This is a genomic window from Pseudomonas sp. GM30 (genome assembly GCF_000282275.2).
In the GTDB taxonomy this organism is placed as follows: Bacteria; Pseudomonadota; Gammaproteobacteria; order Pseudomonadales; family Pseudomonadaceae; genus Aquipseudomonas.
In genome coordinates this window covers 1-55,727 of the sequence record NZ_AKJP02000006.1, presented here as the reverse complement: position 1 = coordinate 55,727, position 55,727 = coordinate 1, and the positions used below count along the sequence as shown (strand labels likewise).

The following is a 55,727-nucleotide window of genomic DNA, read 5'->3' as shown; positions in this document are numbered from 1 at the left end:
CCCGCGAAGTGTTCTGCTATTTCGACAACGACATCAAAGTCCGCGCGCCCTACGACGCGCGCAGCTTGCTCCACCGATTCGAGCTGGATAAAACGCTCGCCACCACCCCCGGCGAACCGGCTGCCGAAGGGGTGCTGGCATGAGTATTCCAGAGCCGGTCGGGTTCACCGACGAGCAGACCAGCATCGAAGTGTCTGTGCGCCGTTTCACCGTGCTGACGGTCAACACCCACAAAGGCTTCACCGCACTCAATCGCCGTTTCATCCTTCCGGAGTTGCGCGAAGCGGTGCGCAGCGTGGCCGCCGACGTGGTGTTTCTGCAGGAAGTCCATGGCACCCACGAGCATCATCCCAAGCGCTACAGCAACTGGCCGACGATGCCGCAATACGAGTTCCTCGCCGACAGCCTGTGGCCGCAGTTCGCCTATGGGCGCAACGCGGTGTACCCGGAGGGCGATCACGGCAATGCGCTGCTGTCGAAATTCCAGATCATCCGCCACGACAACCTCGACGTCTCGATCAGCGGTCACGAAAACCGTGGTTTGCTGCATTGCGTGCTGCGCCTGCCCGGTGATGGCGTCGAGGTGCATGCCATCTGCGTGCATCTGGGCCTGCGCGAAAGCCATCGCAATGCGCAATTGAAGCTGCTCGGCGAGCGTCTGGCGCAACTGCCGGAAGATGCTCCAGTGATTGTCGCCGGTGACTTCAACGACTGGCGCCAGCGCGCCGATGCGCTGCTCAAGCCCTGCGGCCTGCGCGAGGTGTTCGCCGAACATCTCGGCAAACCGGCGCGCAGTTTTCCGGCGCGTTTGCCGACCTTGCGGCTCGATCGAATTTACGTACGCAACCTCAAGGCCAGCCAGCCAAAGGTTCTGGCGAACCGGCCTTGGTCACACCTTTCCGACCACGCCCCGTTATCGGTGGAGATCGAACTATGAGCAGCGCACCGCTGGAGAAATCCGCCGTGGAACCGATCAGCATCAACCCGCCGGTGCGCGAGCCCGGGCACGTCGATGTCGAGTACGGCTGGCAGGGTAATAACCGCGTCGAGTTGCTGGAAAACGGCGAGGAGTATTTCCCCCGGGTGTTCGACGCCATGCGTGCGGCAAAAAGTGAAATCCTGCTGGAGACCTTCATCGTTTTCGAAGACAAGGTCGGCGCTGAGTTGCAGCAGATCCTGATCGACGCGGCGCAACGTGGCGTGCGCACCACCGTCAGCCTCGACGGTTTTGGTTGTGGCGAATTGACCACCGGGTATCTCGCGGCATTGAGCGATGCCGGCGTGCACTTGCAGATGTTCGACCCGGCGCCCAAACATCTGGGCTTTCGCACCAACTGGTTCCGCCGCCTGCACCGCAAGATCGTGGTGGTCGACGGACTGATCGCGTTCATTGGCGGGATCAACTTCTCCGGCGATCACCTGGCCGATTTCGGCCCCGAGGCGAAACAGGATTATGCGGTGCAGATTCAGGGGCCAGCGGTCGCTGACATCCATCATTTCGCCCTGCTGCAAAGTGGTCGTCCGGGACGCGCACGGTTCTGGTGGCAGCGCCGGCGTCAGCGCCGGGCGGACATGGCTTTCAACGATCACGACGGTCAGGTACGTCTGGTGTTTCGCGACAACGATCAGCATCACACCGACATCGAAGATGTGTACTTGCAGGCACTGCGCCGAGCCAAACGCCGGGTGGTGATCGCCAACGCCTACTTCTTCCCCGGCTACCGCCTGCTGCGCGAGATCCGCAATGCGGCGCGCCGTGGCGTCGAGGTGCGGCTGATCCTGCAAGGTCAACCGGACATGCTGGTGGCGAAACTGGCCGCGCGCATGACCTACGACTACCTGCTCAAGGCCGGCGTGCAGATCCACGAATATTGCCAGCGCCCGCTGCACGGCAAAGTCGCGTTGGTTGATGAGGAATGGAGCACCGTCGGCTCGAGCAATCTCGACCCGTTGAGCCTGTCACTGAACCTCGAAGCCAACGTGTTGATCCGCGATCGTGCGTTCAATCAGCATTTGTTTCAGCGCCTCGAAGACCTGAGCCAGAACCACTGCAAGGCGATGGACGCCAGCATGTCCCCGCGAGGACGGATCTGGCACATGACCGTAGGGTTTCTGGTGTTTCACTTCCTGCGGCATTTCCCGTCGATGGCCGGTTGGTTGCCGGCGCACAAACCGCGGCTCAAGCCGTTTCGGGGGCGTACCTCATGAGCCATTCCCACGCACAGTCTGCTCCCGCTACTCACTCTCGATGGAGTCGCTGGAAACGCCCACTGACGTTGCTGTTCTTCCTCGCGCTGATCGTGTTGCTGACGATGTTCGCCACCCGTATCGAATGGGCGGAAGTTCTGCAAACCCTGGCTGACTTCAAGGTGCGCACGCTGATCATCGCCGCCAGCCTGACCCTGCTGAGCTTTCTCACCTACGCCAGTTTCGACCTGATCGGCCGCACCTACATTCGCCAGGACCTGACCTGGAAGCAGATCCTCCCGGTGGGGATCATCAGCTATGCGTTCAACCTCAATCTCAGTGCCTGGGTCGGCGGGATTGCCATGCGCTATCGGCTGTATTCGCGCCTGGGGGTGAGCAAAAGCAACATCGCCAAGATCCTCGGTCTGAGCCTGGCGACCAACTGGTTCGGCTACATGACGATTGCCGGCGTGGTGTTCAGCAGTGGTCTGGTGAGCATGCCGCCCGGCTGGAAAATCAGCAGCGCCGCGTTGCAGGGCATTGGCGTGCTGTTGCTGCTGTTGAGTGCCGGTTACCTCGCCGCGTGCCAGTTCTCGAAGCGCCGCGAGTGGTCGATTCGCGGGGTGGAAATCAACCTGCCATCCCTGCGCATGGCCGTCCTGCAACTGCTGCTCGGTGCGCTGAACTGGTCGCTGATGGCAGCGGTGATTTTCACGTTGCTGCCGGGCAAACTGGATTACCCGCTGGTGCTCGGCGTGCTGTTGATCAGTGCGATTGCCGGGGTCATCACGCATATCCCGGCGGGACTCGGCGTGCTGGAAGCGGTGTTTGTCGCGCTGCTGCAACACGAAGCTTCACGCGGGAGTCTGGTGGCCGGGTTGCTGGCGTATCGGGCGATTTATTTTCTGCTGCCGTTGTTGATCACGCTGGTGATGTATCTGCTGGTGGAGGCCAAGGCGAAGGCGTTGCGGATCGAGAAGAAACCCGGGTGATTCCGTTTGTGTGGCGAGGGAGCTTGCTCCCGCTCGGCTGCGCAGCAGTCGCCATACCGCTAATCTCCTTCTGCTTCAGTATCGAAGGTGACAAGAATCATGGCCGCTTCGCAGCCCAACGGGAGCAAGCTCCCTCACCACAGGGGCATATGTTCAAGTGGACTGGATGATGCTCAACCGCTCCCCGACCACCATCTCGGTAATCCAGTCCACCAGAATCGAGGTGTAGGCCTGCTGCGAAACCGGTTCGCTCAAGGCATGGTCGGCGCCGTCGATAATCCGGTGGGTCAGCGAATGCGTCTGCTGACACGCTGCGCGGTAGCTCATGATTGTCGCGTGGGGCACGTAGTCGTCGGTTTCCGATTCCACCAGCAACACATCCCCGGTGAATTGCGAACAGGCGTGCAGCGCACGATTGTTGTCGGCCCGGACTAACGTCGCTCGATAGTCGCGCAGGTCAGCCTTGTCCAGATCACGCTTGGGTGTGTGCCATTGCTCGTCGCGATACAGCGCCGGCACCCGCAACGCCAGCCAGCGCACCGGACGCAACGAGGTGAGAATCGAAGCCAGGTAACCGCCATAACTGGTGCCGACCACCGCAATCGCCGAGGTATCGAGCGCCGGATGCGCCAGCAGGCGATCGTAGGCGGCGAGCAAGTCGCGCAGGTTGTCCTCGCGCGTGACCCGGGTCAGCGGAATGCCGGTACCACCAGTGTGGCCGCGCAAGTCGAAGGTCAGGCAGACACAACCCAGACCGGCGATGCCCTTGGCACGCTCGAGGTCGCGCTCCTGGCTGCCACCCCAACCATGCACAAACAATACGCCCGGGACTTTCGATTTGGGACTGAGAAACGTCCCGCTCATCTGTTCATCATCAATGTCGATCTGAATGCTTTCGCTTCTAGCCGTCATAGGATTTGACCGTTACGTATTTGAGAAGGAATTCGCTGTTCTCCGCCGGCCCGCGATAGATTTCGATGGCGTCGGCCGGCAGGGTTTGATCGTTGTAGGTTTCCACCGTCGACACGCGGATCGCGGGCATCTGCGGATCATTGACGAAGCTTTGCAGCGCGGCCAGTTCAGCGCTGCTGGCACCGCCCATGCGCCAGGATTGTTCGAGCACCCCGCTACGGGGCTTGCCATTGCTGTCCAGGCCTTGGGCAATGTCGTAGTTGCGCCGCGAGGCGTAGAAATCTGGATAAGCCTCATCCGCCGCCCGGTCGAAAATCTGCGCCTGCTTGATGGCCAGTCGCACGTCGTCCGGCAAGTCCAGCGCCAGCAGATCTTCGTAGCCGCCCTGCACGACCAACAGATTCGAACCACCATAGACGTCTTCGCCATGGGCATCTCTGGTCAAGTATTGATCACCGCAGTAGCTCAGCACTTTGTCGCCGATGAATGACTGGCCAACGCTGTGGGTGAAGACCTTGCTCAAGTCCTGTTCGAGCACCACGCCATCGCGAAACAACGTTTTCGCGTCTGCACGGGCCAGTACTTCATCGAACGTGTCGAGGCTGTTGATAACTTCCTGGCCACGACCAGCGCAAGCGTGAATCGGCTTCAGGCGGATCGGCCCGCTGTACAGCAAATGCTCGGCGGCGGGCCGCGCATCTTCCAAGGCAAACACCGTCAAGCCATCAAGCACCACATCGCGCACGCGCTCGGAGAACAGCGGCGCCCAGCCTTGTGGCGCGTGAGCCAGATGACTGCGCAAGCCGTGGCTGATGGCTTTGGTGCAAATGAAATCGTGTTCGACGTACCCGCCCCATAAATCGCCCGGGCCTTTGATCCCCAGATTGCGCGCGCTGGCCTGGCCAACAATGGTCTGGGTCGGCAGCCAATACAAATCACGACCACGATGCTTCTGCGGGTCAAAACTTCCGCCGAAGTTGAGTCCCAGAATCTGCGCCAGCCAGCGGGCAAGTGCTTTGTTGGTCTGCACTTCATGTTGCGGCGCCTCGGCCCGAACCGAATGGGCGACGACCACTTTCCTGCTCGACGTCGGGGTCATGCGTCCCCCTTCAAGCCAATTGATGAATGTAATGAGAGAAGTGCAGAGATCAGGCCAATCGCTTGGCAACGGGAATGTCCAATGAATCAATCGCTTGGAACAAGCATAGTGGCATCAGGCCTGTTTCAATCTGCACGACTTCCAGCGAATCCGCGGCAATTTGCACGAAACGGGACGCCGGCTACTGCTGACTGATTTCCTTCCAGATAGCATCGAACATGACACAACGTTTGAGGATAGCCTGACGTCCGATTTGAATCGCAAGCCGCTTTGCTTCAGGAGTCTGATGAGTCAGTCGTTGCAGAATTCCCAGCATGGTAATCGCGTGATCTTCATCCTCTTCGATATGCAAGCGAAAGAACTCCAGGCCTTCCTCACTGACATTCAGTCCCTCCAGTGCCAGCAGAATCGGTTTGTAAATCAGTGGCACAATGGCTTCGGCTCCCAGGCAGAGCGCTGCGAGGCCCTCGACAGGATTTTCACTGCGGCAAAGCTGCAGGATGCATCGGGTAAAATCCACGGTCTGAGGTAAAGGCGATTCAGCCAACGGATAGGTGCCCAGGATCCGCAACGACCTTTGAAACAGCTCGGCATGCGTGAGCTTGTTATCACCATCTATGCCCATTTCCTCTTGCATGTTTTCCAACAGCAATTTGATGTCGCCAAGGGACTCGAGGCGATTGAGGATTGCGCACAGAAAACGGGTAAAGTTTCGCGAGTAGTAATGATGCTGAATCAGAAAGTACTGCATCCCCCTCAGGCAAACATGGCCGTTTTGCATTGCTCGCAACAGCTCATGATTAACCAATCCTTCTAACGCATCAGCGTCCAGCCATTCGTCCCACAATGTGCCTCCGGCCCTGAATTCAATAACCTTTGCCACATTGCCGTCATTCAACTCTTTGTCTTGTTCCAACTTTAAATTCCTTTAACTATTATCAGCCATCCAGCCGATCGCAACTTTCCAGTTATTCCGAAAACCCTGGCAAACCTACAAGAGCCGTATTCATCGTGAGTCGCTGCAAATGACGCGGGGCTCAGACCTGGCCAGAAAATAAGCGCATAGAGAGGCGAAAATGATGCAGAGACCGCCTGACGCAAGAAGCAGAGCGCTGCTTGAGAAATGCAGTAACAGCCATCCACTCAGCAGGCTCGCCGGCGGAATCGCGAGGTAGGCAATGAGCCGTGTAACTCCGACCGTTCGCCCAAGAATGATTTGCGGAACCACCTGCTGGCGATAGGTGAAAAAAGCGATGACCACCACGGATTGGCAAGCGGTAGAAAGCGCCCACAGTGCCGAAAGTGACCATGGATCGGCGGCCATCGCCCCCATCAGGGTGAACACCCCAGCCAGCAAGCAGCTTCGACGGATGAGAATGCCGGCCGGGTATCTCTTCACCAGAAACGCCCCCACAGCTGATCCGGCGACGGCACCTGCACCAATGAGCCCGTAGTAATAGCCGACATCACTCAATGGCACGGCCAGTAACGTGGTGTAGACATAGACAAGGCTTGCACCGATCAAGGCAAAACCGAAATTGCAGAAAAAGAACAGCATGACGAACGAACGCAGTTCTCGATGCTGGATGACATACAGCAGCCCGGCTTTGATTTCCGTGAACACCCGCGTCGTGGCGGGCGGAGGCTTACCCAGCTCTTTCAGCAAGAAGCAAAGCGGCAGGGATAGCGTAAATCCGACAATGCTGCCAATCAGCAACTGCTCCTTGGTACTGACGGCGAGCAAGGCCGCAACGCCGATTGGCGCAACGATGCGAATGATGTTGTCACTGGCGTTGACGATCGCATTGAACCGATGAAGTTTGGGGCCTTCAATCAGCGCTGGCGCGATACTCTGGAAAACCGGGTGGTGAGTGGCACCGACGCTTGCCAGCAGAAAGCTCAGCAATAACAGGGTGATACTCAAGCTGCTCCCGGACAGCGTACTCACAGCAGCATATATAAGGCAGCCGGTGACGATGTTGATCAGATCACCACCGATCAGAAAACGCCGTTTGCTGTAGCGATCACTCCACACACCGGCGACAGGCGTGACCAGTATGTAGGGCGCCATCGCGGCGAAAAAAGCCAGCGACGTCCAGACTGGGGAGCCGGTCTGCTCATAAACATAAAGCGGGATCAGAAACGCGATGGCCCATGAACAGATGGACGTGATGGCATAGGACGCCAGGAGTTTGAACATCTAGACAGCCTCCGCCTGCCGCGACCGTTGCCCGTTCGCGAGATGTCCACAGACCGTGCAGTCCGGATTCTGCTGCCAGACTTCAGCAACGCTGACGTCCAGGTCGTCGAATGTGAATTCCTTGAGTTTGTTGGTCAATTGTGGCGGTTGGCAGCCGGTGATGATCTTGACCGTTTCGCTGACCATCATCCCAGCGGTGACGGCCACCAGAGTCACAAGAGCCGGGCCGGGATGCTCATAAGTGATGTCGTGCTGTTTGGCCATGGTCGAAACGCTGTTCACCAGGCTGCTTTTGTTACGCGCCGATGTCAGCCAGCAAGCACCGCAGCCTGAGGACCCAGGCACCACCGAATAAAACACCGAGCGGCGTACATCAAGCCCGCCTGAAATGAAGGGTACGCCCTGTTCAACGCAGGCCTCATTCAGCCAGTCGGCCATGTAGTTCGCGGGTTTATCGGCGACACAAATCACAATATCGTGACCGCGTACGATGCCGGCGACGTCTTGCGCCGACTGGAGGCGGGTTTCGTGAGCAGTAATGTCGAGGTGACTGTTGAATTCAAGCAACCTGCGCCTGGCCGTTGCAACCTTCGGCATGCCGACGTCGGTTTCCTTGTAAAGGATCTGCCGGTTCAAATTGCTCAACTCGATCGTGTCAAAATCGAGGATCGTCAAGTGGTGGACGCCCAGCGCCACCAGGTCGAACAGGATATGGGTGCCCAGACCGCCGCAGCCCAGTACGCAGACCCTGGCCGCGCGCAGTTTTTCCTGGTGGGTGAACTTGTTCTCGCCCACAGCCGCCATCGACCCGAAAAAGTCGATGTTGCGGGAAAATCTGGTGCGATCATGATCCGAAAGAGAAGTCGTTTCAAAAGCATCCGGACTCTCGACCAACCGGTATTTGATCAGATCTTGCGCGACGCTTCGGATTTCGTCCTGATCCACCCCGGGATAACGGCCTGCCACCTGGGTAATCAACGCTTCATAGGGTGTATGGCCATCAAGTGCCCTGACGAACGCCCAAACAGCACCATGGGGGTCGGGGATTTTTGCGTATTGACCGTTAAAACGCAGAACTACCTGACCATCAAGTTTGAACGGAATAATCGTCGGTTTAAGACTAAGTTTCATATTCGAGCCTCAATCGCTATTAAAACAACTTGATAAAGAACCAGGGCCATTAAGGCCCCGGTTCTTACTGACCAGATCAGCCGATCTGAGAATCGCCAGCCGAAGATGCTTTTTCGAAAGTCATAATGATTTCCTCAAAAGTTGAAGGGCCGGTGGTGAAGCTGTTTCCACCGGGGTGAAGGTGTGCACACCCCAAAACTAGAATAAGTTTTCAGTGGTTGCGAACCGAGCTTGTTTCTTAATATTACTCACACCAAATACACTTCCTACGATTTTACGAAGTATCGCTCTTACCTCTTACGGAAACATGCAAAAACAATGTAGGAATTATCTTCAATATTTAAACAGTGAAGATTCACAGCGGGAGAATTGAAAATAAATTCGCCTTCCAGACAATAAACATCAGTGATTAATCAGAAACACACTCTCCACCCGGGACAACGCTTGCGACCACACCTCATCAGCGATTTCCACAGGCCGAAAAAATCTCACGCGTGAGCCATTGATGGCATTTTGAATTGGTTGTAGTGTGGCTCACGCGTGAGATGTTCATAACGGAGTCATTGCCATGAAAAGCCGCTCCCCCACTGTTGCGTCAGAGAGCCCACAGGGAGAGCGCTCGAAACCGTCCGCGAAAAAACCGTCGAGCTTCTATATGAAGCAGATGCGCGCGGGCCTGGCTGCCGCCGGTTATGTGAAACACGAAACTTGGGTGCTTCCGGAAAACCGAAGCTTGCTCAAGCAAATGGAGCAACAGCTACGCCAACCGATTCTGGCTGGCTCATTCATGTCGGAGAATTACATGAGCGCAGGCAACAACTGGAACATCGATAGCCTCTTCAACGCCCTCAAAGCACTGGACGAGGTGGCTTCGCAGGAGATCACGCTGTCGCTGATCCAGAGCTCCGAACCCAGCATCAAGCTGGAAATGAACGAATTCGGCGGTCTGCCGATTCACATTGCCCTGGCCGGTGCACAGATCATCGTCGACACCGTGCTGGTGGATATCGATTCGATCACTGACGTGCGCGCCTTCAACGACGCCGTGCTGCGCAGCCGGGAAATGTTCCCGCTGTCGTCGATCGGTATAGAGTCGATGCCCAACGGCCAGACCGTTTACAACATGTTTGGCGCCCTCAGCGCCGACTCGAGCCTGACCAACGTCGTCACCGAGGTGAAAACCCTGGTCGACAACGTGCAGCGCGCGAGCGAAGCCTTCGAACACTTCTTCAAGTAATCAACAGGGAATATCCAATGACTCAGTCCATCTGGAGCAAGTTGTTCACCGCTCTGCGCGGCGGCGCCAATGAAGTCGGCGAAGCGATCGTCGACCAACAGGCCCTGCGCATCCTCGACCAGGAAATCCGCGACGCCGACACCGCGCTGTCCAACGCCCGCCGCGAGCTGGTCACCATCATGGCCAAGCACAAACTGGCCGCTGACCGCGTGAGCGAGTACGACGCCAAGATCAAGGATCTGGAAGCCAAGGCGGTTTCCGCGCTGAACGCTGGCCGCGAAGACCTGGCCATGGAAGTGGCGGAAGCGATTTCGACCCTTACCAACGACCTGACCGCCGAGAAAGCCCAGAGCGACGAGTTCGGCACCTACGCCGAAAACATGCGCAAGGACATCAGCAAGGCCGAGTCGCGGATCAAGAGCCTGCGCCAGCAGGTGGACATGGCCAAGGCCCGGGAAAGCGTGCAGAAGGCGCAGGTCAGCGCGTCCATCGCCAGCGGTGGCGCCAACGGCAAGCTGGAAACCGCTGTCGGCACCCTGAACCGCCTGCAGGCCAAGCAGCAGCAACGCGCTGCCGAGCTGAGCGCTGCCGATGAGCTGGCTGACGCTTCGACCGGCAACGATCTGGAACGCAAACTGCGCGACGCCGGCATCACGCCGAACGAAGGCAGCGCCAATGCGATCCTTGAGCGCCTGAAGCAAAAATCAGCTCAGTAAAACCGCCCCCTGTAGGAGCTGCCGCAGGCTGCGATCTTTTGTATCTTGAACCCAGATCAAAAGATCGCAGCCTGCGGCAGCTCCTGCAGTTTTTCGCACCCACAACATTTGCATTTTGCCTGCTCGTTCGTCGCCCGGCCCGGTACACTAGCGGCGCTTTTTACGACGAACACCTCCACCCGCCTCAAGGAATGTACCCATGGGATGGTTCAAAGACTTGCTGGGCACCAGCAACTGGCAGACTGCCGCGCCCGCTCCAGTGGCCGGCGGCCCACTCGGAATGGCACAAGGCAAAGGCGTGCGTTTCGATTCGACTCTGGCGCTGCTGCTCGACGGCAGCACCTCGGTACAGGTTCCGGCTGCAGAGGCCATCTGGAGCGCCGGCTGGATCGATCTCGGCCAATCCAACAAGCTGCATCGCTACTACCTCAATAATGAGGACTTCTGGCTGCAGATCCACGTCACCGGTGACGATCAGATCGAGTCGGTCACCCTGTTCAACTACCTCAGTTACGTGACCGTCAACAGTGACGCCGAACTGCAGCGCCTGGCCGGCCCGGCAAGCCCGATCGGCCTGCCGACCTACACCCACGACGGCGTCCTGTACAGCCGTGAATGGGGTACCGAGCAGGGCCAGACCGAACTGGTGCCGCTGACCGAACACGTGGTCAACCCGGACGAGAGCTACACCATCGAACACCACTCGATGCTTTACGCGCGCGAGACCGGCCTGACCGATCGCCGCGAACTGCTGCTGTTCTCCGTCGAACAGGACGAGGAAGGCACCGTCAGCCTGAGCACTTCGCTGGGTATTTCGCTGTACACGACTGATTTGAGCACCATTTAAAAAAGGAAGTTTTCCATGCTGGAAGTGCTGGCCGTTTCCCTGAACAAGACCGCACTGGTCGGTTTCGTCGTCTACCTGATCGGCGCCGTGCTGCTGTTCATGCTGTTCCAGTTCGTCTACACCCGCATCACGCCGCACAAAGAGTTCGAATTGATCCGCTCCGGCAACATTGCCGCCGCCATTGCTTTGGCTGGCGCGATCATTGGCTTTGCGATTCCGGCCAGCAATGTGATCGCGTTTTCGGTCAACGTTCTCGATTTCGTGCTGTGGGCGGTGATTGCAGCCGTGGTGCAACTGCTGGCCTTCCTCGCCACGGGGATGGTGCTCAAGGGCACGTCGCAGCGTATCGCCAACGGTGAAATCGCTTCGGGTATCTACGTAGCCGCAGTGGCCATCAGCGTCGGCATGCTCAACGCCGCGTGCATGACCCCGTCCAACTGATCGGCAGGAAGCCTTCGATGAAACGCAGCAAGTACGTTCAACTGTCTCTCGCCGCCTCAGTGGCCATGGCCATTTCCGGCGAAGCGGCAGCGCTGGATCCGCAACGCTTTAAAACGGTCGAACAGTGCGTCGATGCCTCGGTCGCGGCCGACGTTTGCTCGAACGCCTACGTCGCGGCACTCACTGAACACCGACGCATTGCGCCGGCTTACGACGACAAGGCCAAGTGCGACGCCGACTTCGCCGCCGACTGGTGTCAGAAAAATTCCGACGGCCGTTTCGTGCCGAAACTCGGCGGCTTCAAAGTGCCGCAGAATGGCGAGGCACCGCAGGATCTGGATGCGATTGCCAATGCGCAGTTGCCTGCCGGTGAAGCGACGGCCGCGCAAAACGTACAAAGCACTTCACACGCTTCCGGTAGCGGCAACGGTTGGCTCTCGGGCTGGCTGATCGGCAATGCGATGAGCAACAACGCCAACCGCACGGTCTATCGCGACCGCGACACGCGCCAGACCTACAACACGTCGACGCAGTACCGCAAAATCGAATCGGCGCCACGCAGTCAACCAGACTACGAGAGCAGCAAAAGCAAACCGGTGAACGTCGCTTCGTCGACCTCCCGGGGTGGCTTTGGCAGCCAGTCATCCGCCCGTAGCGGTTGGGGCGGATGGGGCAGCAGCTCCGGTCGTTCGAGCAGCTGAGCATGAAGAAGATCCACTGCGCCGAGCGCCCCGACTGGAAACAGACGGCCGAAAGCCTCGGTTTTCTGTTTCACACCATCGACGACGAGCCGTACTGGGACGAAAGCGCCTACTACCAGTTCACCCTCTCGCAGATTGAAAACGACCTGGAGGATCCGACCACCGAACTGCACGAGATGTGCATGGACCTGGTCGACCGCGTGGTGCACAGCGAAGAGCTGCTGGATCGCCTGAGCATCCCGGCGCCGTACTACGACATGATTCGTACTTCCTGGCTGGAAGGTCATCCCCATCTGTACGGGCGCATGGACTTTTCCTACAGCGGTAACGGCCCCGCCAAGTTGCTGGAACTCAACTACGACACGCCGACCAGCCTTTATGAAGCGGCGGCGTTTCAGTGGGGCTGGCTGGAGCAATGTATCGAGCGCGGAATGCTGCCGCGCCATGCGGACCAGTTCAACAGCATCGACACCAAGCTGCATCAAGCGTTTGCCGAGTTGCAGCTCAAGCGCCCGTTCTACTTTGCTTCGATGAAAGACTCGGTCGAAGACAAGGGCACCACCGATTACCTGCGCCTGATCGCGGAAAAGGTCGGCATCGAATCACGGCATATCGACATCGAGGACATCGGCCTGACCGCTGAAGGTCGATTTGTCGATCTGCAGGATCGCTGGATCCCGCACCTGTTCAAACTGCACGCCTGGGAATTCATTTTCCACGAGCCATTCGGTGCAGCGATTGCCGAAAGCGATACGCAGTTCTTTGAGCCGGCGTGGAAATCGATCCTGTCGAACAAAGGAGCGCTGCCGCTGCTGTGGGAACTGCACAAGGGCCATCCGAATCTGCTCGCCGCGCATCTTGATCCGAATCCTGCCAGTGCAGTGCCCAAGGGCTGGGTACGCAAACCGTACTTCTCCCGCGAAGGCGCGAATATCGAGCTGCAAACGGCAGAAGGTCTGATCGTCAAAGAGGACGGGCCCTACACCGATGCGCCATTCATCCTGCAGGAATTTGCGCCATTGCCGAAGTTCGACGACAGCTACACGCTAGTCGGCTCGTGGGTGATTGGTGATCAGGCGACGGGGATTGGCGTGCGGGAAGACAACAGTCTGATCACCAAGGATTCGAGCCGGTTTCTGCCGCACCTGATCCTCGACTGAGGCACAGACTCCTCCTTGTAGGAGCTGCGGCACGCTGCGATCCTTTGACCTTGATTTAAAGATCAAAAGATCACAGCCTTCGGCAGCTCCTACAGGGGATTGAGGAACCATAAATTTTGCGCCACAAAAAAGGCCCATCGTGTTGAATGACGGGCCTTTTTTATTCAGCGCGGATGCAGCATCGAATCAGAACGGGATATCGTCATCGAAGCTGTCGAAATCCGGAGCCGGTTGCGGTGCAGCCTGCTGTGGAGCCGGGGCTGGACGCTGTTGCGGAGCCGACTGCTGCGGACGCGGAGCCTGTTGACGTGGCGCCTGCTGCTGGTAGTTGTTGCCACCGCCTTGTTGGTCGCCCTGTTGTGGACGGCCGCCGAGCAGCTGCATGGTGCCTTGCATGTCGACCACGATTTCAGTGGTGTAACGCTTGATACCGTCTTTTTCCCACTCGCGGGTCTGCAGCTTGCCTTCGATGTATACCTGCGAACCTTTACGCAGGTATTCGCCGGCGATTTCCGCAACCTTGCCGAACATCGAAACACGGTGCCATTCGGTCTTCTCGACCTTCTGACCGGTTTGCTTGTCGGTCCACTGTTCGCTGGTTGCCAGACTCAGGTTGGTCACGGCGTTACCGTTAGGCAGGTAGCGAACTTCGGGATCCTGGCCGCAAGTGCCGACCAATATGACTTTGTTAACCCCACGGGCCATAACGTTCTCCTAGGCTTCGCAAGCAGCCTCGGCCGGGTTGTTCACCAGGCGTTCGAGGGTGTCGCGATCCACTAATTCTTTGTCCAGTTTGATGTAAACAGCCGCTTCATCAGCAACTATCACTGCATCTGTTACCCCTACAAGGGCCTTGAGGCGCTCGATCAGACCCGCTTCGCGGATCGCCTCGGGCGACAACGGCAAGCGCAGACTCGTCACGTAGGGAGGTTCGCGCATGGTAACAGCAAAGGCCAGCCAGATGGCAGCCAGACCCGCACATCCAAGGAACACAACCGACAGACCGCCATGCTGAAACAGCCAGCCGCCGAGTATCCCGCCGAGTGCCGAACCGAGGAACTGACTGGTGGAGTACACGCCCATCGCCGTGCCCTTCCCGCCTGCCGGTGAAACCTTGCTGATCAGCGACGGCAACGAAGCTTCCAGCAGATTGAACGCGGTGAAGAACACCACCGTACCGATCACCAGAGCCCGCAAGCTGTCACCGAACTGCCAGAAGAATAGCTCAGTGAGCATCAGCGTCAGGACGGCGCCGAGCAAAATTCGTTTCATTTTGCGTTTCTTCTCGCCGTAGATGATGAACGGGATCATGGCGAAGAAAGAAATCAGCAGCGCGGTCAGGTAAACCCACCAGTGCTGCTCCTTGGGCAAACCGGCCTTTTCCACCAGCGCTAGCGGCAGTGCGACGAAGCTCGACATCAGCATCGCGTGCAGCACGAAAATGCCCAGGTCCAGGCGCAGCAGATCGGGATGTTTGAGCGTCGGCATCAAGGCCTGACGCGCCACGCCGGATTCTCGATGACTCAACGGCCCGGTGGATTTCGGCACCATGAACATCACGATGACGATCCCGAACAGGGCCATGCCGCCCGTGGCGAGGAACAGCCCGGACAGGCCGAACGCACGAGTCAGCAACGGCCCGACCACCATCGCCACGGCGAACGACAGACCGATGGTCATGCCGATCATGGCCATGGCTTTGGTGCGGTGCTGTTCGCGAGTCAGGTCGGAAAGCAACGCCATCACCGCCGCGGAAATTGCCCCGGCGCCTTGCAGGATACGTCCGGCGATCACGCCCCAGATCGAATCGGCCTGAGCCGCCAGCACACTGCCGAGGGCGAAGACCACCAGCCCGAGGAAAATCACCGGACGCCGGCCGATACGGTCGGAAATGATCCCGAACGGAATCTGGAAAATCGCCTGGGTCAGGCCGTAAGCGCCAATCGCCAGCCCGATCAGGGCCGGGGTCGCTCCCGCCAGGTCCATGCCGTAGGTCGCCAGCACCGGCAACACCATGAACATGCCAAGCATACGGAAGGCGAACACCAGGGCCAGACCGCTCGCTGCGCGGGTCTCGCTGCCACTCATGCGTTCGCTGTGGGGATCGTGCATGGAAAAACCTCGTGTGAACCGGCGGCGATTCTACCAGTCCCATCGAAAGACGGGGTATATCGCGACGCTATGACGCGTATAGATGAAACTCTCTTCATGCAAGGCAAAAAACCCTTCGTTTGATAGTGTGCATCCATCCAGTATTTGCCCGTATACTCCTATGTTTTCGACGCCCGCCGAGCGAGGCCACTTTGGACAAGATCCTGATACGTGGGGCCCGTACCCACAACCTGAAGAACATCGACCTGACCCTGCCACGGGACAAACTGATCGTCATCACCGGCCTGTCCGGATCCGGCAAGTCGTCCCTGGCCTTCGACACGCTGTACGCCGAAGGTCAGCGCCGCTATGTCGAATCCCTGTCGGCCTATGCCCGACAGTTTCTGTCGATGATGGAAAAGCCCGACGTCGACACCATTGAAGGTTTGTCGCCGGCGATCTCCATCGAACAGAAGTCGACCTCGCACAACCCGCGTTCCACGGTCGGCACCATCACCGAAATCTACGACTACCTGCGTCTGCTGTATGCGCGCGTCGGTACGCCGCGCTGCCCGGATCATGATATTCCGCTGGAAGCGCAGACCGTCAGCCAGATGGTTGATCTGGTGTTGGCGCAACCGGAAGGCAGCAAGCTGATGTTGCTGGCGCCGGTGATCCGCGAGCGCAAGGGCGAGCACCTGTCGGTGTTCGAAGAACTGCGCGCCCAAGGCTTCGTCCGTGCGCGGGTCAACGGCCGCATCTGCGAACTCGATGAACTGCCGAAACTGGATAAACAGAAGAAGCATTCGATCGATGTGATCGTCGACCGTTTCAAGGTCCGTGCCGACCTGCAGCAGCGCTTGGCTGAATCGTTCGAAACTGCGCTGAAACTGGCGGACGGCATTGCCCTGGTCGCGCCGATGGACGATGAGCCGGGTGAAGAGATGATCTTCTCCGCGCGCTTCGCCTGCCCGATCTGCGGCCACGCGATCAGCGAGCTTGAGCCGAAGCTGTTCTCCTTCAACAACCCGGCCGGCGCCTGCCCGACCTGCGATGGCCTGGGCGTGAAGCAGTTCTTCGACATCAAGCGCCTGGTCAATGGTGAACTGACCCTGGCCGAGGGCGCGATCCGTGGCTGGGACCGGCGTAACGTCTATTACTTCCAGATGCTCGGCTCACTGGCCTCGCACTACAAGTTCAGCCTTGAGAAGCCGTTCAACGAACTGACCGCCGAACAGCAGAAGCAAATCCTGCACGGCAGCGGCTCACAGAATGTCGACTTCAAGTACCTCAACGATCGCGGAGATATCGTCAAACGTTCGCATCCCTTCGAAGGTATCGTGCCGAACCTTGAGCGCCGCTACCGCGAAACCGAATCGGCCAGCGTGCGCGAAGAACTGGCCAAGTTCCTCAGTACCCAGGCCTGTCCGGATTGCCGCGGCACTCGTCTGCGGCGTGAAGCGCGGCACGTGTGGGTGGGTGAGAAAACCCTGCCGGCGGTGACCAACCTGCCGATCGGCGATGCCTGTGAATACTTCGGCGAGCTGAAGATGACCGGACGTCGCGGGGAGATCGCTGACAAGATCCTCAAGGAGATCCGCGAGCGTCTGCAATTTCTGGTCAACGTCGGTCTCGATTACCTGTCGCTGGATCGCAGTGCCGATACCCTGTCCGGCGGTGAAGCGCAGCGTATTCGCCTGGCCAGCCAGATCGGCGCCGGCCTCGTCGGGGTGCTATACATCCTCGACGAACCGTCCATTGGCCTGCACCAGCGCGATAACGACCGCTTGCTTGGCACCCTCAAACACCTGCGCGACATCGGCAACACGGTGATCGTGGTCGAGCACGACGAAGACGCTATTCGTCTGGCCGACTATGTGGTGGATATCGGGCCTGGCGCCGGGGTGCACGGCGGGCAGATCGTCGCTGAAGGCACGCCGGACGAAGTCATGGCACACCCGGACTCCCTGACCGGCAAATACCTGTCGGGCCGGGTGAAGATCGAAGTACCGGCCAAACGCACGCCGCGCAACAAGAAGCTGACGCTGTCGCTCAAAGGTGCGCGCGGCAATAACCTGCGCAACGTCGATCTGGAAATCCCGATTGGCCTGCTGACCTGCGTGACCGGTGTTTCCGGCTCGGGCAAATCGACGCTGATCAACAACACGCTGTTCCCGTTGAGCGCTACTGCACTCAATGGTGCGACCACGCTGGAAGCAGCGGCGCACGACAGTATCAAGGGCCTGGAACATCTCGACAAGGTCGTCGATATCGATCAGAGCCCGATCGGCCGTACGCCGCGCTCCAACCCGGCGACCTACACCGGGCTGTTCACGCCGATCCGCGAACTGTTCGCCGGTGTCCCCGAGTCGCGCTCCCGTGGCTACGGCCCGGGGCGTTTCTCGTTCAACGTCAAGGGCGGTCGCTGTGAGGCGTGTCAGGGCGACGGCCTGATCAAGGTCGAAATGCACTTCCTGCCGGACATCTATGTGCCGTGCGACGTATGCAAGAGCAAGCGCTACAACCGCGAAACCCTTGAGATCAAATACAAGGGCAAGAGCATCCACGAAACCCTCGAGATGACCATCGAGGAGGCACGGGAGTTCTTCGACGCGGTACCGGCGCTGGCGCGCAAGCTGCAGACGTTGATGGATGTGGGCCTGTCGTACATCAAACTCGGGCAGTCAGCGACCACGCTCTCCGGTGGTGAAGCGCAGCGGGTCAAGCTGTCACGCGAGCTGTCCAAGCGCGACACTGGCAAGACCCTGTACATCCTCGATGAGCCGACCACCGGCCTGCACTTCGCGGATATCCAGCAACTGCTCGACGTGCTGCATCGCCTGCGCAACCACGGCAATACCGTGGTGGTAATCGAGCACAATCTGGACGTGATCAAGACTGCCGACTGGCTGGTGGATCTGGGGCCGGAGGGCGGCTCCAAGGGTGGGCAGATCATCGCCACCGGTACGCCGGAAGAAGTGGCCGAGATGAAACAATCTCACACTGGTCATTACCTCAAGCCGCTGTTGATTCGTGATCGGGCCTGATCCCCAGGCATGAAAAAGCCCCTGTCACGTCAACCATGACAGGGGCTTTTTTGTATCTGGCAATCAGGTGTGAGACTGCAGGTAATTCTCGAGACCGATGAGTTTGATTAGGCCCAACTGCTTTTCCAGCCAGTAGGTGTGATCTTCTTCGGTGTCGTTGAGTTGAACACGCAGAATCTCGCGACTGACGTAGTCCTTGTGCTGCTCGCACAACTCGATGCCTTTGCACAAGGCGGCGCGGACTTTGTACTCGAGACGCAGATCGGCTTCCAGCATCTCCGGCACGGTGGTGCCGACATCCAGATCGTCCGGACGCATGCGCGGTGTACCTTCGAGCATCAGGATCCGGCGCATCAGAGCGTCGGCGTGACCAGCCTCTTCTTCCATCTCATGGTTGATTCGTTCGTAGAGCTTGGTGAAACCCCAGTCCTCATACATCCGCGAGTGCACAAAATATTGGTCACGCGCGGCCAGTTCGCCGGTCAGCAACGTGTTGAGGTAATCGATAACGTCTGGGTGGCCTTGCATCGCCCTACATCTCCCTGCTTGAAAGTCTGTAGTTTGAACCAAGCTGACCGGAAGGTCACCCCGTTTCGCGCAATAAAAGCGAAGAAATTCTGAGAAAAGCGGCCTAAATAACGCAAAAACCGCCCTAATGAGGGCGGTTCTGCTTCTCGTTTAGACTTCGTTAAGCTGTACGTTGAGCAGCTTTGCGATTGCTTCTCCATACGCCGGGTCGGCTTTGTAGAAATGCTGCAACTGACGATCAACCACATCAGGTGAAACACCGCTCATGGCGCCGGCGATATTGCTGACCAGCAAGGCTTTCTGCTCGTCGCTCATCAGACGGAACAGCGCACCGGCGTGGCTGTAGTAATCGGTGTCTTCGCGATGATCGTAACGGTCAGCGGCACCGCTCAAGGCCAGCGCAGGCTCGGCGTAGTGCGGCGCTTGCTTCGGCGATTCGATATAGCTGTTCGGTTCGTAGTTAGGTGCTGCACCACCATTGCTGCCGAATGCCATAGAACCGTCGCGCTGGTAAGTGTTCACCGGGCTGCGTGGAGCATTCACCGGCAATTGCTGGTGGTTGGTACCAACACGGTAGCGATGCGCATCCGCATAGGCAAAGACACGACCTTGTAGCATGCGATCCGGCGACAGACCTACACCCGGCACCATGTTGCTCGGACCGAATGCCGCTTGCTCAACCTCAGCAAAATAGTTCAGCGGGTTGCGGTTCAGCTCCAGTTCACCGACTTCGATCAGCGGGAACTCCTTTTGCGACCAGGTCTTGGTCACGTCGAACGGGTTTTCGTAGTGCGCTGCTGCCTGAGCCTCGGTCATGATCTGAATGCATACGCGCCATTTCGGGAAATCACCACGCTCGATGGCTTCGAACAGGTCACGCTGAGCGTAATCCGGATCGGTACCCGCCAGACGAGCAGCGTCGGCCGGCGCGAGGTTCTTGATCCCTTGTTGGGTCTTGTAGTGCCATTTCACCCAGTGACGTTCGCCCTGTGCGTTGATCAGGCTGTAAGTGTGGCTACCGAAGCCGTGCATGTGACGGTAGCCGTCAGGGAGGCCGCGATCCGAAAACAGGATAGTTACCTGGTGCAGCGCTTCAGGCGAATGCGACCAGAAGTCCCACATCATTTGCGCGCTTTTCAGGTTGCTCTGCGGCAGGCGTTTCTGGGTGTGGATAAAGTCGGGAAACTTCAGCGGATCACGAATGAAGAACACAGGGGTGTTGTTGCCAACGATGTCCCAGTTGCCTTCTTCGGTGTAGAACTTGAGGGCGAAACCACGCGGATCACGTTCGGTGTCGGCCGAGCCGCGTTCGCCGCCTACAGTGGAGAAGCGCAGGAACGTTGGGGTTTGCTTGCCCACGGATTCAAACAGTTTGGCGCTGGTGTACTCGGTGATATCACGAGTCACGGTGAACGTACCGTAAGCACCCGAGCCTTTCGCGTGCACGCGGCGCTCAGGAATGTTTTCACGGTTGAAATGGGCAAGCTTCTCGATCAGATGAAAATCGTCGAGCAGCAGCGGGCCACGTGGGCCGGCGGAGCGAGAATTCTGATTATCAGCGACAGGTGCGCCACTGGCGGTCGTAAGCGTTTTGATCTGGCTCATGCGGTCTTCTTCCTCTGTCAGTCTTGAAACTGCCGGCTAATCGGCTTGCTGGGAAGTATTGATCATCGATGTAACACCTACAAATTCATTAACTTGTAGTCACCGATAGATAATTACTAATTATGCGTCCCGGCACATAGTGACAACAGAACAATGTCAGAAGCTTGTACGAACAGCGCATTTTTTGCGGGCACAAAAAACCGGGCACTAGGCCCGGTTTTTTGTTTCAGACTGACGTCTTACTCGGCGGATACAGCTTCGCCAGCAGTAGCACGATCAACCAACTCGACGTACGCCATAGGCGCGTTGTCGCCAGCGCGGAAACCGCACTTGAGGATGCGCAGGTAGCCACCCTCACGGGTAGCGTAACGCTTGCCCAGGTCGTTGAAGAGCTTACCAACGATAGCTTTCGAACGAGTACGGTCGAAAGCCAGACGGCGGTTAGCCAGGCTGTCTGTCTTGGCCAGAGTGATCAGCGGCTCGGCAACGCGGCGCAGTTCTTTGGCTTTTGGCAGAGTAGTCTTGATCAGCTCGTGCTCGAACAACGACACCGCCATGTTCTGGAACATGGCCTTGCGGTGCGAGCTGGTGCGGCTCAGGTGACGCCCACTTTTACGATGACGCATGGTTCATTCCTTACCAAACACTACGTTCGGTGATTACGACGATCAGGCAGTCGCCTTGTCGTCCTTCTTAAGACTTGCAGGCGGCCAGTTGTCGAGGCGCATGCCGAGGGACAGACCGCGGGAGGCCAGAACGTCCTTGATTTCAGTCAAGGATTTCTTGCCCAGGTTCGGAGTCTTCAACAGCTCTACTTCGGTACGCTGAATCAGGTCGCCGATGTAGTAGATGTTTTCCGCCTTAAGGCAGTTAGCCGAACGTACAGTCAGTTCCAGATCGTCAACCGGGCGAAGCAGGATCGGATCGATCTCGTCTTCCTGCTCGACAACCACTGGCTCACTGTCACCTTTGAGGTCGACGAACGCAGCCAACTGCTGTTGCAGGATGGTTGCAGCGCGGCGGATAGCCTCTTCAGGATCCAGAGTACCGTTGGTTTCCAGATCAATAACCAGCTTGTCCAGGTTGGTGCGCTGCTCGACACGGGCGTTTTCCACCACGTATGCGATACGGCGAACCGGGCTGAACGAAGAGTCGAGCTGCAAGCGACCAATGCTGCGGCTTTCGTCTTCATCGCTCTGACGCGAGTCGGCTGGTTCATAACCACGACCACGAGCTACGGTGAGCTTCATGTTCAGGGCGCCGTTAGACGCCAGGTTAGCGATTACGTGATCGGGGTTAACGATCTCGACATCATGATCCAGCTGAATATCGGCAGCGGTAACCACCCCCGAACCCTTCTTCGACAAGGTCAGCGTAACTTCGTCACGACCGTGCAGCTTGATGGCCAGACCTTTAAGGTTCAACAGGATTTCAATTACGTCTTCCTGTACACCTTCGATGGCGCTGTACTCGTGGAGCACACCGTCAATCTCGGCCTCGACTACTGCGCAGCCGGGCATTGAGGACAACAGGATGCGGCGCAGCGCGTTGCCCAGGGTGTGGCCAAAACCACGCTCGAGAGGCTCGAGAGTGATCTTGGCGCGGGTTGGACTGACAACCTGCACATCAATGTGGCGGGGTGTCAGGAACTCATTTACCGAAATCTGCATGGATGCACCTATTTTCTAGCCCTTACTTGGAGTAGAGCTCGACAATCAGGCTTTCGTTGATGTCGGCGGACAGATCACTGCGAGCAGGAACGTTCTTGAAAACGCCCGACTTCTTCTCAGTGTCTACTTCTACCCATTCTACGCGGCCACGTTGGGCACACAGATCGAGAGCTTGGACAATGCGAAGTTGGTTTTTTGCTTTCTCGCGAACTGCGACCACGTCACCAGCACGAACCTGATACGACGGAACGTTTACGGTCTGACCGTTAACGCTGATCGACTTGTGCGATACCAGCTGACGGGATTCGGCACGAGTCGAACCAAAGCCCATACGGTATACAACGTTGTCCAGACGGCATTCGAGCAGTTGCAGCAGGTTTTCACCGGTTGCACCTTTCTTGCCAGCAGCTTCTTTGTAGTAGCCGCTGAACTGACGCTCGAGAACGCCGTAGATACGACGGACCTTCTGCTTTTCACGCAGTTGGGTGCCGTAGTCGGACTGGCGACCGCGGCGTTGGCCGTGGATACCAGGTGCTGCTTCAATGTTGCACTTCGATTCGATCGCGCGCACGCCGCTCTTCAGGAAGAGATCGGTGCCTTCGCGACGAGCGAGTTTGCATTTTGGACCAATGTAACGAGCCATTCTTTACAATCTCCTGGATTACACGCGGCGCTTCTTCGGCGGACGGCACCCGTTGTGCGGGATTGGCGTCACGTCGGTGATGCTGGCGATCTTGTAGCCACAGCCGTTCAAAGCGCGGACTGCGGATTCACGACCTGGACCTGGACCCTTGACGTTAACGTCGAGGTTTTTCAGGCCGTATTCCAGCGCAGCTTGACCAGCACGCTCAGCAGCTACTTGAGCAGCGAACGGGGTGGACTTGCGGGAACCGCGGAAACCCGAACCACCGGAGGTAGCCCAGGAAAGAGCGTTACCTTGACGGTCGGTAATGGTCACGATGGTGTTGTTAAAAGAAGCATGGATGTGGGCGATGCCATCAACCACTGTCTTTTTAACTTTTTTACGAGGACGAGCAGCAGGTTTTGCCATGATTAAATTCCTGTCGATTCGCTGGGGCGATTACTTGCGGATCGGCTTACGCGGACCTTTACGGGTACGCGCGTTGGTCTTGGTACGCTGACCGCGTACTGGAAGACCGCGACGATGACGCAGACCGCGATAGCAACCGAGGTCCATCAAGCGCTTGATTTTCATGTTGATTTCGCGACGCAGGTCACCTTCAGTGGTGAACTTCGCCACTTCGCCACGCAGCTGTTCAATTTGCTCGTCGCTCAGATCTTTGATCTTTGCTGCTGGGTTTACCCCAGTGTCTGCACAGATTTTCTGCGCAGTAGTGCGACCGACACCATAGATGTAGGTCAGCGAGATAACAGTATGCTTGTTATCTGGAATGTTAACGCCTGCAATACGGGCCATTCAGTGGGACTCCAATTGACAGCTACCTACGCCCCGGAAGCCAAGAAATAGGGCGCGAGATAATATCGCTGTAATAACAAATAATCAACCCGGCAGCGCACTAGCTGCCGGGCTTGAAGCACAATCACACTCAGCCTTGGCGCTGTTTGTGACGCGGTTCCGCGCTGCAAATTACTCGAACAACACCTTCGCGGCGAATAATCTTGCAGTTACGGCACAGCTTTTTCACCGATGCACGAACTTTCATCACCAACTCCTCGAACCTTATGGGTACTCAGCGCAACATGCCGCTGCCGTAACCCTTCAGGTTGGCTTTCTTCATCAGGGATTCGTACTGGTGCGAAACGAGGTGCGATTGTACTTGGGACATGAAGTCCATCACAACCACGACCACGATCAGCAACGAGGTCCCGCCAAGGTAGAACGGAACGTTTGCTGCAACCACCAGGAACTGGGGCAACAGGCACACGGCCGTCATGTAAAGAGCACCGAACATGGTCAAGCGAGTCAAAACGCCATCAATATAGCGCGCAGACTGCTCACCTGGACGGATACCCGGAATAAAGGCACCGGACTTCTTCAGGTTTTCCGCTACGTCTTTCGGATTGAACATCAACGCCGTATAGAAGAAGCAGAAGAAAATAATCCCTGCACTAAACAGCAGAATATTCAACGGCTGACCAGGAGCGATCGACTGCGAGATGTCCTGCAACCAGCCCAAACCTTCAGACTGACCAAACCAGGCACCCAACGAAGCCGGGAACAGCAAAATGCTGCTCGCGAAAATAGCCGGAATAACACCGGCCATGTTCACCTTCAGCGGCAAGTGGCTTGTCTGCGCAGCGAAAACCTTACGGCCCTGCTGACGCTTGGCGTAGTGAACAGCGATACGACGCTGGCCACGCTCAATGAACACCACGAAACCGATAATCGCTACTGCCAGCAAACCGATGGCAACCAGGGCGAAGATATTGATATCCCCCTGACGCGCAGACTCGAAAGACTGCCCGATTGCCCTCGGAAGACCGGCGACGATACCCGAAAAAATCAACATCGAGATACCGTTGCCTACACCACGCTCAGTAATCTGCTCACCCAGCCACATCATGAACATCGCACCAGCCACAAAAGTGGATACCGCGACGAAATGGAAGCCAAAGTCACCAGTGAACGCAACGCCCTGCCCCGCCAGACCAATGGACATGCCAATAGCCTGAACGAGAGCGAGGACGACGGTGCCGTAGCGGGTGTACTGGCTGATCTTGCGACGGCCAGCTTCACCTTCCTTCTTCAACTGCTCCAGCTGCGGACTGACGGCAGTCATCAGTTGCATGATGATCGAAGCCGAGATGTACGGCATGATCCCCAGTGCAAAGATGCTCATCCGTTCCAGCGCGCCGCCGGAGAACATGTTGAACAAGCTAAGAATGGTCCCCTCATTCTGTCGAAACAGGTCTGCGAGTCGGTCCGGGTTGATACCTGGAACCGGGATGTGTGCGCCTATTCGGTAGACGATAATCGCCAGGAACAGAAAACGCAGACGAGCCCAAAGTTCAGACATACCGCCTTTGCCGAGCGCAGAGAGAGCACCTTGCTTAGCCATTTATTCCTCGAACTTGCCGCCAGCTGCTTCGATAGCCGCACGCGCACCTTTGGTGGCGCCGATTCCCTTGCCGATAGTGACAGCGCGAGTCACTTCACCGGACAACATGATTTTCACACGCTGTACGTTGACGTTGATCACGTTGGCATCTTTCAGGGACTGCACGGTGACGATGTCGCCTTCCACTTTAGCCAGCTCGGACAGACGCACTTCTGCGCGATCCATGGCTTTCAGGGAAACGAAACCGAACTTCGGCAGGCGACGATGCAGCGGCTGTTGACCGCCTTCAAAGCCTGGAGCAATAGTGCCACCGGAGCGGGAGGTTTGACCTTTGTGACCACGGCCACCAGTCTTACCCAAACCGCTACCGATACCACGGCCCGGACGATGCTTTTCGCGACGGGAACCCGGCGCTGGACTCAGATCATTGAGTTTCATCGATTAACCCTCGACACGCAGCATGTAGTAAGCCTTGTTGATCATCCCGCGATTCTCGGGAGTATCCTGGACTTCTACAGTGTGACCGATGCGACGCAGACCCAGACCCTTAACGCACAGTTTGTGGTTAGGGATGCGGCCGGTCATGCTTTTGATCAGCGTAACTTTAACGGTAGCCATGATCAGAAGATCTCCTTGACAGTCAGGCCACGCTTGGCAGCGATGGACTCAGGAGATTGCATGGCTTTCAGACCCTTGAAAGTGGCGTGAACCACGTTTACCGGGTTAGTCGAGCCGTAGCACTTGGCCAGAACGTTCTGAACGCCAGCAACTTCGAGGACAGCACGCATAGCGCCGCCAGCGATGATACCGGTACCTTCAGAAGCAGGCTGCATGTACACCTTCGAAGCGCCGTGAGCGGACTTCATTGCGTACTGCAGAGTGGTGCCGTTCAGGTCAACTTGAATCATGTTGCGGCGAGCAGCTTCCATTGCCTTCTGGATCGCAGCAGGCACTTCACGCGACTTGCCACGGCCGAAGCCAACACGCCCTTTACCATCACCAACCACGGTCAACGCGGTGAAAGTGAAGATACGGCCGCCTTTAACGGTTTTGGCTACGCGGTTAACTTGAACCAGCTTCTCGATGTAGCCTTCGTCGCGCTTTTGGTCGTTATTTGACATAACTTAGAACTCCAGCCCAGCTTCACGAGCAGCATCAGCCAGCGCTTTAACGCGGCCATGGTACTTGAAGCCAGAGCGGTCGAAAGCCACTTGCGAGACGCCAGCGGCCTTAGCACGCGTAGCGACCAGCTGGCCAACCTTTGTGGCCGCGTCGATGTTGCCAGTGGCACCATCACGCAGTTCTTTATCCAAAGTCGAGGCGCTTGCCAGGACTTTGTTGCCGTCGGCCGAGATGACCTGGGCGTAGATGTGCTGCGACGAGCGGAACACGCAGAGACGCACGACTTCGAGTTCGTGCATTTTCAGGCGTGCTTTGCGGGCGCGACGCAGTCGAGTAACTTTTTTGTCGGTCATTTGCTATGCCCTACTTCTTCTTGGCTTCTTTACGACGGACGACTTCGTCCGCGTAGCGCACACCTTTGCCTTTGTACGGCTCTGGTGGACGGAAGTCGCGGATCTCAGCGGCCACTTGACCTACCAGCTGTTTATCGATGCCCTTGATCAGGATATCGGTCTGGCTAGGAGTCTCAGCGGTGATGCCTTGCGGCAGTTCGTAATCCACTGGGTGCGAGAAGCCAAGAGCCAGGTTCAGCACCTGACCTTTTGCTTGCGCTTTGTAACCAACACCGACCAGCTGGAGCTTGCGCTCGAAGCCTTGGCTAACGCCTTGGACCATGTTGTTTACCAACGCACGCGTGGTACCGGCCATTGCGCGAGTCTGTTGATCGCCATTGCGAGCAGCGAAACGCAGCTCACCAGCCTCTTCAACGATCTCAACGGACGAATGGATGTTCAGTTCAAGAGTACCCTTGGCACCCTTCACCGAAAGCTGTTGGCCTGCGAATTTTACTTCGACACCGGCTGGCAGCTTAACGGGGTTCTTAGCGACGCGAGACATGCTTATCCCCCCTTAGAACACAGTGCAAAGAACTTCGCCGCCGACACCGGCAGCGCGCGCAGCACGATCCGTCATCACACCTTTGTTGGTGGAGACGATAGACACGCCAAGACCGCCACGAACTTTCGGCAGATCTTCAACGGACTTGTACTGACGCAGGCCTGGACGACTAACGCGCTTCACTTCCTCGATGACCGGACGGCCTTCGAAGTATTTCAGCGAGATGGACAACGACGGCTTAGCGTCGGTGGTGATCTGAAAATCCGCGATGTAACCTTCGTCCTTCAGGACTTTTGCTACAGCCACCTTCAACGTGGAAGACGGCATGCTTACGACAGACTTTTCAGCCATCTGGGCATTACGGATTCGAGTTAGCATGTCCGCTAACGGGTCCTGCATACTCATGGGCTAGACGCTCCTAATACAGAAAAATTAGCCTTGCGGCTACTACATGTCGCCGAGAAACTCCGGGCAGAAAAACACGGGCTCAGGCGAGCCGGTCATTCTAGACACACCCCAGAAATGAATCAAGCCCCAAAAGGGGCTTGATTCAGATTCAAGGCCACCGATGGTCAGGTTCTTGCGATCCCGACCATCAAGGCTTTGACAGCGATTACCAGCTGGCTTTAACCAGACCTGGAACGTCACCACGCATTGCCGCTTCACGCAGTTTGTTACGGCCCAGGCCGAACTTGCGGTAAACGCCGTGCGGACGACCAGTCAGGCGGCAACGGTTACGCATGCGCGAAGCGCTTGCGTCACGTGGTTGCTTCTGCAGAGCTACGGTAGCTTCCCAACGCGCTTCTGGACTTGCGTTCAGATCAACGATGATAGCTTTCAGCGCTGCACGCTTGGTGGCGTACTTGGCAACAGTGAGCTGACGCTTCAGCTCACGGTTTTTCATGCTCTTCTTGGCCATTTTCCTACTCCAATCAGTTGCGGAACGGGAATTTGAAAGCACGCAGCAGAGCGCGGCCTTCATCATCGTTCTTGGCAGTGGTGGTCAGGGTAATGTCCAGACCGCGGAGAGCATCGATCTTGTCGTAGTCGATTTCCGGGAAAATGATCTGCTCTTTCACGCCCATGCTGTAGTTGCCACGACCATCGAAGGACTTGGCATTCAGGCCGCGGAAGTCGCGGACCCGAGGCAGGGAGATCGACAGCAGACGATCCAGGAACTCGTACATACGCTCACGGCGCAGAGTCACTTTGACGCCGATCGGCCATCCTTCACGGACTTTAAAGCCAGCGATGGATTTACGAGCGTAGGTCACAACGACTTTTTGGCCGGTGATCTTTTCCAGGTCAGCAACAGCGTGCTCGATGACTTTTTTGTCGCCGATCGCTTCGCCCAGACCCATGTTCAGGGTGATTTTGGTAACGCGCGGAACTTCCATCACGTTCGAAAGCTTAAGTTCTTCCTTAAGTTTCGGAGCGATTTCCTTCCGGTAAATCTCTTTTAGTCGTGCCATGGTCTTCTACCTAGCAGTGTTCAAGCATCAACCGCTTTTTGGGTCGACTTGAAGACACGAATTTTCTTACCGTCTTCTACTTTGAAACCAACGCGGTCAGCCTTGTTGGTTTCGCCGTTGAAGATGGCGACGTTGGAAGCGTGCAGTGGCGCTTCTTTCTCGACGATACCGCCCTGTACGCCCGACATCGGGTTAGGCTTGGTATGACGCTTGACCAGGTTCAGACCACCAACAACCAGACGGTTGTCAGCAAGAACCTTCAGCACCTTACCGCGCTTACCTTTGTCTTTGCCGGCGATCACGATGATCTCGTCGTCACGACGAATCTTTTGCATGTCGGATCTCCTTACAGCACTTCTGGGGCGAGCGAGACGATCTTCATGAACTTCTCAGTACGAAGTTCACGGGTCACTGGCCCAAAGATACGGGTGCCGATCGGCTCTTGCTTGTTGTTCAAAAGAACAGCAGCGTTGCCATCAAAGCGGATAATGGAGCCATCAGCACGACGTACGCCGTGACGAGTGCGGACTACAACAGCAGTCATCACTTGGCCTTTTTTCACCTTACCGCGAGGAATTGCTTCCTTCACGGTAACTTTGATGATGTCACCGATACCAGCGTAACGACGATGGGAGCCACCCAGCACCTTGATGCACATAACACGGCGAGCGCCGCTGTTATCGGCCACATCGAGCATGGATTGAGTCTGAATCATATAATTTCTCCGACCCCTAGCCCTTAGACTTCCACAGCGCGTTCGAGAACATCAACCAGCGCCCAAGACTTGGTCTTGGCCATCGGACGAGTTTCACGAATAGTGACTTTGTCGCCGATGTGGCACTGATTGGTTTCGTCGTGCGCGTGCAGCTTAGTCGAACGCTTAACGTATTTACCGTAGATCGGGTGCTTAACGCGACGCTCGATCAGAACGGTGATGGTTTTGTCCATCTTGTCGCTGACAACACGGCCAGTCAGCGTACGGACAGTTTTTTCGGCTTCAGCCATGATCACTTACCTGCCTGCTGGTTGAGCACAGTCTTCACGCGAGCGATGTCACGCTTAACTTGCGAGAGCAGATGAGACTGCCCCAACTGGCCAGTTGCTTTCTGCATGCGCAGATTGAACTGGTCGCGCAGCAAGCCGAGCAGTTGCTCGTTCAGCTGCTGTGCGGATTTTTCACGAAGTTCATTCGCTTTCATCACATCACCGTCCGTTTAACAAAGGAGGTGGCGAGCGGCAGCTTTGCAGCAGCCAGGGCGAAAGCCTCACGCGCCAGCTCTTCAGAAACACCCTCGATTTCATACAGGACTTTGCCTGGCTGAATCTGGGCAACCCAGTACTCCACGTTACCCTTACCTTTACCCATACGAACCTCGAGAGGTTTTTTGGAGATCGGCTTGTCCGGGAATACACGGATCCAGATCTTGCCACCACGTTTTACGTGACGGGTCAGAGCACGACGCGCTGACTCGATCTGACGAGCGGTGAGACGACCACGAGCAACAGACTTCAGCGCGAACTCGCCGAAGCTGACTTTGCTACCGCGCAGTGCCAGACCACGGTTGTGGCCGGTCATCTGCTTGCGGAACTTCGTACGCTTTGGTTGCAACATTTGGCGTACCCCTTACTTAGCAGCTTTTTTACGAGGCGCTGGTGCTTGTGGCTTCAGCTCTTCTTGGCGACCACCAATTACTTCGCCTTTGAAGATCCAAACCTTTACACCGATCACACCGTAGGTGGTGTGAGCTTCGTAGTTGGCATAGTCGATGTCGGCACGCAGGGTGTGCAGTGGCACACGACCTTCGCGATACCATTCAGTACGTGCGATTTCAGCACCGCCGAGACGACCGCTCACTTGGATTTTGATGCCTTTGGCACCAATGCGCATGGCGTTCTGAACTGCGCGCTTCATAGCGCGACGGAACATTACACGACGCTCCAGCTGCTGAGCTACGCTCTGCGCAACCAGCATACCGTCGAGCTCCGGCTTGCGGATCTCTTCGATATTGATGTGCACAGGCACACCCATTTGCTTGGTCAGGTCCTGACGCAGTTTCTCAACATCTTCACCTTTCTTCCCGATAACGATACCTGGACGAGCGGTGTGGATGGTGATGCGTGCAGTTTGGGCCGGACGATGGATATCGATACGGCTTACGGACGCGCTTTTTAGTTTGTCTTGGAGATACTCACGCACTTTCAGATCTGCGAACAAGTAGTCCGCATAAGTCCGACCGTCTGCGTACCAGACGGAGGTGTGCTCCTTGACGATTCCCAGGCGAATGCCAATGGGATGTACTTTCTGACCCATCTCTTCGACTCCGTTACTTGTCAGCAACCTTGACAGTGATATGGCAAGACCGCTTGACGATGCGATCAGCACGGCCTTTGGCACGTGGCATGATGCGCTTCAGCGAACGCCCTTCGTTGACGAAAACAGTGCTGACCTTCAGGTCATCAACGTCTGCGCCTTCGTTATGCTCGGCGTTGGCTACGGCCGACTCCAGCACTTTCTTCATGATCTCGGCGGCTTTCTTACTGCTGAAAGCCAACAGGTTGAGCGCTTCGCCCACCTTCTTCCCGCGGATCTGGTCGGCGACCAAGCGGGCTTTCTGGGCGGAGATTCGAGCGCCCGACAACTTAGCGGCTACTTCCATTTCCTTACCCCTTAACGCTTGGCTTTCTTGTCTGCCACGTGCCCACGATAAGTGCGGGTACCGGCGAACTCGCCCAGTTTATGGCCAACCATGTCTTCGTTCACGAGAACTGGGACGTGCTGACGGCCGTTGTGTACTGCGATGGTCAGACCGACCATTTGTGGCAGGATCATCGAACGACGCGACCAAGTCTTAATTGGTTTGCGATCGTTCTTTTCCGCCGCCACTTCGATCTTCTTCAGTAGGTGAAGATCAATAAAAGGACCTTTTTTCAGAGAACGTGGCACTGTCGTATCCCTCTATTTACTTGCGACGACGGACGATCATTTTGTCGGTACGCTTATTACCACGAGTCTTCGCGCCCTTAGTCGGGAAGCCCCATGGCGATACCGGATGACGACCACCAGAGGTACGACCTTCACCACCACCATGTGGGTGGTCAACCGGGTTCATGGCAACACCACGAACGGTTGGGCGAACGCCACGCCAGCGTTTGGCACCAGCTTTACCCAGCGAACGCAGGCTGTGCTCGGAGTTCGAGACTTCGCCCAGGGTCGCACGGCATTCAGCCAGGACTTTACGCATTTCACCGGAACGCAGACGCAGGGTAACGTACACACCTTCACGAGCGATCAGCTGAGCCGAAGCACCAGCAGAACGAGCGATCTGCGCACCTTTACCTGGCTTCAGTTCGATGCCGTGTACGGTAGAACCGACTGGAATGTTGCGCAGTTGCAGAGCGTTGCCTGGCTTGATTGGAGCCAGTGCGCCCGCGATCAGCTGGTCGCCAGCACTCACGCCTTTAGGGGCGATGATGTAGCGACGCTCGCCGTCTGCGTAGCAGAGCAGTGCGATGTGAGCAGTACGGTTTGGATCGTATTCGATACGCTCGACAGTGGCGACGATGCCATCTTTGTCGTTGCGACGGAAATCGACCATACGGTAATGCTGCTTATGACCACCACCGATGTGACGAGTGGTAATACGGCCATTGTTGTTACGACCACCAGTCTTCGATTTTTTCTCGAGCAGCGGTGCGTGAGGAGCGCCTTTATGCAGCTCCTGGTTGACCACCTTGACCACAAAACGGCGGCCAGGGGAAGTCGGTTTGCATTTAACGATTGCCATGATGCACCCCTTCCTTACTCAGCACTGCTGCTGAAATCGAGATCTTGGCCTGGCTGAAGGGAGATAACTGCCTTCTTCCAGTCATTACGCTTGCCCAGACCGCGAGCAGTGCGCTTGCTCTTACCCAGAACGTTCAGGGTAGTGACGCGCTCTACTTTCACGCTGAACAGGCTTTCGACGGCCTTCTTGATTTCCAGCTTGGTTGCATCAGTAGCAACCTTGAAAACGAACTGGCCTTTCTTGTCTGCCAGAACCGTAGCCTTCTCGGAAACGTGCGGGCCAAGCAGAACTTTAAATACGCGTTCCTGGTTCATCCCAGCAGCTCCTCGAATTTCTTCACGGCCGACACGGTGATCAACACCTTGTCGTATGCGATCAGACTAACTGGATCGGAACCTTGCACGTCACGTACATCTACGTGTGGCAGGTTACGAGCAGCCAGGTACAGGTTCTGATCAACAGCGTCCGACACGATGAGAACATCGGTCAGGCTCATGTTGTTCAGCTTGCCCAGCAGATCTTTGGTTTTCGGAGTTTCAACAGCGAAATCCTGAACCACGACCAGACGATCAGTACGCACCAGCTCAGCAAGGATGGAACGCATTGCTGCGCGATACATCTTCTTGTTCAGCTTCTGGGAGTGATCCTGTGGACGAGCTGCGAAAGTGGTACCGCCGCCACGCCAGATTGGGCTACGGATAGTACCGGCACGAGCACGGCCAGTACCTTTCTGACGCCATGGGCGCTTGCCGCCACCACGAACGTCGGAACGGGTCTTTTGCTGCTTGCTACCTTGACGACCGCCGGCCATGTAGGCCACGACTGCTTGGTGAACCAGCGTCTCGTTGAACTCGCCGCCAAATGTCAGTTCGGAAACTTCGATCGCTTGAGCGTCATTTACATTTAATTGCATGTCAGCTTCCCCTTAACCGCGAGCCTTGGCTGCTGGACGTACAACCAGGTTGCCGCCAGTAGCGCCAGGAACAGCGCCCTTGACCAACAACAGATTGCGTTCAGCGTCCACGCGCACTACTTCCAGGGACTGCACGGTCACGCGCTCAGCGCCCATATGACCGGACATTTTTTTGCCCTTGAATACACGACCAGGAGTCTGGCACTGGCCGATAGAGCCTGGGACGCGGTGGGATACGGAGTTACCGTGGGTGTTATCTTGCCCGCGGAAATTCCAACGCTTGATCGTACCCTGGAAGCCTTTACCCTTGGACTGACCGGTTACATCAACCAGTTGACCAGCGGCGAAGATTTCAGCGTTGATCAGATCGCCTGCCTGGTACTCGCCTTCTTCAAGACGGAATTCCATGGTGGTGCGACCAGCGGCAACGTTCGCTTTAGCGAAGTGGCCAGCTTGAGCTGCTGTTACACGCGAAGCACGACGCTCGCCGACAGTGACTTGCACTGCACGATAGCCATCGGTCTCTTCAGTTTTGAACTGGGTGACGCGATTCGGCTCGATCTCAATGACCGTGACCGGAATGGAGACACCTTCTTCGGTGAAAATACGGGTCATACCGCATTTACGACCGACTACACCAATAGTCATGTTGTAAACCTCATGAGTGTACGGGGCTTTCACCCGCTATGGCCGCCCATTTCAGAGCGTTACACGACCAAGACCGAGTCTTAGCCGAGGCTGATCTGCACTTCCACACCGGCCGCAAGATCAAGCTTCATAAGAGCATCAACGGTTTTATCCGTTGGCTGGACGATGTCCAGAACGCGCTTATGAGTGCGGATTTCGTACTGGTCACGCGCGTCTTTGTTGACGTGCGGGGAAACCAGAACGGTGAACCGCTCTTTACGGGTAGGCAGTGGAATTGGACCACGCACTTGAGCACCAGTACGTTTCGCGGTTTCCACGATTTCCTGGGTTGATTGGTCGATCAGGCGATGGTCAAAAGCCTTCAACCTGATACGGATTTGCTGATTTTGCATTGGATTTCAGACTCCGGCTGCTATTCCCACCGGGCGCAATACGCCCGTTAAAAGGAGGCGCAATTCTATAGACGCCCCAGATAGGTGTCAACCCAATAAAAAAGCCCCCGCTGAGCGGGGGCTTTTTCAATCCATCAAGCAGACTCTATAAAAGAGATTACTCGATGATTTTGGCTACGACGCCAGCGCCGACGGTACGACCGCCTTCACGGATAGCGAAACGCAGACCGTCTTCCATCGCGATGGTTTTGATCAGGGTAACAGTCATCTGAATGTTGTCACCTGGCATTACCATTTCAACGCCTTCTGGCAGTTCGCAGTTACCAGTCACGTCAGTAGTACGGAAGTAGAACTGTGGACGGTAGCCTTTGAAGAACGGAGTGTGACGGCCGCCTTCTTCCTTGCTCAGAACGTAAACTTCTGCGGTGAACTTGGTGTGCGGCTTAACCGAACCTGGCTTAACCAGAACCTGACCACGCTCAACGTCGTCACGCTTGGTACCACGCAGCAGAACGCCGCAGTTCTCGCCAGCACGACCTTCGTCGAGCAGCTTGCGGAACATCTCAACACCAGTGCAGGTGGTGGTGGTGGTGTCACGCAGACCAACGATTTCCAGAGCATCTTGAACGCGAACGATACCGCGCTCGATACGACCAGTCACAACAGTACCGCGACCCGAGATCGAGAATACGTCTTCGATTGGCATCAGGAATGGCTTGTCGATCATACGAACTGGTTCTGGGATGTAGCTGTCCAGAGTTTCAACCAGCTTCTTGACGGCAGTGGTGCCCATCTCGTTGTCGTCTTTGCCTTCCAGCGCCATACGAGCCGAACCGATGATGATTGGAGTGTCATCGCCCGGGAAGTCGTAGGTGGACAGCAGGTCGCGAACTTCCATCTCAACCAGTTCCAGCAGCTCAGCGTCGTCTACCAGGTCAGCCTTGTTCAGGAAAACCACGATGTACGGAACGCCTACCTGACGGGACAGCAGGATGTGCTCACGGGTTTGTGGCATCGGACCATCAGCGGCCGAGCAAACCAGAATAGCGCCGTCCATTTGAGCAGCACCGGTGATCATGTTCTTCACATAGTCAGCGTGACCTGGGCAGTCAACGTGAGCGTAGTGACGGATCAGCGAGTTGTACTCAACGTGTGCGGTGTTGATGGTGATACCGCGAGCTTTTTCTTCTGGAGCGCTGTCGATCTTGTCGAATTCAACTACGGCCGAACCGAAAACTTCGGAGCAGACGCGAGTCAGAGCAGCGGTCAGAGTGGTTTTACCGTGGTCAACGTGACCGATGGTGCCAACGTTGACGTGCGGTAGGGAACGATCAAATTTTTCTTTAGCCACGACAATTAACTCCTAGCCTAAAGGGGCTGAATCAGCCTTGTTTTTTGGTTACGGATTCGACGATGTGCGACGGAGCCGTATCGTATTTTTTGAATTCCATAGAGTAGCTTGCGCGACCCTGAGACATGGAACGGACGTCAGTCGCATAACCGAACATCTCACCCAGTGGAACCTCGGCACGGATAACCTTGCCGGACACTGTGTCTTCCATACCCTGGATCATGCCGCGACGACGGTTAAGGTCGCCCATTACATCACCCATATAGTCTTCAGGCGTAACAACCTCTACCGCCATGATCGGCTCGAGCAACTCACCACCGCCCTTCTGGGCCAGTTGCTTGGTCGCCATGGAAGCAGCCACTTTAAACGCCATCTCGTTGGAGTCGACGTCGTGGTAAGAACCATCGAACACGGTAGCCTTCAGGCCGATCAGCGGATAGCCGGCAACAACGCCGTTCTTCATCTGCTCTTCGATACCCTTCTGGATAGCCGGGATGTATTCCTTAGGAACCACACCACCTACAACTTCGTTCACGAATTGCAGACCTTCCTGACCTTCGTCAGCAGGAGCAAAACGAATCCAGCAGTGACCGAACTGGCCGCGACCACCGGACTGACGAACGAACTTGCCTTCGATTTCGCAGTTCTTCGTGATGCGCTCACGATAGGAAACCTGAGGCTTGCCGATGTTGGCTTCTACGTTGAACTCACGGCGCATCCGGTCAACCAGGATGTCCAGGTGCAACTCGCCCATGCCGGAGATGATCGTTTGACCAGTCTCTTCATCAGTTTTTACGCGGAAAGACGGGTCTTCCTGAGCAAGCTTGCCCAGAGCGATACCCATTTTTTCCTGGTCATCCTTGGTCTTAGGCTCTACGGCAACCGAAATAACCGGCTCCGGGAAGTCCATGCGAACCAGGATGATTGGCTTGTCAGCGTTGCAGAGGGTTTCACCAGTGGTGACGTCCTTCATGCCGATCAGGGCCGCGATGTCGCCAGCGCGTACTTCCTTGATCTCTTCACGGGCGTTTGCGTGCATTTGCACCATACGACCCACGCGCTCTTTCTTGCCTTTAACCGAGTTGATCACGCCGTCGCCGGAGTTCAACACGCCCGAGTAAACACGGACGAAGGTCAAGGTACCCACGAATGGGTCGGTAGCGATTTTGAACGCCAGTGCCGCGAACGGCTCGTCGTCACTTGCGTGACGCTCCATTTCCTCTTCCTCGTTATCAGGGTTGGAGCCCTTGATAGCTGGAATGTCGGTTGGAGCAGGCAGGAAGTCGATAACGGCGTCGAGAACCAGGGGAACGCCCTTGTTCTTGAACGACGAACCGCACACAGCCAGAACGATTTCGCCAGCGATAGTGCGCTGACGCAGAGCGGCCTTGATCTCTTCGATCGACAGCTCTTCGCCTTCCAGGTACTTGTTCATCAGCTCTTCACTGGCTTCGGCCGCAGCTTCAACCATGTTGCTGCGCCACTCAGTAGCCAGCTCGAGCATGTCCGCAGGGATTTCCTTGCGAACAGGAACCATACCCTTGTCAGAGTCGTTCCAGTAAACAGCCTGCATGTTGATCAGGTCGATCTGGCCCTGGAAGTTGTCTTCCGAACCGATAGCCAGCTGAATCGGCACCGGAGTGTGACCCAGACGCTGTTTGATCTGACCGATCACGCGCAGGAAGTTGGCACCAGCACGGTCCATCTTGTTTACGTAAACAAGACGTGGAACGCCGTATTTGTTGGCCTGACGCCATACGGTTTCCGACTGCGGCTCAACACCCGAAGTACCGCAGAATACAACCACAGCGCCGTCGAGTACGCGCAGGGAACGCTCAACTTCAATGGTGAAGTCTACGTGGCCCGGAGTATCGATGACGTTGAAACGGTGCTCGTGCGGGTACTGCTTCTCGGAACCTTTCCAGAAGGCGGTAATGGCAGCAGAAGTAATGGTAATACCACGCTCCTGCTCCTGAACCATCCAGTCTGTGGTCGCGGCGCCGTCATGCACCTCGCCCATTTTGTGACTTTTGCCAGTGTAAAAAAGGACGCGCTCGGTGGTGGTGGTTTTACCAGCATCCACGTGAGCGACGATACCGATGTTACGGTAGCGACTAATCGGAGTAGTACGAGCCATAAAGCCCTCGCAAAATTAGTGAAGCTAAAATTAGAAGCGGTAGTGCGAGAAAGCTTTGTTGGCTTCGGCCATACGGTGCACGTCTTCACGCTTCTTAACAGCAGCACCTTTACCTTCAGCAGCATCCAGCAGTTCGCCAGCCAAGCGCAGAGCCATAGACTTTTCGCCACGCTTACGGGCGAAGTCTACCAACCAGCGCATTGCCAGAGCGTTACGGCGGGAAGGACGAACCTCGACCGGAACCTGGTAAGTAGCACCACCAACGCGGCGCGACTTCACTTCGACCAGCGGAGCGATGGCGTCGAGTGCTTTTTCGAAGAGTTCCAGGGGATCGGTGCCGGCCTTACGAGCCTTCACGGTTTCCAGGGCACCATAAACGATACGCTCGGCAACGGCTTTCTTGCCGCTTTCCATAACGTGGTTCATGAATTTGGCGAGGATCTGGCTTCCGTATTTCGGATCGTCCAGAATCTCACGCTTTGCTGCTACGCGACGTCTTGGCATGATAAGCCCTCAAGCGGTCTTCAGGTTAGTTCGGGACAGATCCAGTGGATGCAAGCCCGACCTTACTCTTATCGACTCAATAAAATGAAAATCTGCAAAACGACCGATTACTTCGGACGCTTGGTACCGTACTTCGAACGACCCTGGTTACGGCCTTTAACGCCGGAAGTATCCAAGGAGCCGCGAACGGTGTGGTAACGAACACCTGGCAAGTCTTTTACACGACCGCCGCGGATCAGTACCACGCTGTGCTCTTGCAGGTTGTGGCCTTCACCACCGATGTACGAGGAAACCTCGAAACCGTTGGTCAGACGCACACGGCATACTTTACGCAGTGCCGAGTTAGGTTTTTTCGGCGTAGTGGTGTACACACGGGTGCACACGCCACGACGTTGCGGGCAGTTCTGCAGCGCAGGTACGTCGGATTTCTCGACGATACGCTTACGCGGCTGACGTACCAGCTGGTTGATAGTTGCCATCTACTAGCTCCACTGTTGTCTTGCGACGCTATTGTCTTGCAAGAAAAGCAAAATGACAGGAACGGATTCCCGCCAAATTTAGGGGATCAAGAGTCTAAAGAGGATCTTGTCCCCAGTCAAGGCAAGGCCCCGACCTCCCCGCCCGTCGAACCTTGACAATTTGTCTCGATTCGACGAACGGAGCGATCAGGGCCTCAGCTTATTTTCCGCAGAACTCAGTTACCGCTCGAGTTCAGCGCTTCGGTCAGTGCAGCTTCCACTTCACTGGCGCTTACGCGCAACGGCTTGTCTGCATCACGGCGACGCTTGCGCTCGCTGTGATAAGCCAGACCGGTACCGGCCGGGATCAGACGACCCACAACCACGTTTTCTTTCAGGCCGCGCAGGTAGTCGCGCTTGCCGGTGACAGCCGCTTCGGTCAGTACGCGAGTGGTTTCCTGGAAGGAAGCCGCCGAGATGAACGATTCGGTCGACAACGACGCCTTGGTGATACCCAGCAGAACGCGGGTGAACTTGGAGACAAACTTGTCTTCCGCGTTCAGACGCTCGTTCTCTACCAGTACGTGAGTCAGTTCCATCTGGTCGCCCTTGATGAAGCTGGAATCGCCAGACTCGGAGATCTCAACTTTACGCAGCATCTGACGCAGGATGGTCTCGATGTGCTTGTCGTTGATCTTCACGCCTTGCAGACGGTAAACGTCCTGGATCTCGTTCACGATGTACTTGGCCAGCGCGCTCACACCCAGCAGACGCAGGATGTCGTGCGGATCGCTTGGACCGTCGGAGATAACTTCGCCGCGGTTTACCTGTTCGCCTTCGAACACGTTCAGGTGACGCCACTTTGGAATCAGCTCTTCGTACGGATCGCTACCGTCGTTCGGGGTAATGACCAGACGGCGCTTGCCTTTGGTCTCTTTACCGAACGCGATGGTGCCGCTGACTTCAGCCAGAATCGACGCTTCTTTCGGACGACGGGCTTCGAACAGGTCGGCAACACGCGGCAGACCACCGGTGATGTCACGAGTCTTCGAAGTTTCTTGCGGGATACGCGCGATAACATCACCGATCGCGATCTTCGCACCGTCCGCAACACCGACCAGGGCGTTGGCTGGCAGGAAGTACTGAGCGATAACGTCAGTGCCTGGCAGCAACAGATCCTTGCCGTTGTCGTCGACCATCTTCACTGCCGGACGGATTTCTTTGCCCGCAGCTGGACGATCTTTCGCGTCGAGTACTTCAATGTTGGTCATACCGGTCAATTCGTCAGTCTGACGCTTGATCGTGATGCCTTCTTCCATGCCCACGTAGGTCACGGTACCTTTCATTTCGGTAACGATCGGGTGAGTGTGCGGATCCCACTTGGCCACGATTGCACCAGCGTCGACCTTGTCACCTTCTTTAACCGAGATCACAGCACCGTACGGCAGCTTGTAACGCTCACGCTCACGACCGAAGTCATCAGCGATTGCCAGCTCACCGGAACGGGACACAGCAACCAGGTGGCCATCCACTCGCTCAACGTGTTTCAGGTTGTGCAGACGGACAGTACCGCCATTCTTCACCTGAACGCTGTCGGCTGCGGAAGTACGGCTTGCCGCACCACCGATGTGGAACGTACGCATCGTCAGCTGGGTACCCGGCTCACCGATGGACTGGGCAGCGATAACGCCGACCGCTTCACCGATGTTCACCTGGTGACCACGAGCCAGATCACGGCCGTAGCACTTGGCGCAAATGCCATAGCGGGTTTCGCAGCTGATCGGCGAACGCACGATCACTTCGTCGATGCTGTTCAGCTCGATGAACTCGACCCACTTCTCGTCTACCAGAGTACCGGCAGGAACGATAACGTCCTCGGTGCCTGGCTTGAATACGTCACGGGCAATAACACGACCCAATACGCGCTCACCCAACGGCTCTACAACGTCACCGCCTTCAATGTGCGGAGTCATCAGCAGACCGTGTTCGGTGCCGCAATCGATCTCGGTTACAACCAGATCCTGCGCCACGTCTACCAGACGACGAGTCAGGTAACCGGAGTTCGCAGTTTTCAACGCGGTATCCGCCAGACCTTTACGAGCACCGTGAGTCGAGATGAAGTACTGGAGTACGCTCAGACCTTCACGGAAGTTCGCAGTAATCGGCGTTTCAATGATGGAACCGTCCGGCTTGGCCATCAGACCACGCATACCGGCCAGCTGACGAATCTGTGCTGCGGAACCCCGCGCACCCGAGTCGGCCATCATGTACATCGAGTTGAAGGACTCTTGGTCGACTTCGTCGCCGTGACGGTCGATGACCTTCTCTTTCGAGAGGTTGGCCATCATCGCCTTGGAAACTTCGTCGTTCGCCTTCGACCAAAGGTCGATCACTTTGTTGTACTTCTCGCCCTGGGTTACCAGGCCGGAGGCGTACTGGCTCTCGATCTCTTTCACTTCGTCGGTGGCTGCACCGATGATGCGGGCTTTTTCGTCCGGGATAACGAAGTCGTTAACACCGATGGAAACGCCGGAGATGGTCGAGTAAGCGAAACCGGTGTACATCAACTGGTCAGCGAAGATCACGGTCTCTTTCAGACCAACCACGCGGTAGCACTGGTTGATCAGCTTGGAGATCGCCTTTTTCTTCATCGGCAGGTTGACGACGTCGTACGACAGACCTTTTGGCACAACCTGGAACAGCAGCGCACGGCCGACGGTGGTGTCGACGATACGGGTACCGCTCACGCTGTTGCCGTCACGGTCGTTGACGGTTTCGTTGATACGAACCTTGACCTTGGCGTGCAGTGCGGCTTCGCCGGCACGGAACACACGGTCAACTTCCTGCAGATCCGCGAACACACGACCTTCGCCCTTGGCGTTGATCGCTTCACGAGTCATGTAGTACAGACCCAATACAACGTCCTGCGACGGAACGATGATTGGCTCACCGTTGGCTGGCGACAGAATGTTGTTGGTCGACATCATCAACGCACGCGCTTCGAGCTGGGCTTCCAGCGTCAGCGGTACGTGCACGGCCATTTGGTCGCCGTCGAAGTCGGCGTTGTACGCGGCGCAGACCAGCGGGTGCAGCTGAATAGCCTTACCTTCGATCAGTACCGGTTCAAACGCTTGAATACCCAGACGGTGAAGGGTCGGTGCACGGTTGAGAAGAACCGGGTGTTCGCGAATCACTTCAGCGAGAACGTCCCAAACCTCTGGCAGTTCGCGCTCGACCATTTTCTTGGCCGCTTTGATGGTGGTCGCCAGACCACGCATTTCCAGCTTGCCGAAAATGAACGGTTTGAACAGCTCGAGAGCCATCTTCTTCGGCAGACCGCACTGGTGCAGACGCAGGGTCGGACCTACGGTAATTACCGAACGACCGGAGTAGTCAACACGCTTACCGAGCAAGTTCTGACGGAAACGACCTTGCTTACCCTTGATCATGTCAGCCAGGGATTTCAGAGGACGCTTGTTCGAACCGGTGATAGCGCGGCCACGACGACCGTTGTCGAGCAGTGCATCGACAGCTTCCTGCAACATACGCTTTTCGTTGCGCACGATGATGTCCGGAGCGGACAGATCCAGCAGGCGCTTCAAACGGTTGTTACGGTTGATCACTCGACGATACAGATCGTTGAGGTCGGAAGTCGCGAAACGACCGCCATCCAGCGGGACCAGTGGACGCAGATCTGGCGGCAGAACCGGCAGAACGGTCAGCACCATCCACTCTGGCAGGTTGCCGGAACCCTGGAAGGCTTCCATCAACTTCAGACGCTTGGACAGCTTCTTGATCTTGGTTTCCGAGTTGGTTTGCGGAATCTCTTCGCGCAGACGGCCAATCTCGTGCTCCAGGTCGATAGCGTGCAGCAGTTCACGGACAGCCTCAGCACCCATGCGGGCGTCGAAGTCGTCACCGAACTCTTCCAGCGCTTCGAAGTACTGCTCGTCGTTCAGCAGCTGACCTTTTTCAAGGGTGGTCATGCCCGGGTCGATAACGACATAGCTCTCGAAGTAGAGAACGCGCTCGATATCACGCAGGGTCATGTCCATCAGCAGGCCGATACGGGACGGCAGCGATTTCAGGAACCAGATGTGGGCAACCGGCGAAGCCAGTTCGATGTGCGCCATGCGCTCACGACGAACCTTGGCCAGTGCAACTTCAACGCCGCACTTCTCGCAGATCACACCACGGTGCTTCAAGCGCTTGTACTTACCGCACAGGCACTCGTAATCCTTTACCGGGCCAAAGATCTTGGCGCAGAACAGACCGTCACGCTCAGGTTTGAACGTACGGTAGTTGATGGTTTCCGGCTTTTTAACTTCACCGAACGACCACGAGCGGATCATCTCAGGCGAGGCCAATCCGATACGGATGGCGTCGAACTCTTCGACTTGACCCTGGTTTTTCAGCAAATTCAGTAGGTCTTTCAAGGCCTTTCCTCCTGGCGGAGCAGAGAGCGGGCAATCCTGCCCCGCTCTCGATCGCGTCACGTGTTATTCGGTTTCCAGATCGATATCGATGCCGAGGGAACGAATTTCCTTGATCAACACGTTGAAGGACTCGGGCATGCCCGGCTCCATACGGTGATCGCCATCCACGATGTTTTTGTACATCTTGGTACGGCCGTTCACATCGTCCGACTTCACTGTGAGCATTTCTTGCAGAGTGTAAGCAGCACCGTATGCTTCCAGTGCCCAGACCTCCATCTCCCCGAAACGCTGACCACCGAACTGCGCCTTACCACCCAGCGGCTGCTGGGTAACCAGGCTGTACGAACCGGTAGAACGCGCGTGCATCTTGTCGTCTACCAAGTGGTTCAGCTTCAGCATGTACATGTAGCCAACGGTAACTGGACGCTCGAACTTGTTGCCGGTACGGCCGTCAGTCAGCTGCATCTGGCCGCTTTCCGGCAGGTCTGCCAGTTTCAGCATGGCCTTGATTTCGCTTTCCTTGGCACCGTCGAACACTGGAGTGGCCATTGGAACACCGCCACGCAGGTTCTTCGCCAGATCCAGGATTTCCTGATCGGAGAAGCTGTCCAGATCTTCGTTACGACCGCCGATCTGGTTGTAGATCTCGTCCAGGAAGGTGCGCAGTTCAGCGACTTTACGCTGCTCTTCGACCATCCGGTTGATCTTCTCGCCCAGACCTTTGGCCGCGAGGCCCAGGTGGGTTTCAAGGATCTGACCAACGTTCATACGCGAAGGTACGCCCAATGGGTTGAGGACGACGTCGACCGGGGTGCCATTGGCATCGTGCGGCATGTCTTCAACCGGCATGATCACGGAGACCACACCCTTGTTACCGTGACGACCGGCCATCTTGTCGCCCGGCTGGATGCGACGACGGATTGCCAGGTAAACCTTGACGATTTTCAGCACGCCTGGAGCCAGGTCATCGCCCTGCTGCAGTTTGCGCTTCTTGTCTTCGAACTTGTCGTCCAGCAGACGGCGACGATCAACGATGTAGGCCTGAGCCTTCTCGAGCTGCTCGTTCAGAGCATCTTCAGCCATGCGCAGTTTGAACCACTGACCATGCTCAAGACCGTCGAGAACTTCGTCGGTGATGTCCTGACCTTTCTTCAGACCGGCGCCGCCTTCAGCCTTGTGGCCTACCAGAGCGGAGCGCAGACGTTCGAAGGTCGCGCCTTCAACGATACGGAACTCTTCGTTCAGATCCTTGCGAATCTCGTCCAGCTGGGACTTCTCGATCGACAGTGCACGAGCATCACGCTCAACGCCGTCGCGGGTGAAGACCTGAACGTCGATGACAGTACCTTTGGTACCGGTAGGTACACGCAGGGAAGTGTCTTTAACGTCGCTGGCTTTTTCACCGAAGATCGCACGCAGCAGTTTTTCTTCCGGAGTCAGTTGGGTCTCGCCTTTCGGAGTGACCTTACCGACCAGGATGTCGCCTGCGCCTACTTCAGCACCTACGTAAACGATACCGGCTTCGTCCAGCTTGTTCAGTGCAGCTTCACCCACGTTCGGGATGTCCGCAGTGATTTCCTCTGGGCCAAGCTTGGTGTCACGGGCCACACAGGTCAGTTCCTGAATGTGGATCGTGGTGAAACGGTCTTCCTGAACCACACGCTCGGACAGGCAGATGGAGTCTTCGAAGTTGAAGCCGTTCCATGCCATGAACGCGATGCGCATGTTCTGACCCAGTGCCAGTTCACCCATGTCGGTGGACGGGCCGTCGGCCATGATGTCGCTACGCTGAACGCGATCACCCTTGCTCACCAGCGGACGCTGGTTGATGCAGGTGTTCTGGTTCGAGCGGGTGTATTTGGTCAGGTTGTAGATGTCGACACCAGCTTCGCCAGTTTCAACTTCGTCATCGGCAACACGAACCACGATACGACTGGCATCAACGGAGTCGATCACGCCGCCACGACGAGCCACGACGCAAACGCCGGAGTCGCGAGCCACGTTACGCTCCATGCCGGTACCCACCAGCGGCTTGTCAGCGCGCAGGGTTGGTACAGCTTGACGCTGCATGTTCGAACCCATCAACGCACGGTTGGCGTCGTCGTGCTCGAGGAACGGAATCAGCGACGCTGCGACCGAAACTACCTGCTTCGGCGAAACGTCCATCAGGGTGACGTCTTCCGGCGCCTTGACGGTGAATTCGTTCAGGTGACGTACGGCTACCAGTTCGTCGATCAGGACTTTCTGGTCGTTCATGGTCGCCGAAGCCTGCGCGATCACATGATCGGCTTCTTCAATGGCGGACAGGAACACGATCTCGTCGGTGACCACGCCTTCTTTCACCACACGGTACGGGCTTTCCAGGAAGCCGTACTGGTTGGTGCGGGCATAAGCAGCCAGGGAGTTGATCAGACCGATGTTCGGACCTTCCGGCGTTTCAATCGGGCAGACACGACCGTAGTGAGTCGGGTGTACGTCACGGACTTCAAAGCCTGCGCGCTCACGAGTCAGGCCGCCAGGGCCGAGTGCAGAGACACGACGCTTGTGGGTGATCTCGGACAGCGGGTTGTTCTGGTCCATGAACTGCGAGAGCTGGCTGGAACCGAAGAACTCCTTCACCGCCGCAGCCACTGGCTTGGCGTTGATCAGGTCTTGCGGCATCAGGCCTTCGCTTTCAGCCATCGACAGACGCTCTTTGACCGCACGCTCAACACGTACCAGGCCAACGCGGAACTGGTTCTCGGCCATTTCGCCTACGCAGCGAACACGACGGTTACCCAGGTGGTCGATGTCATCGACGATGCCTTTACCGTTACGGATGTCGACCAGAGTCTTCAGGACCGCGACGATATCTTCCTTGCACAGCACGCCCGACCCTTCGATCTCGGTACGACCGATACGACGGTTGAACTTCATCCGGCCGACCGCAGACAGGTCATAGCGCTCAGGGCTGAAGAACAGGTTGTTGAACAGGGTCTCGGCAGCGTCTTTGGTTGGCGGCTCGCCTGGACGCATCATGCGATAGATCTCGACCAGCGCTTCCAATTGGTTGCTGGTGGAGTCGATCTTCAGCGTGTCGGAGATGAACGGACCGCAGTCGATGTCGTTGGTGTACAGAGTTTCGATGCGAACGACGCCGGCCTTGGCGATTTTCGCCAGGACTTCAGTCGACAGCTCGGTATTGCACTCTGCCAGGATTTCGCCGGTGGCCGGATGCACGATGACCTTGGCGGTAGTGCGACCCAGGACATAGTCCAGAGGCACGTCCAGCTCTTTGATCCCGGCCTTTTCCAGCTGGTTGATGTGGCGGGCAGTAATACGACGGCCCTGCTCGACAATCACCTTGCCTTTATCATCCTGGATATCGAGGACAGCCACTTCACCGCGCAGACGCTGAGGCACCAGCTCCAGGCTCAGGCCTTCGCCTTTAACGTGGAATACGTTGGTGGTGTAGAACGCGTCCAGCACTTCTTCGGTGGTGTAGCCGAGCGCGCGCAGCAGTACCGAGGCCGGCAGTTTGCGACGACGGTCGATACGCACGAATACGCAGTCTTTCGGGTCGAACTCGAAGTCCAGCCACGAACCGCGGTAAGGGATGATGCGCGCGGAGTACAGCAGTTTACCGGAGCTGTGCGTCTTGCCGCGGTCGTGGTCGAAGAACACGCCCGGGGAACGGTGCAGCTGGGAAACGATAACACGCTCGGTACCGTTGATTACGAAGGTACCGTTCTCAGTCATCAATGGGATTTCGCCCATGTAGACTTCTTGCTCTTTGATGTCCTTGATCGCTTTGTTCGACGATTCTTTGTCGAAAATGATCAGGCGCACTTTTACCCGCAAAGGTACGGCGAAAGTTACACCGCGCAATACGCATTCTTTGACATCAAATGCCGGTTCGCCCAGGCGATAACCGACGTACTCCAGCGCAGCATTGCCGGAGTAGCTGATGATCGGGAAAACGGATTTGAAGGCCGCATGCAGGCCCACGTCGCGGAACTGATCTTTAGTCGCTCCCGCTTGCAAGAATTCACGATACGAATCCAGCTGGATGGCCAGGAGGTACGGCACATCCATGACGTCCGGCAACTTGCTAAAGTCCTTGCGGATACGTTTTTTCTCAGTATATGAGTAAGCCATCAGCGTTCCCCAGCTTGGTCACCTGCTTGTTTGGCCCCTCCCGACGGGAGCAGCCAGAAAATCGTGCAAACCCCATGGTTTGCGCCACCGCATCGGGTGGTTACAGCGCCTTTATCAGCACCGACCCAGTCGGCTGCCAATAACGGAAAAAGGCCGGTGGCAAGAGCCACCAGCCATCAGCCTGTCGCTTGACGCTCGGGCTGGAGGAGCAAAGTCGATACTTATTTCAGCTCGACTTTAGCGCCTGCTTCTTCCAGCTTCTTCTTGGCGTCTTCAGCAGCTTCTTTCGAAACGCCTTCAGCTACAACCTGAGGAGCGCCGTCTACTTTCTCTTTGGCTTCTTTCAGGCCCAGACCGGTCAGTTCACGAACTGCCTTGATCACGTTAACCTTCTTCTCGCCAGCTTCCAGCAGAACAACGTTGAACTCGGTTTGCTCTTCAACAGCAGCAGCAGCTACAGCTGGGCCAGCCGAAGCGGCGGCAGCGGTAACACCGAAGGTTTCTTCCATCGCTTTGATCAGCTCAACGATTTCCACTACGGATTTCTGGCCGATTGCTTCGATGATTTGTTCGTTAGTCAGAGACATGACTCAATTCCTGAATTGGGGGACGGCCTACGCGACCATCGAAATAAACAAAAAACGCGAGAAGTTGACGAGCCTTAGGCTGCGGCAGCTTCTTTCTGGTCGCGAATTGCCGCCAGAGTACGAGCCAACTTGCTGGTAGCGCCTTGAATCACGCTCATCAGCTGAGAAATTGCTTCGTCACGGGTCGGCAGAGTTGCCAGTACGTCGATCTGATTAGCTGCGAGGAACTTGCCCTCGAACGCAGCTGCCTTGATCTCGAACTTGTCCTGACCCTTGGCAAACTCTTTGAAGATACGAGCAGCAGCGCCCGGATGTTCGTTCGAGAATGCAATCAGGGTCGGGCCGGTGAACACGTCGTTGAGGACACTGTATTCAGTGTCAGCAACTGCGCGCTTGAGCAGGGTGTTACGTACAACACGTACGTAAACGCCAGCTTCACGAGCCTCTTTACGGAGTCCGGTCATTGCGCCTACTGTTACGCCACGGGCATCAACCACGACAGCGGACAGAGCGACTTTGGCAGCCTCGTTGACTTCAGCGACGATGGCCTTCTTGTCTTCGAGATTAATTGCCACGGGTTTAACTCCTGCTTGTTACCGTTTCACTCGGTCGAAACCGAATGTCGTTTTGGTGTCTGATTCGGTAAGGAACCGGGAGCACCATCTGCGTAGGCTTGTGGTTTAAGGCTTGCGCCGCCTACGGTCTTGGATAGCCCCCGCCAGGCAGGGACCCCAATCTTTCAATTGGCGCGAATAATCGCACCAACCTTTGTCTTACGCGTCCAGCGAGCTCTGGTCGATAACCAGACCTGGGCCCATAGTGGTGCTCAGGGTAACGCGCTTGACGTAGATACCTTTCGAGGAAGCTGGTTTGATACGCTTCAGGTCAGCGATCAGGGCTTCAACGTTTTCCTTCAGCTTGACGGCATCGAAACCGATCTTGCCAACGGAGGTGTGGATGATGCCGTTTTTGTCGGTGCGATAACGAACCTGACCAGCCTTGGCGTTTTTAACCGCGGTAGCTACGTCTGGAGTTACGGTGCCGACTTTCGGGTTAGGCATCAGGCCACGTGGACCGAGGATCTGACCCAGTTGACCTACAACGCGCATGGCATCCGGGGATGCGATCACTACGTCATAGTTCAGGTCGCCGCCTTTCATTTCGGCAGCCAGGTCGTCCATACCTACACGGTCAGCGCCGGCAGCCAGAGCGGCCTCAGCAGCTGGACCCTGAGTGAAGACAGCAACGCGAACAGTCTTGCCAGTGCCGTGTGGCAGCACAGTAGCGCTACGAACAACCTGGTCGGATTTACGCGGGTCTACACCCAGGTTTACAGCAACGTCGAACGACTCGCTGAACTTGACAGTCGACAGCTCAGCCAGCAGAGCAGCAGCGTCTACAATGTTGTAGGCCTTGCCTGCTTCGATTTTGCCGGCGATAGCCTTTTGACGCTTGGTCAGCTTAGCCATTACACACCCTCCACGTTAAGGCCCATGCTACGAGCAGAACCGGCGATAGTACGCACGGCTGCATCCATATCAGCTGCAGTCAGATCCGCGTTTTTGGTTTTCGCGATTTCTTCCAGCTGAGCACGGGTAACAGTGCCAACCTTAACGGTGTTCGGACGAGCGGAACCGCTGGTCAGACCGGCCGCCTTCTTCAGCAGAACCGAAGCAGGGGTGGATTTGGTTTCGAAAGTGAAGCTACGGTCGCTGTAAACAGTGATGATCACTGGAGTCGGCAGACCTGCTTCAAGACCCTGAGTACGGGCGTTGAAAGCCTTGCAGAATTCCATGATGTTCACGCCGTGCTGACCCAGAGCAGGACCAACAGGTGGGCTTGGGTTAGCCTGAGCGGCCTTCACTTGCAGCTTGATGTAAGCGGTAATCTTCTTGGCCATGAGGCACTCCAATTACGGGTTCGAACGCCTCGAAAGGCTCCCCGGTTACTTGCGCGTTTATCCCAGTGACGACAAAACCCCACAGCCTAGGGCTGCGGGGTTGGGATGCTTGTTCAGTTAGACCTTTTCGACCTGACTGAACTCCAACTCTACCGGGGTAGAGCGACCGAAAATAAGCACTGCCACCTGGACACGGCTCTTTTCGTAGTTAACTTCTTCGACGGTGCCGTTAAAGTCAGCGAACGGACCGTCAGTAACACGAACCACTTCACCCGGCTCAAACAGAGTCTTCGGCTTCGGCTTATCACTACCATCGGCCACACGACGCAGAATGGCTTCCGCCTCTTTGTCGGTGATTGGCGCAGGCTTGTCGGCAGTACCGCCAATGAAGCCCATCACCCGAGGAGTGTCCTTGACCAAGTGCCAAGTACCCTCGTTCATATCCATCTGTACCAGCACATAGCCTGGGAAGAACTTGCGTTCGCTTTTGCGCTTCTGGCCATTACGCATTTCAACCACTTCTTCAGTGGGAACCAGAATTTCGCCGAAGCCATCTTCCATACCAGCCAGCTTAACGCGCTCAATCAGCGAGCGCATGACATGCTTCTCGTAACCCGAGTAAGCATGCACAACGTACCAACGCTTAGCCACGGGACACCCTTAGCCGACAATCAAGGAAACAAGCCAGCCGAGCAGGGAATCAACACCCCACAACAGCAACGCCATAACGATAACCACAGCAACAACGATCAACGTTGTCTGCGTGGTTTCCTGGCGAGTTGGCCATACGACTTTACGAATCTCGGTGCGCGCTTCCTTAACCAGTACAAAGAACGACTTGCCCTTTGCAGTCTGCAGGCCTACAAAGGCAGCTACAGCAGCAATGACGAGCAAAGCGAGTACACGGTACAGGATCGGCGAAGCAGCGTAATACTGATTGCCAACAACGCCAACAACCACCAAAGCAACTACTACAAGCCACTTGAGCAGATCGAAGCGAGAGCCTTGAGCTTCAGCCTTAGGAGTCATCTATGAAGATCCTGTGAAAAGAAAGCCAGACACACCGAGTGAATCTGGCAGGTCAGGAGGGAATCGAACCCCCAACCTACGGTTTTGGAGACCGTCGCTCTGCCAATTGAGCTACTGACCTAAAACAAAATCAGGCCGACCATTATGCCGGCCCGAAAAATACATTACAACCGCTTATTCGATGATTTTGGCTACGACGCCCGCGCCGACGGTACGACCGCCTTCACGGATAGCGAAACGCAGACCGTCTTCCATCGCGATGGTTTTGATCAGGGTAACAGTCATCTGAATGTTGTCACCTGGCATTACCATTTCAACGCCTTCTGGCAGTTCGCAGTTACCAGTCACGTCAGTAGTACGGAAGTAGAACTGTGGACGGTAGCCTTTGAAGAACGGAGTGTGACGGCCGCCTTCTTCCTTGCTCAGAACGTAAACTTCTGCGGTGAACTTGGTGTGCGGCTTAACCGAACCTGGCTTGACCAGAACCTGGCCACGCTCAACGTCGTCACGCTTGGTACCACGCAGCAGAACGCCGCAGTTCTCGCCAGCACGACCTTCGTCGAGCAGCTTGCGGAACATCTCAACACCAGTGCAGGTGGTGGTGGTGGTATCACGCAGACCAACGATTTCCAGAGCATCTTGAACGCGAACGATACCGCGCTCGATACGACCAGTCACAACAGTACCACGACCCGAGATCGAGAATACGTCCTCGATTGGCATCAGGAATGGCTTGTCGATCATACGAACTGGTTCTGGGATGTAGCTGTCCAGAGTTTCAACCAGCTTCTTGACGGCAGTGGTGCCCATCTCGTTGTCGTCTTTGCCTTCCAGCGCCATACGAGCCGAACCGATGATGATTGGAGTGTCATCGCCCGGGAAGTCGTAGGTGGACAGCAGGTCGCGAACTTCCATCTCAACCAGTTCCAGCAGCTCAGCGTCGTCTACCAGGTCAGCCTTGTTCAGGAAAACCACGATGTACGGAACGCCTACCTGACGGGACAGCAGGATGTGCTCACGGGTTTGTGGCATCGGACCATCAGCGGCCGAGCAAACCAGAATAGCGCCGTCCATTTGAGCAGCACCGGTGATCATGTTCTTCACATAGTCAGCGTGACCTGGGCAGTCAACGTGAGCGTAGTGACGGATCAGCGAGTTGTACTCAACGTGCGCGGTGTTGATGGTGATACCGCGAGCTTTTTCTTCTGGAGCGCTGTCGATCTTGTCGAATTCAACTACGGCCGAACCGAAAACTTCGGAGCAGACGCGAGTCAGAGCAGCGGTCAGAGTGGTTTTACCGTGGTCAACGTGACCAATGGTCCCTACGTTGACGTGGGGCAGGGAACGATCAAATTTTTCCTTAGCCATCGATAACACCCTCAACAGAAGAATTAGACGAACGATATCTACCATTAAAACAAAGGCAGATATTTTCATATCTGCCTTGTCATATGGAGCTCTTGAGCGGATTTGAACCGCTGACCTCACCCTTACCAAGGGTGTGCTCTACCAACTGAGCTACAAGAGCGTAACACTTTGCACAACCTGCAAACTTGGAGCGGGTAGCGGGAATCGAACCCGCATCATCAGCTTGGAAGGCTGAGGTTCTACCACTAAACTATACCCGCGGAGCTTGCAGCTCACGCTAAAAATGGTGGAGGGGGAAGGATTCGAACCTTCGAAGTCGTAGACGTCAGATTTACAGTCTGATCCCTTTGGCCGCTCGGGAACCCCTCCTAAGCGAGCCGGCATTCTATACTATGCCGACCTTCTGTCAAGCATTTTCTCATTAAAAACCTGAGGTTAGCTGCGTTGACGTCGCCCCGCTTTGACAACCTGTTTAGGTGTTCGCTGTGGAGCGGGCGCCATTCTATGCAAACTATTCCAGCGGTGCAACCCCCTCACACAGCATTATTTTATGTTTTAACTCATTGAATTCCTTGGAAAGGTTTTGCAACTGCACATCCCCCAATAAACGTTGGTTTTCGGGCGCAATACGCAACCAGTAACCAGGCTCGGGAAAATCCTTTTGCGAAACCTGAACCTTCACATTCATGGTAGCTAGACGCACCTGCAGCGCGGAAATGCTGCTTTCTTGAGTCAAACCACCCAAGAACAAACACTCCTGTCCGGCACGGCGCGCGCCCTGCCCCGCCCCAGAGTTACCAGCTGCCTCACTCAATAAGCGAATATCTTGCTGGGACCCACGGTACATGCTGAGCGGCGTGACATCCTTTGCACGCAAGGGCGCTTCCTGCTGATGCCAGACGTAATAGAACACATTGAGAACAACGAGCAGCAGGAACAACCAACGCATACAAACCTCAAGTTAAAGGACACGCCATCGCCAACCCTACAAATACCAGGTCGGGGACGATCCGAGCATCAGGCACGACGTCCGCCACCACACCAGCATCGCCACCGGTAATAAAGACAGTAAAGCGCTCCCCCCAATAGGATCGAGCCATTTCCATCTGGGTCAGGACGAAGCCTCTCAACATTAAAGAGCACCCACGCTCCACCGCCTCTACGGTACTGCGCCCCGGAACATGGCTCGTCAGCGCTTTTTCGGCAGCCAAGTCCCCATAACGGATTTTCCGGGTATGTGTACGTAATTGGTTACGCATCAAGGGCATCCCTGGGCAAATGAATCCCCCGAGGTGCTCACCTTCGGCATTAATAAAGTCGGCCGTCACAGCAGTGCCAAAATCCAGAATAAGACAGGCACCGGCAGCCAGATGAAAGCCACCGAGCATCGCCAACCAGCGATCCAGTCCCAAGCGTTCATAGTCGTCATAGCCATTCCTGACACCAGACATTTCACTGGCCGACTTGGCGCACACGACCAAGATGCCGAACGTCTGCTCGAGAATTCGGGTGAGCGCAGCAGTTTCTTCGCTGGTTCTTACGCTGACCAACCGACATTTACGCAACGACAGGCTGTCAAATGCGCACAAGCTATCCACCAGAGCTTGATCAGAGTCGACAACACCTTCCGCGAACAGACCGCCAGCAGCTGTATTCAATACACGCCACTTGATAAAGCTATTCCCACAGTCGAGCTCAAGAATCATCACGCAACCTCAGGCTGAGCTCACCACCATTAAAGACTTTTTCCACGCCATCCACCTTCAAACGCAGCGCACCCTGACTATCGATGCCGAGCACCACGCCCTCTATATGACTAACGCCCGCAATCAACGAAACCGGACGCCCCTGCCACATATGATATTTTTCCCACTCCTCCTGGAGCTCCGAAAAACCATCGAGCTGATGGCGCTGAATATAGCGACTCAACTGCTCGCTCAACTCAGCCGCCAAGATATTGCGATCACTGCTTTTGCCCGTTTCCAGTCGAATCGATGTCCATTGCTGGTCCACCTCATCAGCAATCTGCATGTTCACATTAATGCCTATGCCTAGCACTACATGGCAAAAATCTGCAGGATCCCCGACGAGCTCCAGGAGGATGCCCGCGACTTTTTTGTTTCCGACCAACACATCGTTAGGCCACTTCAATCCTGCGCCTGACACACCCAGCTTTCGCAGGGTATGCATAACCGCCAAACCAACAACCAGACTCAATCCCTCGAGCTGGCGCATGCCGCCCTCAATACGCAAGACCAGGCTGTAATAGAGATTTTCAGCAAAGGGACTTACCCACTTACGCCCCCTTCGTCCCCGACCGGAAATCTGTCTCTCTGCCAATACCAGGAACGGCGCTGTGCGACCTTGATTGATCGCACGCAACGCCTCTGCATTGGTGGAGTCAATGGAGTCAAAGACAGTCATGGGCCAAACCGGGGTCAAAGCACCTATGCTGAGAGGATCGAGCAATGTCAGGGGAGCCGCCAATTGATAGCCTCGGCCCCGGACCTTGTTAATGGATAACCCGAGCTCAGCCTCAAGATTCTGAAGCTGCTTCCATACAGCACTTCGACTGATGCCCAGGGCAGCCCCCAGAGCCTGACCAGAATGGAATCGACCATCCTTTAAAAGATTCAACAACGTCAGCATGCAGGTCTCGCCTCACAATGAGGCCCGAATAATAGCCATGAGCCGGGCGATTGCATAGAAATCAAGCAAACCACTTTCCTGCGGGCAAAACAAAACCCCAACTGCTTTCGCAATTGGGGTTTCGGAATTTAATCTTGACGATGACCTACTCTCACATGGGGAAACCCCACACTACCATCGGCGATGCATCGTTTCACTTCTGAGTTCGGGATGGGATCAGGTGGTTCCAACGCTCTATGGTCGTCAAGAAATTCGGGTACTGACTCGCGACCGGTTGGCCTCGCTTCAGTAAATCGGGTATGTGATACAGGTGTTTGTGAGCAGCGCGAACTTTCAG

General features: G+C 56.3%; 64 protein-coding genes, 4 tRNA genes and 1 rRNA gene (1 of these 69 running past the window's edge). 11 read left to right on the top strand and 58 right to left on the bottom strand.

The genetic code is table 11. The features are described 5' to 3' along the window. The 4 genes in view from PMI25_RS04915 to PMI25_RS04900 are tightly spaced (each overlapping or abutting the next) and all read left to right on the top strand, a layout consistent with a single transcriptional unit that may run on beyond the window. Positions 1-143, top strand: the end of a protein-coding gene (locus PMI25_RS04915) for a DUF72 domain-containing protein (protein WP_007966137.1). Its footprint begins 784 nt before the window's first position; only the last 143 of its 927 coding nucleotides appear in the window; its start codon lies off the left edge, out of view; the stop codon is at positions 141-143. Further along, positions 140-937 (top strand): endonuclease/exonuclease/phosphatase family protein, encoded by a 798-nt coding sequence (locus PMI25_RS04910; protein ID WP_007966140.1) that lies wholly within the window; start codon positions 140-142, stop codon positions 935-937. The genes PMI25_RS04915 and PMI25_RS04910 overlap by 4 nt, the downstream gene beginning before the upstream one ends. Further along, complete coding sequence (gene clsB / locus PMI25_RS04905) at positions 934-2,208, top strand: cardiolipin synthase ClsB (RefSeq protein WP_007966142.1); 1,275 nt, start codon at positions 934-936, stop codon at positions 2,206-2,208. The genes PMI25_RS04910 and clsB overlap by 4 nt, the downstream gene beginning before the upstream one ends. Beyond that, positions 2,205-3,179 carry a lysylphosphatidylglycerol synthase domain-containing protein gene (locus tag PMI25_RS04900; protein WP_007966143.1) on the top strand — a complete coding sequence of 325 codons (975 nt, stop codon included), beginning with the start codon at positions 2,205-2,207 and terminating at the stop codon, positions 3,177-3,179. Before clsB ends, PMI25_RS04900 begins: the two co-directional genes overlap by 4 nt. Before the next feature lie 153 nt (positions 3,180-3,332). Here the strand turns inward: PMI25_RS04900 and PMI25_RS04895 are convergent, their stop codons facing one another. From PMI25_RS04895 to PMI25_RS04875, 5 genes are all read right to left on the bottom strand, one after another. After that, on the bottom strand, positions 3,333-4,091 hold the full coding sequence (locus PMI25_RS04895; protein ID WP_007966144.1) for an alpha/beta hydrolase family protein: 759 nt from the start codon (positions 4,089-4,091) through the stop codon (positions 3,333-3,335). Next, complete coding sequence (locus PMI25_RS04890) at positions 4,081-5,190, bottom strand: DUF3182 family protein (protein ID WP_007966148.1); 1,110 nt, start codon at positions 5,188-5,190, stop codon at positions 4,081-4,083. Before PMI25_RS04890 ends, PMI25_RS04895 begins: the two co-directional genes overlap by 11 nt. 181 nt (positions 5,191-5,371) lie before the next feature. Continuing rightward, positions 5,372-6,106 carry a TenA family transcriptional regulator gene (locus tag PMI25_RS04885; protein ID WP_007966149.1) on the bottom strand — a complete coding sequence of 245 codons (735 nt, stop codon included), beginning with the start codon at positions 6,104-6,106 and terminating at the stop codon, positions 5,372-5,374. A gap of 90 nt (positions 6,107-6,196) precedes the next feature. Continuing rightward, positions 6,197-7,390, bottom strand: a complete 1,194-nt coding sequence (locus PMI25_RS04880; RefSeq protein WP_007966150.1) for an MFS transporter — start codon at positions 7,388-7,390, stop codon at positions 6,197-6,199. Continuing rightward, complete coding sequence (locus tag PMI25_RS04875; RefSeq protein ID WP_007966151.1) at positions 7,391-8,521, bottom strand: HesA/MoeB/ThiF family protein; 1,131 nt, start codon at positions 8,519-8,521, stop codon at positions 7,391-7,393. A 568-nt stretch (positions 8,522-9,089) separates the two neighbouring features. On the opposite strand from PMI25_RS04875, the gene PMI25_RS04870 reads away from it, so the two are divergent. The 6 genes from PMI25_RS04870 to PMI25_RS04845 all read left to right on the top strand — a co-directional run bounded on the left by PMI25_RS04870 (position 9,090) and on the right by PMI25_RS04845 (position 13,623). Next, on the top strand, positions 9,090-9,758 hold the full coding sequence (locus tag PMI25_RS04870) for a YjfI family protein (RefSeq protein WP_007966152.1): 669 nt from the start codon (positions 9,090-9,092) through the stop codon (positions 9,756-9,758). 17 nt (positions 9,759-9,775) lie between these two features. After that, the gene (locus tag PMI25_RS04865) at positions 9,776-10,474 is read left to right on the top strand and encodes a PspA/IM30 family protein (RefSeq protein ID WP_007966153.1); all 699 of its coding nucleotides are present in this window, start codon (positions 9,776-9,778) and stop codon (positions 10,472-10,474) included. A gap of 199 nt (positions 10,475-10,673) precedes the next feature. Continuing rightward, positions 10,674-11,321, top strand: a complete 648-nt coding sequence (locus PMI25_RS04860) for a DUF2491 family protein (RefSeq protein ID WP_007966154.1) — start codon at positions 10,674-10,676, stop codon at positions 11,319-11,321. A gap of 15 nt (positions 11,322-11,336) precedes the next feature. After that, positions 11,337-11,762: a DUF350 domain-containing protein gene (locus PMI25_RS04855; RefSeq protein WP_007966157.1), complete on the top strand. Its 426-nt coding sequence runs from the start codon at positions 11,337-11,339 to the stop codon at positions 11,760-11,762. Positions 11,763-11,779: 17 nt separating this feature from the next. After that, complete coding sequence (locus tag PMI25_RS04850; RefSeq protein WP_007966159.1) at positions 11,780-12,463, top strand: DUF1190 domain-containing protein; 684 nt, start codon at positions 11,780-11,782, stop codon at positions 12,461-12,463. 2 nt (positions 12,464-12,465) lie between these two features. Continuing rightward, positions 12,466-13,623, top strand: a complete 1,158-nt coding sequence (locus tag PMI25_RS04845; protein WP_007966161.1) for a glutathionylspermidine synthase family protein — start codon at positions 12,466-12,468, stop codon at positions 13,621-13,623. Positions 13,624-13,809: 186 nt separating this feature from the next. Here the strand turns inward: PMI25_RS04845 and PMI25_RS04840 are convergent, their stop codons facing one another. Then, entirely contained in the window at positions 13,810-14,328 is a 519-nt protein-coding gene (locus tag PMI25_RS04840; protein WP_007966163.1) for a single-stranded DNA-binding protein, read from the bottom strand. Between the two features lie 9 nt (positions 14,329-14,337). Then, complete coding sequence (locus tag PMI25_RS04835; RefSeq protein ID WP_007966165.1) at positions 14,338-15,735, bottom strand: MFS transporter; 1,398 nt, start codon at positions 15,733-15,735, stop codon at positions 14,338-14,340. A 191-nt stretch (positions 15,736-15,926) separates the two neighbouring features. On the opposite strand from PMI25_RS04835, the gene uvrA reads away from it, so the two are divergent. Then, the gene (gene uvrA / locus PMI25_RS04830; protein ID WP_007966166.1) at positions 15,927-18,761 is read left to right on the top strand and encodes an excinuclease ABC subunit UvrA; all 2,835 of its coding nucleotides are present in this window, start codon (positions 15,927-15,929) and stop codon (positions 18,759-18,761) included. 63 nt (positions 18,762-18,824) lie between these two features. Here the strand turns inward: uvrA and bfr are convergent, their stop codons facing one another. The 51 genes from bfr to rrf all read right to left on the bottom strand — a co-directional run bounded on the left by bfr (position 18,825) and on the right by rrf (position 55,638). Continuing rightward, entirely contained in the window at positions 18,825-19,289 is a 465-nt protein-coding gene (bfr, locus tag PMI25_RS04825) for a bacterioferritin (RefSeq protein WP_003228714.1), read from the bottom strand. A gap of 150 nt (positions 19,290-19,439) precedes the next feature. Continuing rightward, positions 19,440-20,894 (bottom strand): catalase, encoded by a 1,455-nt coding sequence (locus tag PMI25_RS04820; protein ID WP_007966168.1) that lies wholly within the window; start codon positions 20,892-20,894, stop codon positions 19,440-19,442. A gap of 239 nt (positions 20,895-21,133) precedes the next feature. After that, a complete protein-coding gene (rplQ, locus tag PMI25_RS04815; RefSeq protein ID WP_003176402.1) occupies positions 21,134-21,520 on the bottom strand; it encodes a 50S ribosomal protein L17 in 387 nt (128 codons plus the stop codon). A gap of 42 nt (positions 21,521-21,562) precedes the next feature. After that, entirely contained in the window at positions 21,563-22,564 is a 1,002-nt protein-coding gene (locus PMI25_RS04810; protein ID WP_003186012.1) for a DNA-directed RNA polymerase subunit alpha, read from the bottom strand. 22 nt (positions 22,565-22,586) lie between these two features. Further along, on the bottom strand, positions 22,587-23,207 hold the full coding sequence (gene rpsD, locus PMI25_RS04805; RefSeq protein ID WP_003176404.1) for a 30S ribosomal protein S4: 621 nt from the start codon (positions 23,205-23,207) through the stop codon (positions 22,587-22,589). Between the two features lie 18 nt (positions 23,208-23,225). Then, positions 23,226-23,615 carry a 30S ribosomal protein S11 gene (rpsK, locus tag PMI25_RS04800; RefSeq protein WP_002555466.1) on the bottom strand — a complete coding sequence of 130 codons (390 nt, stop codon included), beginning with the start codon at positions 23,613-23,615 and terminating at the stop codon, positions 23,226-23,228. A gap of 30 nt (positions 23,616-23,645) precedes the next feature. Further along, the gene (gene rpsM, locus PMI25_RS04795; protein ID WP_008374135.1) at positions 23,646-24,002 is read right to left on the bottom strand and encodes a 30S ribosomal protein S13; all 357 of its coding nucleotides are present in this window, start codon (positions 24,000-24,002) and stop codon (positions 23,646-23,648) included. A gap of 130 nt (positions 24,003-24,132) precedes the next feature. After that, positions 24,133-24,249: a 50S ribosomal protein L36 gene (rpmJ, locus tag PMI25_RS27960; protein ID WP_002555468.1), complete on the bottom strand. Its 117-nt coding sequence runs from the start codon at positions 24,247-24,249 to the stop codon at positions 24,133-24,135. 27 nt (positions 24,250-24,276) lie between these two features. Beyond that, positions 24,277-25,605 carry a preprotein translocase subunit SecY gene (gene secY, locus PMI25_RS04790; RefSeq protein ID WP_007966172.1) on the bottom strand — a complete coding sequence of 443 codons (1,329 nt, stop codon included), beginning with the start codon at positions 25,603-25,605 and terminating at the stop codon, positions 24,277-24,279. Next, positions 25,606-26,043 (bottom strand): 50S ribosomal protein L15, encoded by a 438-nt coding sequence (rplO, locus tag PMI25_RS04785; protein ID WP_003228720.1) that lies wholly within the window; start codon positions 26,041-26,043, stop codon positions 25,606-25,608. Positions 26,044-26,046: 3 nt separating this feature from the next. Next, entirely contained in the window at positions 26,047-26,223 is a 177-nt protein-coding gene (gene rpmD / locus PMI25_RS04780; RefSeq protein ID WP_003176408.1) for a 50S ribosomal protein L30, read from the bottom strand. A gap of 2 nt (positions 26,224-26,225) precedes the next feature. Then, positions 26,226-26,726 carry a 30S ribosomal protein S5 gene (gene rpsE / locus PMI25_RS04775; RefSeq protein ID WP_003176409.1) on the bottom strand — a complete coding sequence of 167 codons (501 nt, stop codon included), beginning with the start codon at positions 26,724-26,726 and terminating at the stop codon, positions 26,226-26,228. Positions 26,727-26,729: 3 nt separating this feature from the next. After that, entirely contained in the window at positions 26,730-27,080 is a 351-nt protein-coding gene (gene rplR, locus PMI25_RS04770; protein ID WP_003186037.1) for a 50S ribosomal protein L18, read from the bottom strand. Between the two features lie 10 nt (positions 27,081-27,090). Beyond that, positions 27,091-27,624 carry a 50S ribosomal protein L6 gene (gene rplF / locus PMI25_RS04765; protein ID WP_007966176.1) on the bottom strand — a complete coding sequence of 178 codons (534 nt, stop codon included), beginning with the start codon at positions 27,622-27,624 and terminating at the stop codon, positions 27,091-27,093. A gap of 12 nt (positions 27,625-27,636) precedes the next feature. Continuing rightward, the gene (gene rpsH, locus PMI25_RS04760) at positions 27,637-28,029 is read right to left on the bottom strand and encodes a 30S ribosomal protein S8 (protein ID WP_007966178.1); all 393 of its coding nucleotides are present in this window, start codon (positions 28,027-28,029) and stop codon (positions 27,637-27,639) included. Between the two features lie 208 nt (positions 28,030-28,237). Then, positions 28,238-28,543, bottom strand: coding sequence for a 30S ribosomal protein S14 (gene rpsN, locus PMI25_RS04755; RefSeq protein WP_003228726.1), 306 nt, complete (start codon positions 28,541-28,543; stop codon positions 28,238-28,240). Positions 28,544-28,556: 13 nt separating this feature from the next. Beyond that, positions 28,557-29,096: a 50S ribosomal protein L5 gene (gene rplE, locus PMI25_RS04750; protein WP_003210069.1), complete on the bottom strand. Its 540-nt coding sequence runs from the start codon at positions 29,094-29,096 to the stop codon at positions 28,557-28,559. A gap of 20 nt (positions 29,097-29,116) precedes the next feature. Further along, positions 29,117-29,431, bottom strand: coding sequence for a 50S ribosomal protein L24 (gene rplX, locus PMI25_RS04745; protein WP_003186046.1), 315 nt, complete (start codon positions 29,429-29,431; stop codon positions 29,117-29,119). Between the two features lie 11 nt (positions 29,432-29,442). Next, complete coding sequence (gene rplN / locus PMI25_RS04740) at positions 29,443-29,811, bottom strand: 50S ribosomal protein L14 (protein WP_002555479.1); 369 nt, start codon at positions 29,809-29,811, stop codon at positions 29,443-29,445. A gap of 23 nt (positions 29,812-29,834) precedes the next feature. After that, positions 29,835-30,101, bottom strand: a complete 267-nt coding sequence (rpsQ, locus tag PMI25_RS04735; protein WP_003194644.1) for a 30S ribosomal protein S17 — start codon at positions 30,099-30,101, stop codon at positions 29,835-29,837. 2 nt (positions 30,102-30,103) lie between these two features. Continuing rightward, positions 30,104-30,295 carry a 50S ribosomal protein L29 gene (gene rpmC, locus PMI25_RS04730; protein ID WP_002555481.1) on the bottom strand — a complete coding sequence of 64 codons (192 nt, stop codon included), beginning with the start codon at positions 30,293-30,295 and terminating at the stop codon, positions 30,104-30,106. Continuing rightward, positions 30,295-30,708 (bottom strand): 50S ribosomal protein L16, encoded by a 414-nt coding sequence (gene rplP / locus PMI25_RS04725; protein WP_003228729.1) that lies wholly within the window; start codon positions 30,706-30,708, stop codon positions 30,295-30,297. The genes rpmC and rplP overlap by 1 nt, the downstream gene beginning before the upstream one ends. Positions 30,709-30,720: 12 nt before the next feature. After that, positions 30,721-31,407, bottom strand: coding sequence for a 30S ribosomal protein S3 (gene rpsC, locus PMI25_RS04720; RefSeq protein ID WP_003176422.1), 687 nt, complete (start codon positions 31,405-31,407; stop codon positions 30,721-30,723). A gap of 13 nt (positions 31,408-31,420) precedes the next feature. Beyond that, positions 31,421-31,753, bottom strand: a complete 333-nt coding sequence (gene rplV, locus PMI25_RS04715) for a 50S ribosomal protein L22 (protein ID WP_003103908.1) — start codon at positions 31,751-31,753, stop codon at positions 31,421-31,423. An 11-nt stretch (positions 31,754-31,764) separates the two neighbouring features. Next, a complete protein-coding gene (gene rpsS / locus PMI25_RS04710) occupies positions 31,765-32,040 on the bottom strand; it encodes a 30S ribosomal protein S19 (protein ID WP_003228731.1) in 276 nt (91 codons plus the stop codon). A gap of 16 nt (positions 32,041-32,056) precedes the next feature. Then, positions 32,057-32,881: a 50S ribosomal protein L2 gene (gene rplB, locus PMI25_RS04705; protein ID WP_003228734.1), complete on the bottom strand. Its 825-nt coding sequence runs from the start codon at positions 32,879-32,881 to the stop codon at positions 32,057-32,059. A 14-nt stretch (positions 32,882-32,895) separates the two neighbouring features. Further along, positions 32,896-33,195, bottom strand: a complete 300-nt coding sequence (rplW, locus tag PMI25_RS04700) for a 50S ribosomal protein L23 (RefSeq protein WP_002555488.1) — start codon at positions 33,193-33,195, stop codon at positions 32,896-32,898. Further along, positions 33,192-33,794 carry a 50S ribosomal protein L4 gene (rplD, locus tag PMI25_RS04695; RefSeq protein WP_003228735.1) on the bottom strand — a complete coding sequence of 201 codons (603 nt, stop codon included), beginning with the start codon at positions 33,792-33,794 and terminating at the stop codon, positions 33,192-33,194. The genes rplW and rplD overlap by 4 nt, the downstream gene beginning before the upstream one ends. Positions 33,795-33,806: 12 nt before the next feature. Next, the gene (rplC, locus tag PMI25_RS04690) at positions 33,807-34,442 is read right to left on the bottom strand and encodes a 50S ribosomal protein L3 (protein WP_003228738.1); all 636 of its coding nucleotides are present in this window, start codon (positions 34,440-34,442) and stop codon (positions 33,807-33,809) included. An 80-nt stretch (positions 34,443-34,522) separates the two neighbouring features. Next, entirely contained in the window at positions 34,523-34,834 is a 312-nt protein-coding gene (gene rpsJ / locus PMI25_RS27955; protein ID WP_003186070.1) for a 30S ribosomal protein S10, read from the bottom strand. 157 nt (positions 34,835-34,991) lie between these two features. Then, positions 34,992-36,185 (bottom strand): elongation factor Tu, encoded by a 1,194-nt coding sequence (tuf, locus tag PMI25_RS04680; RefSeq protein ID WP_024164425.1) that lies wholly within the window; start codon positions 36,183-36,185, stop codon positions 34,992-34,994. 31 nt (positions 36,186-36,216) lie between these two features. Continuing rightward, complete coding sequence (gene fusA / locus PMI25_RS04675) at positions 36,217-38,322, bottom strand: elongation factor G (protein ID WP_007962223.1); 2,106 nt, start codon at positions 38,320-38,322, stop codon at positions 36,217-36,219. A gap of 30 nt (positions 38,323-38,352) precedes the next feature. Beyond that, positions 38,353-38,826 (bottom strand): 30S ribosomal protein S7, encoded by a 474-nt coding sequence (rpsG, locus tag PMI25_RS04670; protein ID WP_003228745.1) that lies wholly within the window; start codon positions 38,824-38,826, stop codon positions 38,353-38,355. Between the two features lie 107 nt (positions 38,827-38,933). Beyond that, positions 38,934-39,305 carry a 30S ribosomal protein S12 gene (gene rpsL / locus PMI25_RS04665; protein ID WP_003186084.1) on the bottom strand — a complete coding sequence of 124 codons (372 nt, stop codon included), beginning with the start codon at positions 39,303-39,305 and terminating at the stop codon, positions 38,934-38,936. A 215-nt stretch (positions 39,306-39,520) separates the two neighbouring features. Beyond that, positions 39,521-43,720 carry a DNA-directed RNA polymerase subunit beta' gene (rpoC, locus tag PMI25_RS04660; RefSeq protein WP_007962225.1) on the bottom strand — a complete coding sequence of 1,400 codons (4,200 nt, stop codon included), beginning with the start codon at positions 43,718-43,720 and terminating at the stop codon, positions 39,521-39,523. A 63-nt stretch (positions 43,721-43,783) separates the two neighbouring features. After that, positions 43,784-47,857 carry a DNA-directed RNA polymerase subunit beta gene (gene rpoB / locus PMI25_RS04655; protein WP_007962226.1) on the bottom strand — a complete coding sequence of 1,358 codons (4,074 nt, stop codon included), beginning with the start codon at positions 47,855-47,857 and terminating at the stop codon, positions 43,784-43,786. Between the two features lie 221 nt (positions 47,858-48,078). Next, entirely contained in the window at positions 48,079-48,444 is a 366-nt protein-coding gene (gene rplL, locus PMI25_RS04650) for a 50S ribosomal protein L7/L12 (RefSeq protein WP_007962228.1), read from the bottom strand. A 74-nt stretch (positions 48,445-48,518) separates the two neighbouring features. Beyond that, positions 48,519-49,019, bottom strand: coding sequence for a 50S ribosomal protein L10 (gene rplJ, locus PMI25_RS04645; RefSeq protein WP_003228752.1), 501 nt, complete (start codon positions 49,017-49,019; stop codon positions 48,519-48,521). A 198-nt stretch (positions 49,020-49,217) separates the two neighbouring features. Further along, a complete protein-coding gene (rplA, locus tag PMI25_RS04640; protein ID WP_003228754.1) occupies positions 49,218-49,913 on the bottom strand; it encodes a 50S ribosomal protein L1 in 696 nt (231 codons plus the stop codon). Continuing rightward, a complete protein-coding gene (gene rplK, locus PMI25_RS04635) occupies positions 49,913-50,344 on the bottom strand; it encodes a 50S ribosomal protein L11 (RefSeq protein WP_003228756.1) in 432 nt (143 codons plus the stop codon). The genes rplA and rplK overlap by 1 nt, the downstream gene beginning before the upstream one ends. A 117-nt stretch (positions 50,345-50,461) precedes the next feature. Continuing rightward, complete coding sequence (nusG, locus tag PMI25_RS04630) at positions 50,462-50,995, bottom strand: transcription termination/antitermination protein NusG (protein ID WP_025113545.1); 534 nt, start codon at positions 50,993-50,995, stop codon at positions 50,462-50,464. A gap of 9 nt (positions 50,996-51,004) precedes the next feature. Continuing rightward, positions 51,005-51,373, bottom strand: coding sequence for a preprotein translocase subunit SecE (secE, locus tag PMI25_RS04625; protein ID WP_007962231.1), 369 nt, complete (start codon positions 51,371-51,373; stop codon positions 51,005-51,007). A 45-nt stretch (positions 51,374-51,418) separates the two neighbouring features. After that, a tRNA-Trp gene (locus PMI25_RS04620) sits at positions 51,419-51,494 on the bottom strand. Between the two features lie 53 nt (positions 51,495-51,547). Next, on the bottom strand, positions 51,548-52,741 hold the full coding sequence (tuf, locus tag PMI25_RS04615; protein ID WP_024164425.1) for an elongation factor Tu: 1,194 nt from the start codon (positions 52,739-52,741) through the stop codon (positions 51,548-51,550). 84 nt (positions 52,742-52,825) lie between these two features. Beyond that, a tRNA-Thr gene (locus tag PMI25_RS04610) sits at positions 52,826-52,901 on the bottom strand. A gap of 26 nt (positions 52,902-52,927) precedes the next feature. Beyond that, a tRNA-Gly gene (locus PMI25_RS04605) sits at positions 52,928-53,001 on the bottom strand. A gap of 24 nt (positions 53,002-53,025) precedes the next feature. Continuing rightward, positions 53,026-53,110, bottom strand: a tRNA-Tyr gene (locus tag PMI25_RS04600). Positions 53,111-53,252: 142 nt separating this feature from the next. Continuing rightward, complete coding sequence (locus tag PMI25_RS04595; RefSeq protein WP_007962192.1) at positions 53,253-53,690, bottom strand: hypothetical protein; 438 nt, start codon at positions 53,688-53,690, stop codon at positions 53,253-53,255. Positions 53,691-53,697: 7 nt separating this feature from the next. Then, positions 53,698-54,447 (bottom strand): pantothenate kinase, encoded by a 750-nt coding sequence (locus PMI25_RS04590; protein ID WP_007962193.1) that lies wholly within the window; start codon positions 54,445-54,447, stop codon positions 53,698-53,700. Next, positions 54,437-55,390, bottom strand: a complete 954-nt coding sequence (gene birA / locus PMI25_RS04585; protein WP_007962194.1) for a bifunctional biotin--[acetyl-CoA-carboxylase] ligase/biotin operon repressor BirA — start codon at positions 55,388-55,390, stop codon at positions 54,437-54,439. The genes PMI25_RS04590 and birA overlap by 11 nt, the downstream gene beginning before the upstream one ends. 132 nt (positions 55,391-55,522) lie before the next feature. Next, positions 55,523-55,638 (bottom strand): 5S ribosomal RNA (rrf, locus tag PMI25_RS04580). Positions 55,639-55,727: the final 89 nt, after the last annotated feature.

Bases quoted from the DNA above. Each gene is read 5' to 3' on its own strand.
- PMI25_RS04910 (WP_007966140.1), top strand. From the start codon at position 140: ATGAGTATTCCAGAGCCGGTCGGGTTCACCGACGAGCAGACCAGCATC.
- clsB (WP_007966142.1), top strand. From the start codon at position 934: ATGAGCAGCGCACCGCTGGAGAAATCCGCCGTGGAACCGATCAGCATC.
- PMI25_RS04900 (WP_007966143.1), top strand. From the start codon at position 2,205: ATGAGCCATTCCCACGCACAGTCTGCTCCCGCTACTCACTCTCGATGG.
- PMI25_RS04895 (WP_007966144.1), bottom strand. From the start codon at position 4,091: ATGACGGCTAGAAGCGAAAGCATTCAGATCGACATTGATGATGAACAG.
- PMI25_RS04890 (WP_007966148.1), bottom strand. From the start codon at position 5,190: ATGACCCCGACGTCGAGCAGGAAAGTGGTCGTCGCCCATTCGGTTCGG.
- PMI25_RS04880 (WP_007966150.1), bottom strand. From the start codon at position 7,390: ATGTTCAAACTCCTGGCGTCCTATGCCATCACGTCCATCTGTTCATGG.
- PMI25_RS04875 (WP_007966151.1), bottom strand. From the start codon at position 8,521: ATGAAACTTAGTCTTAAACCGACGATTATTCCGTTCAAACTTGATGGT.
- PMI25_RS04870 (WP_007966152.1), top strand. From the start codon at position 9,090: ATGAAAAGCCGCTCCCCCACTGTTGCGTCAGAGAGCCCACAGGGAGAG.
- PMI25_RS04865 (WP_007966153.1), top strand. From the start codon at position 9,776: ATGACTCAGTCCATCTGGAGCAAGTTGTTCACCGCTCTGCGCGGCGGC.
- PMI25_RS04860 (WP_007966154.1), top strand. From the start codon at position 10,674: ATGGGATGGTTCAAAGACTTGCTGGGCACCAGCAACTGGCAGACTGCC.
- PMI25_RS04855 (WP_007966157.1), top strand. From the start codon at position 11,337: ATGCTGGAAGTGCTGGCCGTTTCCCTGAACAAGACCGCACTGGTCGGT.
- PMI25_RS04850 (WP_007966159.1), top strand. From the start codon at position 11,780: ATGAAACGCAGCAAGTACGTTCAACTGTCTCTCGCCGCCTCAGTGGCC.
- PMI25_RS04845 (WP_007966161.1), top strand. From the start codon at position 12,466: ATGAAGAAGATCCACTGCGCCGAGCGCCCCGACTGGAAACAGACGGCC.
- PMI25_RS04840 (WP_007966163.1), bottom strand. From the start codon at position 14,328: ATGGCCCGTGGGGTTAACAAAGTCATATTGGTCGGCACTTGCGGCCAG.
- PMI25_RS04835 (WP_007966165.1), bottom strand. From the start codon at position 15,735: ATGCACGATCCCCACAGCGAACGCATGAGTGGCAGCGAGACCCGCGCA.
- bfr (WP_003228714.1), bottom strand. From the start codon at position 19,289: ATGCAAGGCCACCCAGACGTTATCGATTACCTCAACACGTTGCTGACC.
- PMI25_RS04820 (WP_007966168.1), bottom strand. From the start codon at position 20,894: ATGAGCCAGATCAAAACGCTTACGACCGCCAGTGGCGCACCTGTCGCT.
- rplQ (WP_003176402.1), bottom strand. From the start codon at position 21,520: ATGCGTCATCGTAAAAGTGGGCGTCACCTGAGCCGCACCAGCTCGCAC.
- PMI25_RS04810 (WP_003186012.1), bottom strand. From the start codon at position 22,564: ATGCAGATTTCGGTAAATGAGTTCCTGACACCCCGCCACATTGATGTG.
- rpsD (WP_003176404.1), bottom strand. From the start codon at position 23,207: ATGGCTCGTTACATTGGTCCAAAATGCAAACTCGCTCGTCGCGAAGGC.
- rpsK (WP_002555466.1), bottom strand. From the start codon at position 23,615: ATGGCAAAACCTGCTGCTCGTCCTCGTAAAAAAGTTAAAAAGACAGTG.
- rpsM (WP_008374135.1), bottom strand. From the start codon at position 24,002: ATGGCCCGTATTGCAGGCGTTAACATTCCAGATAACAAGCATACTGTT.
- rpmJ (WP_002555468.1), bottom strand. From the start codon at position 24,249: ATGAAAGTTCGTGCATCGGTGAAAAAGCTGTGCCGTAACTGCAAGATT.
- secY (WP_007966172.1), bottom strand. From the start codon at position 25,605: ATGGCTAAGCAAGGTGCTCTCTCTGCGCTCGGCAAAGGCGGTATGTCT.
- rplO (WP_003228720.1), bottom strand. From the start codon at position 26,043: ATGAAACTCAATGATCTGAGTCCAGCGCCGGGTTCCCGTCGCGAAAAG.
- rpmD (WP_003176408.1), bottom strand. From the start codon at position 26,223: ATGGCTACCGTTAAAGTTACGCTGATCAAAAGCATGACCGGCCGCATC.
- rpsE (WP_003176409.1), bottom strand. From the start codon at position 26,726: ATGTCAAATAACGACCAAAAGCGCGACGAAGGCTACATCGAGAAGCTG.
- rplR (WP_003186037.1), bottom strand. From the start codon at position 27,080: ATGACCGACAAAAAAGTTACTCGACTGCGTCGCGCCCGCAAAGCACGC.
- rplF (WP_007966176.1), bottom strand. From the start codon at position 27,624: ATGTCTCGCGTCGCTAAGAACCCCGTTAAGCTGCCAGCCGGTGTCGAA.
- rpsH (WP_007966178.1), bottom strand. From the start codon at position 28,029: ATGAGTATGCAGGACCCGTTAGCGGACATGCTAACTCGAATCCGTAAT.
- rpsN (WP_003228726.1), bottom strand. From the start codon at position 28,543: ATGGCCAAGAAGAGCATGAAAAACCGTGAGCTGAAGCGTCAGCTCACT.
- rplE (WP_003210069.1), bottom strand. From the start codon at position 29,096: ATGGCACGACTAAAAGAGATTTACCGGAAGGAAATCGCTCCGAAACTT.
- rplX (WP_003186046.1), bottom strand. From the start codon at position 29,431: ATGCAAAAGATTCGTCGTGACGACGAGATCATCGTGATCGCCGGCAAA.
- rplN (WP_002555479.1), bottom strand. From the start codon at position 29,811: ATGATTCAGACTCAATCCATGCTCGATGTGGCCGATAACAGCGGCGCT.
- rpsQ (WP_003194644.1), bottom strand. From the start codon at position 30,101: ATGGCTGAAGCCGAAAAAACTGTCCGTACGCTGACTGGCCGTGTTGTC.
- rpmC (WP_002555481.1), bottom strand. From the start codon at position 30,295: ATGAAAGCGAATGAACTTCGTGAAAAATCCGCACAGCAGCTGAACGAG.
- rplP (WP_003228729.1), bottom strand. From the start codon at position 30,708: ATGTTGCAACCAAAGCGTACGAAGTTCCGCAAGCAGATGACCGGCCAC.
- rpsC (WP_003176422.1), bottom strand. From the start codon at position 31,407: ATGGGTCAGAAAGTACATCCCATTGGCATTCGCCTGGGAATCGTCAAG.
- rplV (WP_003103908.1), bottom strand. From the start codon at position 31,753: ATGGAAGTAGCCGCTAAGTTGTCGGGCGCTCGAATCTCCGCCCAGAAA.
- rplB (WP_003228734.1), bottom strand. From the start codon at position 32,881: ATGGCAATCGTTAAATGCAAACCGACTTCCCCTGGCCGCCGTTTTGTG.
- rplW (WP_002555488.1), bottom strand. From the start codon at position 33,195: ATGAACCAGGAACGCGTATTTAAAGTTCTGCTTGGCCCGCACGTTTCC.
- rplD (WP_003228735.1), bottom strand. From the start codon at position 33,794: ATGCAATTAAATGTAAATGACGCTCAAGCGATCGAAGTTTCCGAACTG.
- rplC (WP_003228738.1), bottom strand. From the start codon at position 34,442: ATGACTATTGGTGTAGTCGGTCGTAAATGCGGTATGACCCGTATTTTC.
- rpsJ (WP_003186070.1), bottom strand. From the start codon at position 34,834: ATGCAAAATCAGCAAATCCGTATCAGGTTGAAGGCTTTTGACCATCGC.
- fusA (WP_007962223.1), bottom strand. From the start codon at position 38,322: ATGGCTCGTACTACTCCGATTAGTCGCTACCGTAACATCGGTATCGTC.
- rpsG (WP_003228745.1), bottom strand. From the start codon at position 38,826: ATGCCAAGACGTCGCGTAGCAGCAAAGCGTGAGATTCTGGACGATCCG.
- rpsL (WP_003186084.1), bottom strand. From the start codon at position 39,305: ATGGCAACTATCAACCAGCTGGTACGTCAGCCGCGTAAGCGTATCGTC.
- rpoB (WP_007962226.1), bottom strand. From the start codon at position 47,857: ATGGCTTACTCATATACTGAGAAAAAACGTATCCGCAAGGACTTTAGC.
- rplL (WP_007962228.1), bottom strand. From the start codon at position 48,444: ATGTCTCTGACTAACGAACAAATCATCGAAGCAATCGGCCAGAAATCC.
- rplA (WP_003228754.1), bottom strand. From the start codon at position 49,913: ATGGCTAAGCTGACCAAGCGTCAAAAGGCTATCGCCGGCAAAATCGAA.
- rplK (WP_003228756.1), bottom strand. From the start codon at position 50,344: ATGGCCAAGAAGATTACCGCTTACATCAAGCTGCAAGTGAAGGCCGCT.
- secE (WP_007962231.1), bottom strand. From the start codon at position 51,373: ATGACTCCTAAGGCTGAAGCTCAAGGCTCTCGCTTCGATCTGCTCAAG.
- tuf (WP_024164425.1), bottom strand. From the start codon at position 52,741: ATGGCTAAGGAAAAATTTGATCGTTCCCTGCCCCACGTCAACGTAGGG.
- PMI25_RS04595 (WP_007962192.1), bottom strand. From the start codon at position 53,690: ATGCGTTGGTTGTTCCTGCTGCTCGTTGTTCTCAATGTGTTCTATTAC.
- PMI25_RS04590 (WP_007962193.1), bottom strand. From the start codon at position 54,447: ATGATTCTTGAGCTCGACTGTGGGAATAGCTTTATCAAGTGGCGTGTA.
- birA (WP_007962194.1), bottom strand. From the start codon at position 55,390: ATGCTGACGTTGTTGAATCTTTTAAAGGATGGTCGATTCCATTCTGGT.